Below are 57,671 nucleotides of genomic sequence, written 5' to 3'. Positions count from 1 at the left end.
TGGTTTTGCTGTCACCCAGGTTGGCCGTGATCGAGATCAGGCGCGTGGCATCGATAAAGCGCCAGGCGCCCTCTTTGCCGCCAGAGACTTCAAAACTGACCACTGCACCAAAGCCACGCTGCTGACGCTGGGCCAGCTCATACTGCGGATGGCTTTTCAGGCCGGCATAGTGGACCTTTTCAACGCCTTCCTGCTGCTCCAGCCACTCGGCCAGCGCCAATGCGCTGGCGCAATGGGCACGCATGCGCAGGTTCAGGGTCTCCAGACCCTTGAGGAATATCCAGGCATTGAACGGGCTGAGCGTCGGCCCGGCAGTGCGCAGAAAACCAACGACTTCTTTCATCTGCTCGCCGCGACCGGCCACCACACCGCCCATGCAACGACCCTGGCCGTCGATGAACTTGGTCGCCGAATGCACCACGATGTCCGCACCCAGCTTCAATGGCTGCTGCAGCGCCGGGGTGCAGAAGCAGTTATCGACCACCAGCATGGCGCCCTTGGCGTGGGCGATTTCAGCCAGAGCGGCGATATCGACCAGTTCGGCCAGGGGATTGGACGGGGATTCGACAAACAGCAACCGGGTATTGGGCTTGATCGCCGCATCCCATCCGGCCAGCTCGGCCAGCGGGACGTAATCGACCTGAACGCCAAATCGCTTGAAGTACTTCTCGAACAAGCTGATGGTCGAGCCGAATACGCTGCGCGAAACCAGAATATGATCACCGGCACTGCACAGGCTCATCACCACCGACAGGATGGCCGCCATGCCCGTGGCGGTCGCCACCGCTTGCTCGGCACCTTCCAGCGCAGCAATCCGCTCTTCAAAGGCACGTACGGTGGGGTTGGTGTAACGCGAATAAACATTGCCCGCGACCTCACCCGAGAACCGCGCTGCGGCATCGGCAGCCGTGCGGAACACATAGCTGGAGGTGAGGAACATTGCATCGCCGTGCTCGCCTTCCGGCGTACGGTGCTGGCCGGCACGCACTGCCAAGGTGTCGAACGCTACGCCTTCCAGGTCGCTGTCCAGCCGACCGGCATCCCAATCCTGACTCATGCTGCCCACTCCTTGCTGTGTATTGGTCGCTTTGTATAAGAAAATGCAAACCGGCCCATCAGGGCCGGTTGGGTGAAGACTTAATTGTTGTACAGGCCTATGGTTGCGCCTACACCTTGAGCAACCACCTTGGAGGCATCGTTGCGCGCACGCTCGATACGTTCCAGGTAGTTTTCGTCAATATCACCGGTGACGTATTTGCCGTCGAACACCGCACAGTCGAACTTGTCGATCTTGACCTTGCCGCCACCGACCGCTTCGAGCAAGTCAGGCAAGTCCTGGTAGACCAGCCAGTCGGCGCCGATCAACTCGGCCACTTCCTGGGTGCTGCGATTATGAGCGATCAGCTCATGAGCGCTCGGCATGTCAATGCCATACACGTTCGGGTAGCGCACAGCCGGCGCCGCCGAGCAGAAGTAAACATTCTTCGCACCGGCTTCGCGAGCCATCTGAATGATCTGCTTGCACGTGGTACCACGCACGATCGAGTCGTCCACCAGCATCACGTTCTTGCCACGGAACTCAAGATCAATGGCGTTGAGCTTCTGGCGCACGGATTTTTTACGGGCGGCCTGGCCGGGCATGATGAAGGTACGGCCGATGTAGCGGTTCTTGACGAAACCTTCGCGGAACTTGACGCCCAAGTGGTTGGCCAGTTCCAGCGCAGCGCAGCGGCTGGTGTCCGGAATCGGGATTACCACATCGATGTCGTGATCCGGACGCTCGCGCAGGATCTTCTCGGCGAGTTTTTCGCCCATGCGCAGACGTGCCTTGTACACCGAAATACCATCGATGATCGAATCCGGACGTGCCAGATACACGTGCTCGAAGATGCACGGGGTGAGCTGAGGATTGACCGCGCACTGACGGGTATACAGCTTGCCATCATCGGTGATGTAAACCGCTTCGCCCGGCGCCAGGTCGCGAATCAGCGTGAAGCCCAGTACGTCCAGCGACACGCTTTCGGAGGCGATCATGTACTCGACGCCTTCGTCGGTGTGACGCTGACCGAAGACAATCGGGCGAATGCCGTTAGGGTCGCGGAAACCGACGATGCCGTAACCGGTGATCATCGCCACCACGGCGTAGCCGCCACGGCAACGGTTGTGCACGTCGGTGACTGCCGCGAACACGTCTTCTTCAGTTGGCTGCAACTTGCCGCGCTGAGCCAGCTCATGGGCGAAGACGTTGAGCAATACTTCCGAATCGGAATTGGTGTTGACGTGACGCAAGTCAGATTCGTAAATCTCCTTGGCCAGCTGCTCAACGTTGGTCAGGTTACCGTTATGCGCCAGGGTAATGCCGTATGGCGAGTTGACATAAAACGGCTGGGCTTCAGCTGAAGTCGAGCTGCCCGCGGTCGGATAACGCACGTGGCCAATGCCCATGTGCCCGACCAGGCGCTGCATGTGTCGCTGATGAAATACATCGCGAACCAGCCCGTTGTCCTTGCGCAGGAATAACCGGCCATTATGACTGGTCACAATACCGGCAGCATCCTGGCCGCGGTGCTGGAGGACGGTTAGCGCGTCATACAGCGCCTGATTGACGTTCGACTTACCGACGATACCGACGATGCCACACATGCGACGCAACCCCTACTTAATGGATCTGAACTGAACACCGCTCACTTGGGCTGGGTAGCCGGCAAGAGATGCTCCTTGAACGGAATATCAGCGGGTACGCTGATTCCGCTGGCCAGCCACTGACTGCTCCACCCCAGAATGAGGTTTTTGGACCAGTCGGCAACCAATAGAAATTGTGGCACGAGCCGCGACTCTTGCCACCATGAGTCTTGCTGTACCGGCCCCAGGCTGAGCAGCCCGACCGCCACGACCACCAGCAGCGCGCCACGCGCACCGCCGAAAGCCATGCCGAGAAAACGATCGGTCCCGGACAACCCGGTGACGCGAATCAGTTCGCCGATAAGAAAATTGATCATTGCGCCTACCAGCAAGGTGGCGACGAACATGATGGTGCACCCGACGATGACCCGGGCGGAAGGTGTTTCGATATATTGGATGAGGTATTGAGACAGTGAACCGCCGAACATCCAGGCAACGACCCCGGCAATGATCCAGGTGCACAGCGACAGGGCCTCTTTAACAAAGCCGCGCTTCAAGCTGATCAAAGCGGAGATGGCGATAATGACAACGATCGCCCAGTCAACCCAGGTAAATGGCACAGTTCAGCCTACAGACAGATAAGGCGGCGCATTTTAGCAGAGCGCCGCCGCTCAGGTAAGGCGATTTATCAGCGCTTTAGCAATCAGATTGAACCTTTTTACAGTCTCAACCCCGCTCAGGCTGGAAGCGCACCACAAAACCCTTGAGATTTTGCTGCTTGCCGAGCAAATCACGCAAGCGATCAGCCTCGGCACGCTCAAGCAATGGACCGACAAAAACCCGGTTCATCCCGCCCGACGTCCGCACATAAGCGTTATACCCTTGATTACGAAGGGTTTTTTGCAGATTGTCAGCACTGGCTCGATTGGACAGGCTCACCAGCTGAACCGACCAGCTAACAGACAGACCGTTGGGGTCTACCCGCTTTTGCGTGGTATCCAGCTTGCCAGGTGCCTGCGTGACCGCCTGTGCCGGCGCCACCGCTGGCGGCTTGGCGACAGGTGCCGCCGGCTTCACCACAGGAGGCGCGACCGGGGCCGGCGCTTGCTGCACCACGACCTCCTGCTCGACGGGAGCCGGCTCTTCAGGAATGACTTGCGGCTCAGGCACCGCCACAGGCTCGACCTGAACCTGAGGCATGACCGGCACCTGCGGAGCGGTCGGTGCATCAACCTGGAACTGACGCTGCTCGTCTTCACGCGAAAACAGCATCGGCAGAAAAATCACGGCGAGGGCCACCAATACCAGGGCGCCGACCATCCGCTGCTTGAACACCTTATCCAGCAAAGCCATTTGCAGTCTCCTCCGTGGCACGCCGCTCCAGCCACTCGAGCGCTTCAGCGACACAATAAAATGATCCGAACAACAGGATTTCGTCCTCGGGCGTGGCCCGCTCGCATTGCGCTTCGAGCGCGGCCGCCACACTGTCATGACTGGCAACGGATGCCCCAAGACCTTGCAGTACCGCCTGAATCTCCGCCGCCGGACGTGTACGCCCGGTGTTCAGCGGGGCAACGGCCCAGCACGCAACCGCCGACGCAAGTTGTGACACTACGCCATCCAGGTCCTTGTCGGCCAGCAGGCCGAACACGGCCAGACGCTTGCCCGCCACCGGACGCTGCGCCAGACGCCGCGCCAGGTACTCAGCCGCATGCGGGTTATGGCCCACATCCAGCAGTATATTCAAGGGTTTGCCCCGCCAGTTGAATTGGCGTCGGTCAAGACGACCGATGACACGGGTTGCCGACAACACGCTGACAATCTGCTCTGGCAGCCAGGGCAGGTCCATAAGCGCGTAGGCCTGCAAGGCCAGGGCGGCGTTTTCCATGGGCAAGTCCAGCAAGGGCAAGTCACGCAGCTCTACGACTTGCCCTCGCCCATCCCTGCCCCGCCAGTGCCAGGCCTGATCGGTACTGGCCAGATCGAAGTCGCGACCACGGACAAACAGCGGGCAGTCCAGCTCCCGAGCCTTGTCGAGCAATGTTTGAGGAGGGTTCAAGTCACCACAGAGGGCGGGCTTGCCGGCACGGAAAATACCGGCCTTCTCAAAGCCGACAGATTCGCGGGTATTGCCCAGGTATTCAACGTGGTCGACCCCGATGCTGGTGACCAGCGCCAGGTCGGGATCCACCAGGTTGACCGCATCCAGACGCCCGCCAAGCCCGACTTCGAGCACCACGGCATCCAGTTGCGCGCGCTCGAACAGCCAGAACGCGGCCAGCGTGCCCATCTCGAAGTAGGTCAGGGATGTCTCACCGCGCCCGGCATCAACCGCGGCAAAGGCCTCGCACAACTGCGCATCCGAGACCTCGGCACCGTCGATCTGCACGCGTTCGTTGTAACGCACCAGGTGCGGAGAGTTGTAGACCCCGACCTTGAGCCCCTGCGCCCGTAGCAAAGCAGCGACAAACGCACAGGTCGAACCTTTGCCATTGGTGCCGGTGACCGTGATCACCCGAGGCGCAGGCTTTTGCAGCCCCATGCGGTTCGTCACCTCTCGCGAGCGATCCAGGCCCATGTCGATAGCTGCTGGATGCAACTGTTCAAGATAGGCGAGCCACTCGCCAAGGGTGCGCTGAGTCATATGTTTGCGGGTACCGGTGGAACAACAATCGGCTCTACGGGTGCGGCGATGAATACTGGCGTCGGCAGACCCATCATTTGGGCCAGCAGGTTGCCCAGGCGTGGACGCAGCTCCTGGCGGGCAATGATCAGATCGATTGCGCCGTGCTCCAGCAGGAACTCGCTGCGCTGGAAACCTTCCGGCAGTTTTTCACGCACGGTTTGCTCGATCACCCGCGGACCGGCAAAGCCGATCAACGCCTTGGGCTCAGCCACGATCACATCACCGAGCATCGCCAGGCTGGCCGAAACACCGCCGTAGACCGGATCGGTCAGAACCGAGATGAACGGAATGCCTTCTTCACGCAGACGCGCCAGCACCGCGGAGGTTTTGGCCATTTGCATCAGGGAGATCAGGGCTTCCTGCATCCGAGCGCCACCGGAGGCTGCGAAGCAGATCATCGGGCAGCGGTTTTCCAGTGCATAGTCGGCCGCACGAACGAATCGCTCGCCGACAATGGCGCCCATCGAACCACCCATGAACGAAAACTCAAATGCGGACACCACTACCGGCATGCCCAGCAGCTTGCCGCTCATGGAAATCAGTGCGTCCTTCTCGCCGGTTTGCTTTTGCGCACCAACCAGACGGTCCTTGTACTTCTTGCTGTCGCGGAATTTCAGACGGTCAACCGGTTCCAGATCGGCACCCAGCTCGGCACGGCCTTCGGCGTCCAGGAAGATGTCGATACGGGCACGCGCACCAATGCGCATGTGATGGTTGCACTTGGGGCAAACGTCCAGGGTCTTTTCCAGCTCTGGACGATAAAGCACAGCCTCGCAAGACGGGCATTTGTGCCACAGGCCTTCAGGTACCGAGCTCTTTTTGACCTCGGAACGCATGATCGAAGGAATCAGCTTGTCTACCAACCAGTTGCTCATGCTTTCTTTCTCCAGTACCGGTGACTCGAACCCTCAGGTCCAAGCCCCGCGTATGCCCTTGAGCTAAATTTATTAGGTGTATGGCGATGGTTATCGGGCGCAGCGGTCAGCACACGGCAAACCAGCGTAAACCCCCGAAACCCTCAGCCTTCCCGACAACACGCCCCAGAGCGGCCGCCGCTTTAATTTCTGCCCGTCAAACCACCGGGCCCGCCTGCTTCTTACAGCGGTAATGATGGACGGTGGCAGGCTGCCAACCGTCACATCGCGCATCAGTTTGTTGCACGTACCGCCTGCATAAAGGCACGAATCTTATCGTGATCCTTGATGCCTTTGCTCTTTTCGACGCCCCCGCTTACATCCACTGCGTAAGGTTGAACCCGGTCAATGGCCTGCCTGACGTTCCCGGCAGAGAGTCCGCCCGCCAGGATGATCGGCTTGCTCAGGTCTTGAGGTATCAAAGACCAGTCAAATGCCTGACCGGTTCCCCCGGGCACACCGTCTACATAGGCATCCAGCAAAATACCGCTGGCACCGGCATAGGCCTTGCAGGCTGCAGCAATGTCATCCCCGGCCTTGACCCGCAGGGCCTTGATGTAGGGCCGGTGATACCCTTCGCACTGCTCCGGGGTCTCGTCGCCATGAAACTGCAGCATGTCCAGCGGTACGGCATCGAGCGTTTCATTCAATTCACAGGCACTGGCATTGACGAACAACCCCACCGTTGTCACAAACGGTGGCAAGCCCGCAATGATTGCCCGCGCCTGCTGCGCCGTTACCGCCCGCGGACTTTTTTCGTAGAACACAAAGCCAAGCGCGTCAGCCCCGGCGGCAACCGCTGCCAATGCATCGTCCATGCGGGTAATACCGCAGATCTTGCTGCGAACGGCTGACATGTCAGTTGCACCCCAAGGCTTAAATGCGAAAGCCCCGGATGGTAACAAATGCTTATCCGGGCGTCAGCCGTCCAGTTCGGTAAAACCGGTCAAGAAGTGCGGGCCGATGTAACGTTGTGGCAGCTCGAACTCATCGCGGTATTCGACCTGCACCAGATACAGGCCATAAGGATGGGCCGTCACCCCCCCCGAACGGCGGGCCCGACTTTCCAGTACTTCCTTGATCCACTCCACCGGTCGTTCGCCGGCACCGATGGTCATCAGTACCCCGGCGATGTTGCGCACCATGTGATGCAGGAACGCGCTGGCGCGGATATCCAGCACGATCATCTGCCCGTGACGGGTCACCCGCAGATGGTGCATTTCCTTGATCGGCGATTTGGCCTGACACTGCCCGGCGCGAAAGGCGCTGAAATCATGTACGCCCAGCAAGTACCGGGCGGCTTCGGCCATCTTATCGACGTCCAGCGGGCGATGATTCCAGGTCACTTCCTGGTTCAGGTGCGCCGGCCGGATCTGATCGTTGTAGATCACATAACGGTAACGCCGGGCAATGGCCTTGAAACGCGCGTGAAAGTGCGCGGGCATGACCTTGGCCCAGCTGACACTGATGTCATGGGGCAAATTGATATTGGCGCCCATCACCCAGGCTTTAAGGGAGCGCTCGGCCCGGGTATCAAAGTGCACCACTTGCCCGCAGGCATGCACGCCGGCATCGGTACGCCCGGCGCACAGCAAGCTGACCGGCGAGGCGGCAACCTTCGACAAGGCATCTTCCAGGGTTTCCTGAACCGTTAGTACACCGCTGGCCTGACGCTGCCAGCCGCAGTAACGCGAGCCTTTGTACTCCACACCCAATGCAATGCGGGAAAAACCTTCAGCAGCCATTTCAGCGGCTGCGTTATCTATATTTGCCAAGAACTTACAGCCTGCTCATAAACGCAAAGGCGGGCATTATAGGGCAATTCCTGCACAAGCGAGGCACCCTCGTTTCTGGAGTCACCCGCAAGCAGCAATCCCCAGAAACGACAACGGCAGCCCTGATGGCTGCCGCTGGAGGCTACTACGAGCCCCTGCTACTTCAGGCGGGCCAGCATTTCACGGGCTTCAGCCTGTTGCTCCGGATTACCCTCGGCCATGACTTCAGCCAGGATGTCCCGGGCGCCATCACCGTCGCCCATGTCGATGTAGGCCTGGGCCAGGTCAAGCTTGGTGGCTGCTTCATCGCTCCCCGCCAGGTAGTCGAACTCAGGCTCATCACCTTGCTCCACTGCATCGTCGGCATCAAACCTGGCCGTATCGGCGAAGGGCTGGGCAATCGGTGGCTGCTCGAAGCTTTTCGACAGGCGTCGCAGCTCGGCATTCACCTTCTCCAGTTCGATAGAAAAGCTGTCGGGTGCAGCCGCAGGTGGCACGTCCTTGTCGGCCAGTGACAAGTCGAAGTCTGCCGGCTGGTCGAGATCGAATGTCGATGGATCTTCGCCCGCAGCTTCGGCTTCGGCCTGCTGTTTGAGGACGGCTTCGAAGCTCTGGGCGTTTTCGGCCGTCGCCGGGTCGGACGCCGGACCGGAGGACAACTCGGCAGGCGACACCGACTCCAGCTCATCGAGACTCAGGTCGAAGTCGTGATCGAATTTATCGGTGTAAGGTTTTGCCGGCGACTCGTCGCGCAGCATGTCCTTGACGAACTGCGCCTCCAGCTGGGCGGCAACGGCTGCAGTAGCAATCCCGGTAGCGGCGGCTGCCATGGACGGATAACGACTTTTAAGCTGCTCGACTTCGGCGAAGTTCTTGCCGTTGGCGACCAACTGGCGCTCCTGACCAATAAAGGCCTCGCGCTCACCCAGTTCGCCATGGACTTGCATCAACTTCAGACGCAGGTCACTGCGCTGAGGCGCTTGCTCGATAGCAGCCTTGAGCAACTCGGCCGCCTCATTGAACTGGCCCTGCTCGATCAAGTGCTCGGCCTGAATCAGAGCATCTGCCGGGGTTTTGACCAGCGACACCGCTGCAGGGGCTGCAACGGCGACCGCTGCCGCCACCACCGGCGCAGCAACCGCTGCAGGTGCAGGTGCAGGTGCAGGTGCAGGTGCAGGTGCAGGTGCAGGTGCAGGTTCGAGTTTGACGGTCGGCTCTGGCACTTCAAGCCCCTCGAAGCTGCTTTGCGGCAGATCCAGGTCTTCCTCGAAACCGGACTCATCCTCAAGCTCCCGCGCCATTCGCGCATGCCGCTCTGCCGCTTGCAGCGCTTTGCGACGGCGCACCAGTAGCAACAACAAAAGCAGCAGCACTACAGCAGCACCACCGACCAGCCCCCAAAACAGCGGGCTACCCAGCAAATCCTGAAGTTGTTGCTCGGCGCTCCTCGCGCCCTCCTCGTCCTGCGCCGGAGATGGTGGCACTGCAGTCGCCGGCACACCCTCCGCCGCCGGGGCAATATCGGCTTCAGGTGCATCCGGCGCCTGTCCGGCCAACTGGGCCGGGATCGATACCGCCGGATCAGCAGCCGTAGCGCCATCAGCCTGCAGCTTGGCCAACTGATCGTTTTTCAACTCGATCAAGCGTTGCAGCTTGTCCAGCTGGCTTTGCAAATCATTCATCCGGCTTTGCAGCTCGGCATTTTCTCGACGACTGGAATCCAGTCCTTCCTGGGCCATCGACAGCTTGTCACTCAAATTCTTCGCGTCCCCGGCCGCCCCTTCAGCGGAGGCCTTGGCTGCCTGGCCTGACACCAGGCTCAGGCCATCCGTTGCCGGCCTGGCCACTGTGGAAGCCGCCTCCGGTGCGCGACCGGTAGCGTCCAGCTGCTGGGCCAGTGGCACCGTGCGACGACCGCTGCGCCAGTCGGCATTCTGCGACGCGACCTCTGCGATAGCTTTGGCCTGGGGCAACTGGGCGCTTTGCGTAGCATCCGGCAGGCGCAATACCTGACCGGTTTTCAAACGATTGATGTTGCCGTTGATAAAGGCATCGGGGTTAAGCGCCTGAATCGCCAGCATGGTCTGCTGGACCGAGCCACCGTTGCGCGCCTTCGCGGCAATTTCCCATAGCGTGTCACGTGCCGTGGTGGTGTGCGTAGAGGCTGCTGAGGAAGCGGCCGAAGCCGAAGCCGCCGCAGCGGTCTGGGGCGAGAACTTGGCCGGATCGAGCAGGACGCTGTAGTCACGCAGCAAACGTCCACTTGGCCACATGACCTGCACCAGGAATTTGACGAAAGGTTCGGACAACGGCTGGCTGGAAGTGACGCGCAGCACGCTCTTGCCATCGGCATTGATCACCGGGGTAAAGCGCAGATCGTCAAGGAACGCCGGGCGTGGCACCCCGGCTTTGGCGAACTCTGGCTCCGGTGCGAGGCTCGGCACCACTTCAGCAGCGGTCAGGTCCTTGACATCCAGCAACTCGATTTCAGCCAGCAGTGGCTGGTTCTGAGTCGACTTAAGGGTCAGCTCACCGAGCCCAAGCGCCTGTGCCAGGCCGGACGAAAGCGCCGATGCGGCGGCTATTGCTAACACTAATTTGCGAACCTGAACCATAGCCTCTTCCTTTTTGGTGCAAGTCCCGTCCCCCGAGACCTGTGTAGCTGCTGCCTGAAGGCAGGTACCTGGTGCATTGAAGGCCAGGTATTTTGCCCTGTTACACTTTTAAGCCCCGACAGCAGCCTAGAACCATTCTGCAAATTGACGCCAAGTATCTTTTACAGCTGGTCTTTTATCAACAACTCAGCCAGTTGAACGGCGTTCAGTGCGGCCCCTTTGCGTACGTTATCTGACGCCAGCCACAGATTAAGTTCAGAAGTGTCGTCCACTCCCTGACGAACACGTCCGACATACACCACGTCCTGACCCACAGCATCACCGACTGCTGTCGGATAATCGCCCGCTTCCACCAGTTCGATACTGTCGCCCGCTTCGAGCGCGGCATTGACTGCAGCCAGATCCACCGGTGCCGCCAGTTGCAGTGACACACTAAAGCTATCGCCAAAAAATACCGGCGCTTGAATGCAGGTCACCGATATTTTCAATGCGGGCATTCCCAGCAATTGGCGCAATTCGGTCACCAGGCGTTTTTCCAGCGGCACGTGACCCTGTGCATCGGGCTTGCCGACCTGAGCCAGCAGGTTGAATGCCATCTGCCGGTCAAAGAACGTGGACTCCAGCGGGCGCAAGTTCAACAGTTCGGCGGTTTGACGCGCCAGTTCGGACACCGCTTCACGGCCCTGGGCAGACACCGCCAGACATGCGGTCAGATTGACCCGCTGAATATCCAGCACGTCACGCAATGGCGCGAGCACAACTGCCAAAGCCGTGGCTGACGGGCTCGGACTGCTGATCTGAATCGGTTTTTTCAAGCCGGCCAACGCCTGTGCATTGGCTTCAGGCACGATCTGCGGTGCCTGATCCGCCGGCAACGCACCCGACAAGTCGATGATCGCGCAACCCGCGGCGCGGGCCTTGGCTGCAAAACTCAAGGTAACGGCAGGACCTGCAGCGAAGAACACCAGCTTGACCTTGCTGAAGTCGAATTCGTCGACTTCACGCACTCTTACGTTTTTGCCTCGAAAAGGCACCGAATGCCCGGCGGATTCGCTGCTGGCCAGCAAGTGCAAGTCAGCCACCGGAAAACTGCGCTCTTCGAGTATTTGTACAAGGGTTTCGCCGACAGTGCCGGTGGCGCCGACGACGGCGATATCAAAGGACTGGCTCATGGATCTACCTCAGGCGAAACGTGGGGAGGCGCACTTTAACCGCCCGAGAAGAGTCAGGCAATTTAAGCGGCTTGCAGGACGCAGCCTTGACGGTGATTGCGTAATGGCTGGAGTGGCGACCTGCAGCGCCGGATTCAACCTTGCGCTACCTGCCGGCCAGGCATGAGGGCGGGCCTGACTCGCCCTCATGCTGCTGAATCAGGGCGCCAACGGCAGGAACCAGCGTTGCGCCAGGTCCTTGCCGATCTGCCCACGGTGAACGTTGACCGCCGCTTGCGAGCTTTGCGCATCGGACAGCAGCGTGTAATAGCTCTGCTTGCGTTGAGCCGCAGTTTTCAGGTGCGCCACCGTGTAGTTCTGCTTGGGCGTGTCAACCGCCGTGTAATGGAAATGGGCGTACCACAGGGGCGCGCCGCCCTTGTGATTGATGGCGTACTCCTGGATGAAATCGCGACGCTCTCCGCGCAGGGCTATACGCTCGCCCAAGCGGGCAATTTGCACCAGATCATGTTCGAGCAAATGCTGCAGGTTGCCATGGGTAGGCGGCAAGTCCAGGCTCGCCTGGGTCCGCAGTTCACGGCCCTTGCCGGCCAGACGGGCAGCACCCGCACGCATGTCGTTCACCAGTGCCAGATCCGCTTCCTGACGTGAGCTATGCGCGGTGGCCTGGATCGCCTGTTCAAGTTCCGTCGCTATATGTTCAAGGCGCTCCGCCTCGTGAGCCAGCACCTCTTCCAGCTCTTGCGGGTATCTGGAAATCTTGCTGTAACTGTCAGCCCGCTTCACATGATTGTCGAGCTGACTGAAAAGCTTGCGCGCCTCGCCCTTGATCTGGTCGAGCGGGCGCGCGGCCGGGCGAACCTCGGCGGGCTTGAGGCCTTGAACTTCATCCCATACATCCCCGTGCCTTGAGTACGTCGCCAGCAATTCGTTGTTGTATTCAGAGCGGATTTCGACCACTTCGAGCGGCCAGTCTCTGGTTGGCTGTCGCGTCTGGCCGATCAATCTGCCGCGATGACGGGTCCTGATCACACGCTTGTGCGGTGCGCCGACGGGATGCGGTGTCCGCTTGGGGGCGGGCCTGCGGGTTTCGACAGCAGGCTTCATTGCCACCTCCAGTTGCCTGGCCACATTCTGGTACAGATCCTCCACCAGCTTGAGCAGCCGGTTGAAGTAGGCGTGGTCCAGTTCGTCGACATTGACGATGGCAATGCCTTGCAAGGCATCCAGCACCCGGCCGTAACGCTCCACCAGACTGCTCAATACCTCCAGTCGTTCGCTGGTCGTAAAATCCAGCGCATCGAGATCGGTGTGCGTGCGTACCTGTTCTTGCATGGGTTCTAGCAACGCATTCAGGCTCTCCGGCAGCGTCCGCTCCCACACCTTGATGCAAGGCAGGACAATGGCATGCAGCTGCATGCCCTTGACGCACAGCGCACTCATTTCTTCGACCGGACGGTCGCGGGTCAGGCGCGTATAGCGCTCGACCCCCGCTTCACCCAGCTCATACAACTCTGCCAGCCAGCGATCCTTCACCTCCAGCCAATGGATGGAGCGCTCGTTGATTTCTACCAGTTCCTTGACGTACTCCGGGTATTGCTCGTGATGGGCCGCGATGGCTTTTTCAAGCTCTGGACCGCGTCCGTTGAAAGAGGCACCTTTTTCATAGTGAGCCTTGCGATTCAGCTCCGAGATGACCACCGACTTGCGCGCATTGTTGATCAGGTTTTCCATCAAAATCGCCCGCGTGGCAACGGGAATCGGGATCTGCAGCTCGGTACGCTCTTGATGACTCTCCAGCAACTGCTGGTAAACGGCCGTCTGTTTCTGCAGGAGGTTGTTGAACCGCTGCCGGAAAGTGGCACGTTGTTCGGCAGTGAACCTGGGGTCTTCAGCGGCACGCTCCATGACCGATTGTGCAATATCGATCTCTTGCTGCTGTGTCGCCTGCTGCGCAAGGAACTGGTCATACTCGGCTTGCAGCTGGTGTTTACGCTCCGCTTTTTGCTGGCGCAGGGCGGCCAGTCGCTTGGGCGGCATGCCCCCTCTCAGACGCAACCCCAAGTCCAGCGTCCATTGACCGTTTGCCCACTGCAGACCGGGACCGCGGAGATTGATGTCATTCGGGTCGACGATCACCAGCCCCCCGCCCGCCTCACTGTCGACCCGGTACAGATTGCCGTTCACCCGGACATGCCGCTTCTGGTCGATGACATAGATCCCGTCCAGTGACGGTGCAGGCAAAGGTCCGGAGGGCTGCACCTGGAAACGCGACAGCCTGGCGCGCTGGCCCGGCGTCAGCCGATGACGGGCACTGGCGAAGCTGAAATCCAGGGTGGTGGTTGCCGGCCGGGGCAACTCACCGGCCAGGGCAACGGTTCCGTCAATGACCCCGGGCAACGGTGGAACCGGCCATTGCTCGGCCACACGCTCAGGCGCCCGCGCGCGCACCACCTGCTGCCTGATACCGCGGTCCAGCTGCACGGTCCCGCCATGCCCGCCCGGCGCCATTTGAAACAACAGCATGCCCAGGTTGAGCAGCAGGTCGACCATGGCCAGTTCGCGCTGGATCGGGTCAGTGCTGTGCAAGGCCGGAATCTCCCGTACGGCAGACGCTATCAGGCTGAGTAACCAACCGGTGAGCATGGCCGGCCCCCGCAGGACGGGCAGCAACAACGTATTGAAGATAAGGCCGCCACCTTCGAGCAAAACCTCCCAGCGACTTTCACTGTTGGACACGGACTCTCTGTTCGCCTGATCGACCAAAGCCCGGGCGTTGCTGCCGTAGAGGAACTCCAGCAACTTGCCGTACTGCAGCGATTGCAATAACTCATCGCTGGCGCCATCGGTCGCTAGGCTGGCCGGCAGCGGTGTTTCCAGCGTAGAGAAATCGCTGCCCTGACCAAAACGTACGTAATGCGGCTCTTGAAAGCCACCATTGGCATAAATGGGCCGAGCGAGGTCGCTCAACCAGATCAACACGCTGGTTTGCAACGCCCCTGGCGTGGCAATGGCATCCAGTAATGCTGCGCGGGAACTGAATTCGTGCAGCGCCGGGGAATACAGCGGGCGATACAACAGGTGTGGCCCGACTGCCTGGTCTACCGGCTCTATCACAAACATATTGCTGACCACATCCGGGCGCGCATCGGGCTTGCGCAGCAAGGCCAAATGACGAATGACAATCGGCACACCTTCGACCTCCCGCCCCCGGGCTTCAGGGTGCATCAGTGCAGCAACGTAACGCGCGCCAAGCGGGGACAGGCCGTTTTCACCCTTGAGGCTGGATTCCAGTGCCTGCAAGGGCAACTGCACACTGACCTGATCGGAAAATAGCTGTTCACGCTTGAGCGCATCCGGCGTATCCCCCAATAACATTGCCTGCAATTGTTGCGGGTATACCCGTCCGATATCGACCTGTTCGATCAAGCCACCGCGGCGCGTGATGTATTCCGGGGTCAGCCAGGCAGGCAGTGCGAGACCGAGTCGATGGCGCAGGGTCACATGCCCCTGAGGCCTGCCCGAGAGGTTTTTCAGCGCCAGTTCCGTCAGGCTCATGGTGACGCGTTCGACGATGCCGACCGGACTCGGATTGCCGAGTGTGCCGGGCGAACCGATCACGCTCTGGAACGTCAGTTCAATATCGTCGGGGTGGTACATGGCGCCGGGTATGTGCTCCAGCAGGTGCGTCTCCAGTCGCGCCTGATCCTGTTGCATCTGCCGTGTCAGGGCTTCGACGGTGAATTGATGGATATCTGCAATGCCGGTGAGAAAGGTCCGGCCCTGACTGCTTTTTTTCGCCAGGGCCAGCTCAAGGCTGTAGCGCCGGTAAGTGGCCTGATCGGCCAGCGGAGCCTGTTGCAGCCAGGCAGGCACCGCGGCCCTTAGCGTATCGAGCGCTTGCGCGCTGACCTGCGGGGCATCGAGCAGTGCCAACGCGGGATCGGTCAACTCCGTGTACACCGCTTGCAAGGCCTGCAGCCCGACACGGGCAGGCAGCTGAAGTGCGCCAAGGCGCTCCAGCTGCCGGTCAAGAATGATTGCCGCCTGGGTATCGAAGAGGTTGCCATCGGGTTCATAACGGTTGATCTGAATCTGTTCGAAGGCCAACGTCTGGTTGATACGCTGCGTTTCATCACGGATGGCTTCATCCAGAAAAGAGAATGTCCTGACCTGGCCGTCAGGGTGGCACAGCAGAACCTGTCGGGCCCGGGCCAGCACCAGTGTCGGACTCAAGTACGGGCTGGAATCACCCTGTGCGCCGAGCGTGATCTCCAGGCAATAGGCATAGGTTGCGTCAACACTGTAACGGCGCATGCGTTCGGCGCGTTCGGGGCACTGGATGATCTGATCGATCATTTCCCGCGCCCCGCCCCCCAGGTCCTGCTGGCGAACGGCGCAGATGCTCAGCGTGTCCTTGAGCACATCGCTGAACCAGCGCCAACGGCTGTCGCCGGCATCCGACGCTTCACGCCAGTAATCACTCAAGACACTCTGCAGGACGATGGGCAAGCGCCAGGGCAATTCTTCAATCAGTGCTTCAATGACCTGCATGTCCACACTGCCGTCGGCCGGGGCCAGCCAGTCACCGGTTTCGCTGGACAGGTAGAAAGGCCGGTTGAAACGCGGGCGCAGGTCCAGCTTCGTACCGCTGGCCAGGTAATCCAGCACCCGCGGCATCAATGGCGACAAGCTCCAGGTCCCGTCCGAGTCCGGCGTGGCCAGCCGGGCGCGGGAAAGATCGATCTCCAGTGTGGGGTATTTTTCGGCAATGGCTGATGCCAGGGCTTGCCGGGTGGCGTTTTCCAGGGTTGGACGGCTGGCAAACTGTGCCCTGACGGCGCTTACCGTAGGCACTCGTATTAAGGTTGGGGTCGGATCAGACATGAGCATTCCTTTTAAACCGCAGTGGGTCATATGACCGGTAGCGCATTTACGCCAGGAATCCTCGACATCGAGCGGTAGTTAAATATGCCGGGCAAAAAAAATCCCGCGCCTCATGCAAGGCGCGGGATTTTTAGATATATCAGCGAATCAACGTTCCAGCAGGATCCGCAGCATGCGGCGCAACGGCTCGGCCGCGCCCCACAACAGCTGGTCACCTACAGTGAACGCACCGAGGAACTGCGAACCCATGTTCAACTTGCGCAGACGTCCCACCGGCACATTCAGGGTGCCCGTCACTTTGGTCGGGCTCAGCTCTTGCATGCTGATTTCGCGCTGGTTCGGCACCAGTTTGACCCACGGGTTGTGCTGGCTGATCAGCCCTTCGATATCAGCCATTGGCACATCCTTGTTCAGCTTGATGGTCAATGCCTGGCTGTGGCAACGCATCGCACCGATACGCACGCAGATGCCATCCACCGGAATCGGGTTCTTGAAGCGACCCAATACTTTGTTGGTTTCTGCCTGGGCCTTCCATTCTTCACGGCTCTGGCCGTTTGGCAGTTCCTTGTCGATCCACGGGATCAGGCTGCCGGCCAGCGGTACGCCGAAGTTCTCGGTCGGGTAGGCATCGCTGCGCATGGCTTCGGCCACACGACGGTCGATATCGAGGATGGCGCTGGCCGGATCCGCCAGTTGATCTGCAACTGCCGCATGGGTCGCGCCCATTTGCTTGATCAGCTCGCGCATGTTCTGGGCGCCGGCACCCGATGCCGCCTGATAGGTCATGGCGCTCATCCACTCCACCAGACCCGCTTCAAACAGGCCACCGAGGCCCATCAGCATCAGGCTGACGGTGCAGTTGCCACCGATGTAGTTCTTGGTGCCCGCATCCAGCTGCTGGTCGATCACCCTGCGGTTGACCGGGTCCAGAATAATGACCGCGTCATCCTGCATGCGCAGGCTCGACGCCGCATCGATCCAGTAACCTTGCCAGCCCGCTTCACGCAGCTTGGGGAACACCTCGCTGGTGTAGTCGCCGCCCTGGCAGGTCAGGATCACATCGAGGGTTTTCAGCTCTTCAATGTTGTAAGCATCCTTGAGCGGGGCAATATCCTTGCCCACTGACGGACCCTGTCCACCGACATTGGAAGTAGTGAAAAACACCGGCTCGATAAGATCGAAATCCTGCTCTTCCAGCATCCGCTGCATGAGCACGGAACCGACCATACCGCGCCAACCGACCAGACCTACACGTTTCATCGCAACTACACCTTTAACAAAAAGTGGGGTCGTTACTTCCACCAACAGGAAGTAACGGGCCCGAGAGATTACAGATTCTGCAGCGCCGCGACTACTGCATTGCCCATTTCCTGTGTACCGACACGGGTACAGCCCTGCGACCAGATATCACCGGTACGCAATCCCTGGTCCAGAACCAGGCTTACTGCCTGCTCGATGGCGTCGGCGGCAGCGCTCTGGTTGAAGCTGTAGCGCAGCATCATCGAGACCGAGAGGATCGTCGCCAGCGGGTTGGCAATCCCCTGCCCCGCGATGTCCGGCGCCGAGCCGTGGCACGGCTCGTACATGCCCTTGTTGTGGGTATCCAGGGACGCCGACGGCAGCATGCCAATAGAGCCAGTGAGCATCGAAGCCTGATCGGAGAGGATATCGCCGAACATGTTCTCGGTCACGATCACATCGAACTGCTTTGGCGCACGCACCAGTTGCATCGCGGCGTTATCGACGTACATGTGGCTCAGTTCGACGTCCGGGTAGTCCTTGGCAACCTGCTCGACCACTTCACGCCACAGCTGGCTGGAAGCCAGCACGTTGGCCTTGTCTACCGAGCACAGCTTTTTACCACGCACACGGGCCATGTCGAAGCCTACACGGGCGATGCGACGGATTTCGCTTTCGCTGTAGGGCAGCGTGTCATACGCCTGGCGCTCACCGTTTTCCAGCTCGCGAGTCCCGCGTGGTGCGCCGAAGTAGATACCGCCTGTCAGTTCACGAACGATCAGGATATCCAGCCCCGAAACGATTTCCGGTTTGAGGCTCGAAGCGTCAGCCAGTTGCGGATACAGAATGGCCGGACGCAGATTGCCGAACAGGCCCAGTTGCGCACGAATTTTCAGCAGACCGCGCTCCGGGCGAATGTCACGCTCGATCTTGTCCCACTTCGGTCCACCTACAGCACCGAGCAATACCGCGTCGGCGGCGCGGGCGCGCTCCAGGGTTTCATCCGCCAGGGGCACGCCATGCTGGTCGATGGCTGCACCACCGATCAGGTCATGGGTCAGCTCGAAGTTCAGGTTGAACTTGTCGTTGGCCAATTCCAGCACCTTGACCGCTTCGGCCATGATTTCCGGACCAATACCGTCGCCTGGGAGAATCAGAATCTGCTTGCTCATGGGTTCCTCTGTCTTGTCTGTCGATGCCCCCGCAGGCGCATCCGAAAATGGGGTCGAGCTGTTATTTTTCACACCACAGCACCACGACATCGGTGCTGAACGAGCCATCGGCTTCAATTTCAAAGTAATCGCGGACTTCTGCCCCCATCGACTGCTGCAGCTCACGAATGGCTGCGCTCATGACAGGCGGCGTACGCATGCGCTCGATCCAGGAGCTGAACTCTAAACGCAAACGCTGGCGCTGTGTGCTGCGCGTATGCAAGCCGGCCTCGCTGACCTGGCGCAGCCACTCGTTCGTGGCGTAATCGCGCACATGGCTGGTGTCACGCAGGACTTCGACACATTGCAGATAGGTGTCGAGCAGCGGGCTGCCCGGTGACGTCACGTCGATAAACGCGGCAACACCACCAGGCTTGAGCACCCGACGCACTTCACGCAACGCGAGGCCCAGGTCGCTCCAGTGGTGAGCCGAATAACGGCTCAGCACATAATCAAACTCACCCTCGGCAAACGGCAGGCACTCGGCAGCTCCCCGAATCGTACGGATGTTGCCCAGGCCACGCTCATCAGCGGCGGCACTGACCACATCGAGCATGGCCTGCGACAAGTCATAGGCCACCACGTCATTGACCAGGGCAGCCACGTGAAAGCTGACATGCCCGGCGCCACAACCCAGATCCAGCACCCGCGCCTGCTGCTGGTCTGCCAGCTCGGCTTTCAGCAGGTCGAACTCCGCGCCCTGGGCATGCACCGTGCTGCTCAGATAAGCAGAGGCCTGCTCACCGAATTGCTTTTGTACAACCTGAGTGTGGCGCGCGGAGCTGGTCATGCTGGTTTCCTTTGTCTGACGGGCTGCTTATGCGTCGCGAAACAACCACGGCTGGCTTGCGCGATGCTTGCTTTCGAACGTGGCAATCGCTTCATGGTCCTGCAAGGTCAGGCCGATATCGTCCAGACCATTGAGCAGGCAATGCTTGCGAAACGCATCGATTTCAAAGTTCAGCACCTTGCCGTCCGGACGTGTCACGGTCTGGGCCTCAAGGTCGACCGTGAGCTGGTAACCCGGCTCGGCTTCCACCTGGGCAAACAGCTCATCCACCTCGGCGTCGCTCAAAATGATCGGCAACAGGCCATTCTTGAAGCTGTTGTTGAAGAAGATATCGGCATAGCTCGGCGCGATGATGCTGCGAAACCCGTACTCTTCGAGCGCCCAGGGCGCGTGCTCACGGCTGGAGCCGCAACCGAAGTTCTCGCGGGCCAACAACACGCTGGCACCCTGATAGCGCTCGGCATTGAGCACGAAGTCCTTGTTCAGCGGACGCTTGGAGTTGTCCTGATATGGCTGCCCCACATCCAGATAGCGCCACTCGTCAAACAGGTTCGGCCCGAAACCGGTGCGCTTGATTGACTTCAAGAACTGCTTGGGAATGATCTGGTCTGTGTCAACGTTGGCACGGTCCAAAGGCGCGACAAGCCCAGTGTGCTGAGTAAAAGCTTTCATGCTGCGCTCCTTAAATCAATTCACGGACGTCGACGAAACGACCGGTCACCGCGGCGGCGGCGGCCATGGCCGGGCTGACCAGGTGAGTACGTCCACCGGCACCCTGGCGACCTTCGAAGTTGCGGTTGGAGGTCGATGCGCAATGCTCGCCCGACTCCAGGCGGTCCGGGTTCATCGCCAGACACATCGAGCAACCGGGCTCGCGCCATTCAAAGCCGGCCTCAAGGAAAATCTTGTCCAGACCTTCCGATTCGGCCTGGGCTTTCACCAGGCCCGAGCCCGGAACCACGATTGCTTGCTTGATGGTCGAAGCCACTTTGCGGCCCTTGGCAATCACCGCGGCAGCGCGCAGGTCTTCGATCCGCGAGTTGGTGCAAGAACCAATGAACACACGATCCAGCTGAATGTCGGTGATCGCCTGATTGGCGTTCAAACCCATGTATTTCAGGGCACGTTCGATCGAACTGCGCTTGACCAGATCGGCCTCTTGCGCCGGGTCAGGCACGTTTTGATCAACGGCCAGCACCATTTCCGGCGAGGTACCCCAGCTGACCTGCGGCTTGATCTGCGTCGCGTCGAGCTCGATCACGGTGTCGAACTGCGCGTCGGCATCGGACACCAGGTCTTTCCAGGCTTCGACTGCCAGCTCCCATTCCGCGCCTTTCGGTGCAAACGGACGTCCTTTTACGTAAGCCACGGTTTTTTCGTCCGCGGCAACCAGTCCCACACGGGCCCCCGCTTCGATCGACATGTTGCAAATGGTCATGCGGCCTTCGACGGACAAGTCGCGAATCGCGCTGCCGGCAAATTCAATGGCGTGGCCATTGCCGCCCGCGGTACCGATCTTGCCGATGACCGCCAGCACGATGTCCTTGGCGGTCACGCCAAATGGCAATTGACCTTCCACCGACACCAGCATGTTCTTCATTTTTTTCGCCACCAGGCACTGCGTAGCGAGCACGTGCTCGACTTCGGAGGTGCCGATGCCGTGGGCCAGTGCGCCAAATGCGCCGTGAGTCGATGTGTGCGAGTCGCCGCAGACCACCGTCATGCCGGGCAAGGTCGCGCCCTGCTCCGGGCCAATCACATGAACGATGCCCTGACGCACGTCGTTCATCTTGAATTCAGTGATGCCGTACTCGTCACAGTTGTCGTCGAGGGTTTGCACCTGCAGGCGGGATACCTGGTCAGCAATCGCTTCGATCCCGCCCTTGCGCTCTGGCGTGGTGGGTACGTTGTGGTCCGGGGTCGCGATGTTGGCATCGATGCGCCAAGGCTTGCGCCCGGCCAGACGCAGCCCTTCGAAGGCCTGCGGCGACGTCACTTCATGAATGATGTGACGGTCGATGTAGATCAGCGCCGAGCCATCGTCGCGCTGCTTGACCAAATGCGAGTCCCAGAGTTTGTCGTAGAGCGTTTTGCCGGCCATCAGACGGTTTCCTCATCAGCTACTTTCTGTGCCAATAACCACTTGGCTTGTGAGGTCGATCCTATGGGGTTACAGTTAATAACTCAAATTCATAATTTTTATGCTTTGGATAACCAATAGGAATTCAAAAGATGGATCTCGCGAATCTCAATGCCTTTATTGCGATTGCTGAAACCGGAAGCTTCTCGGGGGCCGCCGAAAGGCTGTTCTTGACCCAGCCCGCCATCAGCAAGCGCATTGCCAGTATCGAGCAGCAACTCAAGCTGCGGCTGTTCGATCGGCTGGGCCGTGAAGTCAGCCTGACTGAAGCAGGCCGGGCCCTGTTGCCCCGGGCGTATCAGATCCTCAACGTACTGGATGACACACGCCGGGCACTGAACAATCTCAACGGCGAGGTCAGCGGCCGCCTGACTCTGGCAACCAGCCACCATATTGGTCTGCACCGCTTGCCGCCTCTGCTGCGTGAGTTCACCCGCACCTACCCCAAGGTGGCGCTGGATATTCAGTTTCTGGATTCAGAGGTGGCCTATGAAGAAATCCTTCATGGCCGTGCCGAACTGGCGGTCATCACTCTCGCCCCTGACCCGCACTCACTGATACGCGCCATGCCGGTCTGGAATGACCCGCTGGACTTTGTCGTGGCACCTGAGCATGACCTCACTCGCCAGGGCCCGATCAGCCTGGCCAACATTGCGCATCATCCGGCGGTGTTTCCCGGCGGCAATACGTTTACTCACCATATCGTGCAGCGTTTGTTTGAAGCCCAGGGCCTGACGCCCAACATCGCCATGAGTACCAACTACCTGGAAACCATCAAAATGATGGTTTCCATTGGCCTGGCGTGGAGCGTATTGCCGCGCACCATGCTTGATGAACAGGTGGCCTCGATCACCTTGCCGGGCATTCAACTGACGCGCCAGCTAGGCTACATCGCACACACCGAACGGACATTGTCGAATGCCGCACATGCCTTCATGACGCTGCTGGATGCCCAAGTTGATACGCCGCACACTGGCGCCTCCCACGCGTCCAAGTGAAGTCTCCCGGGCTCAGCTCAAGGATCGTAGTTCATGCCAACGACGACAGACACAGCGCTCAACAGCTCGGAGAAGCGCTTTTCCACGCTTTTTCATCTGTCCCCTCACCTGGTACTGCTGGTGCGGCTTGAAGACGGGCTGATCAGTGAAGCCAATCAATTTTTCGAGAGCCTGCTGGGTTGGCCGACGGCGCAAGTCATTGGCCGTACCACGCTGGAGCTGGGGCTGTGGTCTGATCCACGGCAGCGCAAGCGCCTGATCAAGGCGGTCCGCAACAACAGTGCCCCGGTGCATATGGAGGTGCAATTGCGCGGCCGTGACGGCCGGCTTCATGACGGCATCCTCAGCGCCCAGAAAGTCGAGCTGGAAGGCGAGGCCTACCTGATCAGCCACTTCCTTGACACCAGCAAGCACAAGGAAGCCGAACAAGCGCTGATCGACAGCCAGGAGCGTCTGGACCTGGCACTCGACTCCGCACAACTGGGCACCTGGGACTGGCATATTCCCAGCGGCCGTTTCTACGGTTCGGCCCGTGCCGCGCAATTGCACGGTCTGCTGGCCGTACCTTTCAATGACTCCTTCGATGCGTTTTTTGAAGGGGTGCCTGAGGAAGAGCGTCACCACATGCGCAATGCCTATCGCACGCTGCGTGAAGACCCCGACGGCAATTGCCGGCTGACCTACCGCATGCCACTTGAAAACGGCACCTCACGCTACCTCGAAAGTCGGGCCCGCCTGTACCGCGATACGGAGGGTGAGCCCCTACGCATGGCCGGGACACTGCTTGACATTACGCAGCAACAGCGAGCTGAAGCGGCGCTTAAAGCCAGTGAAGAAAAATTCGCCAAGGCGTTTCACTCCAGCCCGGACGCCATCACCATTTGCGAGTTCACCACCGGTCACTACCTTGAAGTCAATGACGGGTTTTGCCGGTTGACCGGTTACAGCAGCAGCGAAGTCATTGGCCGCAGCGCTTATGAACTGGGGATTTGGGGTGACCGTGCACAGCGCAGGGCGCTGCTGGAGGAACTGGCCGAAAAGGGACGCATCAGCCACCGCGAAATGCTGGGGCGCTCGCGTCGGGGGGACTTGCTCAACGTTGAAGTGTCGATCGAGCCCATTACCCTGAATGACACCGCCTGCCTGTTGCTTACCGCTCGCGATTTGAGCCAGCTCAAGGCGGCACAGGCCCAGATCAGGCACCTGGCCTACCATGATCCCCTGACCAACCTGCCCAACCGCGCCTTGCTGATGGACCGCCTGAGTCAGCAGTCGTCATTGCTGCAGCGCCATAACCTGCGGGGCGCATTGTTGTTTTTAGACCTCGACCATTTCAAACACATCAACGATTCCCTGGGCCATCCGGTGGGCGATTCGGTGCTGAAGATCATCACCGCGCGCCTGGAAGCCAGCGTACGCCACGAAGATACCGTGGCGCGCCTTGGAGGGGACGAGTTCGTGGTGCTGCTCACCGGGCTCAAAGGTTCGCTCGAAGCCGTCACCCGCGCCGTGCGGCATACCGCCGATACGTTGCGCGAGCTGCTGGCAGAACCCATGTTTCTCGATGGCCAGCGCCTGCAGGTGACACCCAGTATCGGTATCGCCCTGATTCCGGATCACGGATCGAACCCCGCCGACCTGCTCAAACGGGCCGATATCGCGCTGTACCGGGCCAAGGATTTCGGGCGTAACACCACTCAACTGTTTCATATCGACATGCAAACTGCCGCCAGCGAACGCATGCGCATGGAAAGCGACCTGCGCACGGCCCTGGCACGCCACGAATTCAGCCTGTGCTTCCAGGCGCAGGTCGATGCCCGGGACAATCGAATTGTCGGCGCGGAGGCCCTGGTGCGCTGGCAGCACCCGCAACGCGGGCAACAATGCCCCACCAACTTCATCAATATCCTGGAAGAGAGTGGCCTGATTGTTGAAGTGGGCATCTGGATTCTGGATGAGGCGTGCCGTGCGTTTGGCCAGTTGTTGCGCGAAGGCCTGATCGACCCCGAACATTTCAGCTTATGCGTGAACATCAGCCCACGGCAGTTTCGACAAACCCATTTTGTTGAACACGTGCAGCGCAGCCTGCTGACCCATCAGGTGCCCTTCTCGATGCTCAAGCTGGAAATCACCGAAGGCATCATGATTCAGAACCTGGAAGACACCATCGCCAAAATGCACCAGTTGACGGCCTTGGGGGTGAGCTTTGCGATGGATGACTTCGGCACCGGTTACTCCTCGCTGACGCACCTCAAGCGCCTGCCGGTGGATGCTCTGAAGATCGACCAGTCATTTGTCCGCGATGCCATTCACGACCCCAACGATGCGGAAATCATCCGCGCTGTTGTCGCAATGGCCCTCAGCCTCAAGCTCAAGGTCGTGGCCGAAGGTGTCGAACAACCGGCACAACTCGCCTTTTTGCAAAGCCTGGACTGCCATGTTTACCAGGGCTTCCTGCACAGTGAGCCACTGCCGCTGGCCGGGTTCCGGGCATTGCTGGCAAAGTAGACTCAGGCAGCGGCTGTGCGCTCACGTGTGTTTCGCGACACTGTCCGCACGGGGTATCGGCCTGAACGAAGTGTTTATTCCTTCATTCGGACTACTCCATTCCTCCAGCCGTCGTGGAATAATCCAAAAGATTTTGGCTCATCAGAATAATAAGGATCCACCATGCCAACCTCCGAGATTTTCGTCCTCAGTGCCAAACGTACCGCCATCGGCACCTTTGGCGGGGCGCTGAAAGATGTGCCCCTGTGCGACCTGGCTACCACTGCGGTCAAGGCCGCGCTGCTTGACAGCCAGGTCGAGCCAGCGCGCATCGGCCATGTGGTGATGGGCAACGTGATTCCCACCGAACCCCAGGATGCCTACCTGGCTCGGGTCGCAGCGATCAACGCCGGGATCCCCAAGGAAACACCGGCCTACAACGTCAATCGTCTGTGCGGTTCAGGCCTGCAGGCAATCATCTCTGCCGCCCACACCTTGATGCTCGGTGATGCCGAATTCGCCATCGGCGCCGGTGCCGAGGCCATGAGCCGCGGTCCCTATCTGCTCCCTGCGGCCCGTTGGGGCGCGCGCATGGGCGATGCGCAGGTGCTGGACTACATGCTCGGGATCCTTCATGACCCGTTCCACGGTATCCACATGGGCATCACCGCCGAGAACATTGCGCTGCGCAATAACATCAGCCGCGAAACCCAGGACGCCCTGGCATTTGAAGACCAGCAGCGGGCCGCCCGGGCCATTGCCGAGGGTTACTTCGATCGACAGATAGCAGCGGTCGAAGTCCGTAGCCGCAAAGGCAGCAGCCTGTTCAACATCGACGAACATCCGCGTGCGGCCAGCCTGGAGCAACTGGCGCAGATGAAACCTGCGTTCAAAAAAGACGGTAGCGTGACCGCGGGCAATGCGTCGGGGCTCAATGACGGTGCGGCGGCCCTGGTCCTGGCCAGCGGCGCGGCTGTACATGCCAACCATCTCGCGCCCGTGGCGCGTCTGGTGGCGTATGCACATGCAGGGGTTGAACCGGAATTGATGGGCCTGGGGCCGATCCCGGCCACGCGTCTGGCGCTCAAGCGGGCAGGCCTGAGCATGGCGGACATGGACGTCATCGAAGCCAATATCGCTTTCGCGGCACAAGCCTGTGCCGTGATGCAAGAACTGGACATGGACCCGGCCAAGGTCAACCCGAATGGTTCCGGGATCGCCCTGGGGCATCCGGTCGGTGCCACGGGTGCAATCATCGCCACTAAAGCCATCCACGAATTGCACCGGATACAGGGCCGTTATGCCCTGGCAACCATGTGCATTGGCGGCGGACAAGGGATTGCGGTGATTTTCGAGCGGGTGTGACGCGAGCGTGCAGTTTTACCGGGCACAAAAAACCCGGCCATGAACATTCATGGCCGGGTTTTCAAGGTTACACCCCCTCGAGACTAGGTTGGCATCCTGCCAAACCGGCCTGACTGGAAGTCCACAAACGCCTGATGGATTTCGGCTTCTGTGTTCATCACGAACGGGCCGTGTCCCACGATCGGTTCGTCAATCGGCTCACCGCTCAGGATCAACAGCACGGCATCGCCACTGGCTTCGAGTCGCACCTGGGTGCCGTCGCGCTCGAACAACGCCAGCTGCCCTTCACGCACCACTTCCTGACCATTGACTTCAACGGCCCCGTGCAGCACTACCAGCGCCGTATTCCGGCCTTCGCGAAGCTTGAACTCAGCCGATTTGCCAGCGTTCAAACGGATATCCCAGACGTCGATTTCAGTGAAGGTCCGTGCCGGACCGCGCTGGCCATCGAACTCGCCGGCGATCAGTCGCAAGCGACCGGCCTCATCCTTGAGCGCCAGATCAGGAATCTCGCGATCGACAATGCCCTGGTAACCGGGCTCGGACATTTTGTCCCGGGCCGGCAAGTTAACCCACAGCTGCACCATTTCCAGAGTGCCACCACTTCGGGCAAACGCCTCGGAGTGAAACTCTTCATGCAGGATCCCCGATGCGGCGGTCATCCATTGCACATCACCAGGCCCGATCACCCCGCCATTACCGGTGGAGTCACGGTGTTCGACCTCGCCTTTGTAGACGATGGTCACGGTTTCGAAACCCCGGTGCGGGTGTTGCCCTACCCCACGACGTGCCGACGTTGGGGTGAACTCTTCCGGGCCCGCGTAATCGAGCAACAGGAACGGGCTGATGTGTTTGCCCATGCTGTCGTAGGAAAACAATGTGCGGACCGGAAAGCCGTCGCCGACCCAATGCGGACGTGGCGCCGTGTAAATGCCAAGAATGCTTTTCATGTTGCACCTCCTGTAAGTCATGACGCCATCATAGATTCGACCCACCTATCGCACTAGATGGCATTTTCAGCATTATTCGTTCTATTTATAGAACAGTACGCGCCGGCGCTGGATGAAGTATCGGCCTAAATTCCTCTTCCTGCCCCTCGTTCCTCCCTGATAGCAAAGGCCCCGCTCCCGCCCTTGACGGCGATTTTCTATTGAGATGGCAATGACTAAACCACGTGTAAAAAAAGCCTTGGTGATCGGACTTCCTCTGGCTTTGGCGGCTGCCATCGGTGGCGGTTTTCTAATCTGGGAGACCTTTTACAAGGGCAATGCGGGCTATCCGCTCAAGGTCATCAAGCAGGCCGATGCGTTGCAGGACCGTATTCTTTCGTTCGACAGCCATATCACCGTACCCCTTGAGTTCGGCACCGCCGGCAATGAAGCCGACCAGGATGGCCCCGGTCAGTTCGATCTGGTCAAAGCGGCCAAGGGACGCTTGTCGGGCGCAGCGCTGACCGTCTTTGGCTGGCCGGAAATCTGGAACGGCCCCAATGCCCCCCATCGTCCGACCGCAGGCTTTGTCGAGGCGGCACGCAACGAGCAGCAAGCGCGCTATAGCATCATCACCGGCATGGTGCGCGATTTTCCCGAGCGGGTCGCAATCGCCTACACCCCGGATGACTTCCGGCGCCTGCATGGCGAAGGCAAGTTCGCGGTGTTTATCAGCATGCTCAATGCCTATCCGCTAGGCAACGACCTCGACCAGCTCGACCTGTGGGCTGCGCGCGGCATGCGCATGTTCGGTTTCAGCTACGTGGGCAATAACGACTGGGCCGATTCATCACGCCCGCTGCCGTTTTTCAATGACACGCCGGATGCACTCAACGGGTTGTCCGACACTGGCAAACAGGCCGTTCAGCGCCTGAACGACCTGGGAGTGATCATCGACGTGTCACAAATGTCGAGCAAAGCCCTGGAGCAAGTCAGCCAGCTCAGCCGCACGCCGATGGTGGCTTCGCATTCGGCCCCCCGCGCCCTGGTGGATATCCCGCGCAATCTGAGCGACAAGGAGATGCAACTGATCAAGGACAGCGGCGGCGTGGTGCAAATCGTGGGTTTCCCCACCTACCTGCGACCCTTGAGCCAGCCCAGCCAGGACAAGCTCAACAGCCTGCGCAGCCAGTTTGACCTGCCGCCTCTGCGCAGCCTGGAAATGGCCCTGATGCCTGGCGATGCGATCATCACCGTGTGGCCCGAGCAGCGTTTCGGCGAATACGCCAGCGGCCTGTATGGGATCGTCGAGGAAGAGCCCAAAGCCACGCTCAAGGATTACGGCGACGCCATTGATTACGCCGTCAAGAAAATCGGCATCGATCATGTCGGCATCAGTTCCGACTTTAACGACGGTGGCGGCCTGGAGGGCTGGAAGGATGTCAGCCAGACCCGCAACGTCACCGCCGAATTGCTGCAGCGCGGCTATTCAGAGGCCGATATCGCCAAACTTTGGGGCGGCAACTTCTTGCGCGTGTGGGACACCGTGCAAAAAGCCGCCAAGCCGACACCTACTCATTAAGTGAAGCCGCCAACCATGCCAACGTTACCTGCTTTGTTTCGCCTGCCTTTCGCCGTTGCTTTCGCCAGCCTGCTGCCCTCCATCGCCCACGCCAATGCCCCGGTCAGCGTCGATGCCAAACCGGGTACCGTGTTCCAGGACTGCAAGGACTGCCCGCAAATGGTGGTCCTGCCGACGGGCAGTTTCGTGATGGGCACCCCGGACGATGAAGTCGGTCGTGAGCCCGATGAAGGGCCTATGCACACCGTGACCTTCAGCAAACCCGTGGCCATCAGCCGCTTCCAGGTCACTGCCGGGGAGTTTGACGCCTACATCAAGGCAACCGGCGTCAGGATCGCCGACGGTGACGACCGGCCGGGGCGCGCATGCATTGCCGGAAAACCACGCTACCCCCAGGGCCCTCGTCAACCCGCCGTGTGCATGGATTTTGCCGATGTCGAGAACTACGTGGCCTGGATCTCGAAAAAGACCGGCAAACCCTATCGCATGGTCAGCGAAGCCACCCGCGAGTATGCCGCCCGGGCAGGTTCGAGCGGGCCGTTCCCGTTCCCGATGGATCCGGGCGAGACCTACAGCATTGCCCGGCACGCCAATACTTATGGCCCGACGGATGGCTACAGCTACAGCTCTCCGGCGGGCAGCTACCCGCCCAATGCATTCGGTGTGTACGACATGCATGGCAACGTCTACGAATGGCTGGCGGACTGCAAACACCCTGATTACGTCGGGGCCCCGGTGGATGGCAGCGCCTGGATCAGCGGCAGTACCTGCGAACTGCGCCAGATCCGCGGCAATGACTGGGGCGAAGCACCGGTATTCTCACGCTCGGGCAACCGCAACGACATTTATCCGCACACCCGTGGCGACTGGATCGGCTTCCGGGTTGAACGTGATCTTTAAGTCCCGCTGAACAATGCCTGCCGCCGCGACCCTGGTCGCTGCGGCAGGCCAACCGCATTGCCGCGTTAAATCCCCTCGCCAACCACTCGTTCACAAGAGACTGCCCTTCCCTTGATCCAAGGAACTCTTGTTTATGAGCCAGCCCGCTATGCCCCGGACCTCGCCCGGGGTTCTGAGAGAACTGTTCATCCTGCTCAAGCCGTTCCGGCTCATTGTCAGCCTGTCCGTCCTGTTGGGGATGATCGGCGGGTTGAGCGTGACGGTGCTGCTTGCAACCATCAATAGCGCCCTGCATGCCGAAAGCGGTCTGACCTCACAGGTTGTCGCGCTGTTTGCCGGGCTATGCGTCCTGGCCTTGATCAGCAGCATTTGCTCGGACATCGGCAGCAACTATGTGGGCCAACACATCATCGCCCGGTTGCGCAAAACGCTCGGCGAAAAAGTGCTCTCGGCCCCGATCTCGCAAATCGAGCGTTATCGCAGCCATCGGCTGATCCCGGTGCTGACCCATGACGTCGATACCATCAGCGACTTTGCCTTTGCGTTCGCGCCACTGGCCATCTCACTGACCGTAACCCTCGGCTGCATGGGCTACCTGGCCATGCTCTCGTGGCCGATGTTTTTAATGATGCTGGTGGCCATCGTGATCGGCACGGTCATTCAGTACATCGCTCGCGGTTATGGCCTGAACGGTTTCTCCGAAGCCCGCGAAGCCGAAGACGAACTGCAAAAGCATTACAACGCAATTGCCGAAGGTGCCAAGGAGCTGCGCATCCACCGCCCTCGCCGCCAACGCATGTTTGTCTCGGGAATTCAGCGCACCGCGCAAAAAATCTGTGACATCCAGGTACGCTCGATCAACACCTTTGTGATCGCCAAAAGCCTGGGGTCGATGCTGTTTTTCGTGGTCATCGGCCTCGCGCTGGCCATGCAGTCACTGTGGCCCAGCGCCAACCCGGGGGTCATCAGCGGCTTTGTGCTTGTGTTGCTGTACATGAAAGGCCCGCTGGAGCATTTGATCAGCACCCTGCCGATCATCAGCCGGGCACAAATCGCGTTCCGGCGCATTGCGGACTTGTCCGAACAGTTCAACTCCCCCGAACCGCACTTGCTGCTCAATGAGCAAGGTGCCCAGGGCAAAACAGTGCAGAGCCTGGCGCTGGTCGACGTCAATTACAGCTTCCCGGCGGTGGATGGCAGCGCGCCGTTCCGGCTCGGCCCGGTAAACCTTACGATCAATCAGGGCGACATCGTGTTTATCGTCGGCGAAAACGGCTGCGGCAAAACCACCCTGATCAAATTGCTGCTGGGGCTGTATGCGCCGCAACAGGGTGAAATCCGCCTTGACGGGCAGCCCGTGACCGCCGAAACACGCGATGACTATCGCCAGCTATTCACCACGGTGTTTGCCGATTACTACCTGTTCGACGACGTGGTGCAAGGCGACATGCACATCCCCCAGGACGCCGAGCAATACCTCAAGCGCCTGGAAATTTCGCACAAGGTCAGCATTACCGACGGACAGTTCAGTACCACCGACCTCTCAACCGGACAGCGCAAACGCCTGGCACTGATCAATGCCTGGCTCGAAGAGCGCCCGGTGCTGGTGTTCGATGAATGGGCCGCCGATCAGGACCCGACCTTCCGCCGGATTTTCTACACCGAGCTGCTGCCGGACCTCAAGCGGATGGGCAAAACCATCATCGTGATCTCCCACGACGACCGCTACTTCGATGTGGCCGACCAACTGGTGCGCATGGACAGCGGCAAGGTCAGCACCGCGCTCGACATCGCCTGATGTCTTCCCGCAGGCGCAATACGGTTGTACTGAACACGACCGTATTGGCGTCGCGAGCATGCTCATTGCCTCCGTTTTTTCGAGGCGTCTTGGAAAAAACTCAAGTATTCGAGGAACTGTTTCCGGTTTATCAATCGTGCTGCGTCTAATAACTATTCCCATTAACAAAAAAGAATTTTCCTTTCCTGGAGCCTAGGCACGCAATGCAACGACCATACTTGAGCCGGACCCCCCTTTCGATCGCCACGCAGCCTCAGCGCCTGCGCCGTACTCTGTTGTCCAGTGCCCTGATGGCGTCAGTATTGCTGGGATCATCCATTGCCCAGGCGGCTGCGGTGAACGTGAATATTCCGGCGCAATCGTTGGGCAGCGCCCTGAATGAACTGGGTAAACAGGCCAATCTGCAGATTCTTTACAGCCCGGATCAGGTGCAGGGGATCAACTCGCGCTCGGTGTCGGGCTCGCTGGAGCCGGTCAAGGCCCTGGAAACCCTGCTGCAAGGCAGCGGCATCTCCTACCAGCTCAATGGCGACACGGTGATTCTCGAGGCCAGACAAGGCAATGGGCTGGAGCTGGGCGCTACTACCATTTCCGGACAAGGACTTGGAACAGCGCTGACCACTGAAGACACCGGTTCATACACCACCGGCGCCAGCAACAGCTCGACCAAACTGCCGCTGTCGATCCGCGAAACACCGCAGACCGTGACCGTGATCACCCGCCAGAACATGGACGATCAAGGTGCCCAGAGCATCAGCGATGTGTTGCGCAATGCACCGGGGATTTCCACCCAGGCCTACGACAGCGACCGCATGGAATTCTCGGCGCGCGGCTATGCCATCACCAATTTCCAGTACGACGGCGTCAACTCGTTGTATGACGGCGTGTTCGACGAAGGCGCGACCAAGGTCGACATGGCGTTGTATGACCGCGTCGATATCGTCAAGGGCGCGACCGGCCTGCTGTCCGGCTCCGGCGACCCTTCTGCCACCGTCAACCTGATCCGCAAGAAACCGACCCGCGAGTTCAAGGCTTCGATCACCGGCAGCGTCGGTTCATGGGACAACTACCGTACCGAAGGCGATATTTCCGGCTCGTTGAATGACGATGGCAGCGTGCGCGGGCGACTGGTGGCGGCCTATCAGGATGCCGATTCGTACCTCGACCACTACTCGAAAAAGAACGAGGTGTTCTACGGCATTGTTGAGGCCGACATCACCCCCGACACACTGTTCACCTTCGGCATGGACTACCAGAACATCAAGCCCCGCGGTTCATCCTGGACCGGCAATCCGTATTATTTTTCCGACTACAGCAAAACGGACTTCAGCCGCTCGTTCAACCCGTCCACCGACTGGAGCCGCCGTGACGTAAAAGCCCAAACCGTTTTCGCCTCCCTTGAGCACCGCTTTGCCAACGACTGGAAAGTCAAAGGCACCCTGACCCAGCAGACCAATGACCATGACACCCAACTGGGCTCGGCCAGCGGCGGACAACCTGATCCGGTGACCGGTGAAGGCATGTTCTTCTACTGGGGCAAGTGGGAAGGCCATCGCGTGCAGAACACCGCCGATATCAATGCCAGCGGCCCGTTCAGCCTGTTTGGCCGTGAACATGAACTGGTGGTGGGTTACACCTCGCAAGCCTCCAGACAAACCGGGGCCACCTTTGACGGCTCCCAATTCGGCCTGGTACCTGGCAGCATCTTTGACTGGAACGGCCACTATCCGCAGCCGGACTTCCCGAAAAACGGCAAGTATGAAACCAACGAACGGCAGAACAGCGCCTACCTTGCGGCCCGCTTCAAGCCCACCGACGACTTGTCGCTGATCCTGGGCAGCCGTCTGAGCGACTTCAAGTACGACGACACCTACAGCTATTACGTGCAAACCCCGACCTTCAAGGACAACCGCACCAGCTCCAAGCAACACGGCCGAGTGACGCCTTACGCCGGTGTGGTGTACGACCTGAACGACACCTACTCGCTCTACAGCAGCTACACCTCGATCTATAAACCGGTCACCGAAAAAAGCGCTTCCGGCACCACCCTCGCCCCCACTGAAGGCAACAGCTACGAAATCGGCTTGAAAGCGGCGTACTTCGACGGCCGCCTGAATGCCAGCGCGGCGGTGTTCCGTACCGATCAGAAAAAACTGCCGGTGCAGATAGGCACCAACGTCAACACCAACGAAGGCATCTACGAGAGCATTGACGGCGCCACCACCAAGGGCATCGAATTTGAACTGGCCGGTGAGCTGCTGCCGGACTGGAACGTCATGGCCGGCTACACCTATGCCCAGACCAAAACCGCTGATGGCGATCGTCTGTATGGCTACCCGCTGGAAACCACCAAGCCGGAAAACGTGGCGCGGGTGTTCACCACGTATCGCCTGCCGGGCATGCTGAACAAAGTCACCGTCGGCGGTGGCGTGAACTGGCAGAGCCCGTTCTACGGCAAGATCTACAACGATGCGAAAGGCGACTACGACATCATCGAACAGCACAGCTATGCGCTGGTTAACCTGATGACCCGCTACGAGTACAACGAACATCTGGCCTTCAACCTCAATGCCAACAACGTCTTCGACAAGAAGTACCTGTCCGGCCTGGGCAACTTCAACACCACCTACTACGGCGAGCCACGCAGCTTGATGCTCACCACCAAATACACCTTCTAAGCGCTCGCCCGCTTCCAGCCAAAGCCCCGGGTCATTTGCCCGGGGCTTTTGCGTTTGGGCCCTCAGGAGCCGACAGCACTCGCGGGGCGCAACTTATTCGCGGGTCAGCACGTGCCGCGCCGTCCTCCAGCCCTTACACTGATGGCCCCTTGCACACTGGCGCGATCATGGACCTCGACCTGGCCCGTACCTTCCTCGAAATCGTTCGCTACGGCAGCCTCGCGGGCGCCGCAGAGAAACTCCATGTCACCCAGACGGCGGTCACCGCACGGGTGCAAAAACTCGAAGCCTTGCTGGGCGTCACGCTGTTTGTGCGCAACCGGGCCGGCGCCCGCCTGACTTCCGACGGCGAAGCCTTCGTGGTGTATGCCAATCAACTGTTGCACACCTGGGAAGCCGCGCGACGTGATCTTCCCCGCCCCGAAGGGATGCACCAGATGTTGCATATCGGCGGTGAAGTCAGCCTGTGCAATCCACTGATCTTGAGCTGGGCCAAAGCCTTGCGCCAACACCTCACCTCCCACGCCTTGCGGGTGCAGATCCGGGACGGCGAGCAGTTGCTGCGACAGGTTGAAATGGGCCTGCTGGACGCCGCGCTGGTGTACCAGCCGACCTATTGGCCCGGGGTACAGGTCGAGCAGTTGCTTGAAGAAAAACTGATCCAGATTCGCCGCCCGGCCCAGCCCGAACCCTATGTGTATGTCGACTGGGGTGAAGACTTTCGCCTGCGGCACGACGCGGCCCTGCCCGACAAGTCGCGGGCGGCCATCAGCTTCAATCTGGGACCGGTGGCCCTGCATTACATTCTGGAAAACGGCGGCAGCGGCTATTTTCGTACCCGAGTGGTCAAGAGCTACCTGGACAGCGGCGTGCTCGAACGAGTGCCCAAGGCTCCGGAGTTCAGCTATCCGACCTATCTGGTGTACTCCCGCGAACGCGACAGCGCCGCCTTGCAACAGGCCATTGAGTTACTGCGGGAAATGGTCAAGGAAGACGGCGACTGGTCGCAGCGTTGGGGGCCGGAGATTTAACCGCGATTAAAGCTTTCAGCTTTTCACTTTGCAGCCAATCCCTTAGGCTGCGAACGCTGGATCAACAAGGCTGTTCAACCGCACAGGTGGCCCATGACCGATCTCCCCCATGCCCGCGACAGCTGGCTAAGCTCCGTATCCCATCAACAATGGCTGCAGGATCAGGGCCAGGCGCTACTGGACTTCGCCAAGGCCTCCCGCGTGCCTGACGGCTTTGCCAGCCTGGACCGATTCGGCCAACGCCCGAATGATGCCCCAGCAGACACCGTAACCACCGCACGCATGGTTCACAGCTTCGCCCTCGCCCATATCCAGGGGCTGCCAGGCTGTGCGCCGCTGATCGATCACGGCCTGGCAGCGCTCGCCGGGCCATTGCGCGATGCCGAACACGGTGGCTGGTTCGCCGCTCCCCATGCCCAAGACGGCAACACCCGCAAAGCCGCGTACCTGCATGCGTTTGTGGCCCTGGCAGCCGGTTCGGCGGCCGTGGCCGGGCGTGGTGGCTCGGCCAACTTGCTGGGTGACGCGGTGGAAGTGCTCGAAGCGCATTTCTGGTCAGAGGAGGAAGGCGCCTTGCTGGAGTCTTTTGCCAGCGACTGGAGTGACTGCGAAGCGTATCGCGGGGCCAACAGCAACATGCACGGCACCGAAGCCTTTCTGTCGCTGGCCGACGTGCTGGACGAAGACCTGTGGCTCGATCGTGCCCTGCGGATCGCCGAGCGTGTGATCCACCAGCAGGCGGCTCAATCCGATTATCTCCCGGTCGAGCATTTCGATGCCCTGTGGCAACCCTTGCCCGACTACAACCGGGACAACCCGGCCGATGGTTTTCGCCCGTTCGGCAAAACACCGGGGCATGCCTTTGAATGGGCGCGCCTGCTCTTGCACCTTGAAGCTGCACGCAAGCAACGGGGCCTGCCCTGCCCCGACTGGCTGCTGGAGGATGCCCGACACCTGTTCCACAGCGCCTGTACCTATGGCTGGAATGTCGATGGCAACACCGGGATTGTCTACACCCTGGACTGGGACAACCGGCCGGTGGTTCGCGAGCGCCTGCACTGGACCCTCGCCGAAGCCGCGGCAGCTGCCGCCGCGCTGGTGCAACGTACCGGCGAGTTGGGTTATGAAGACTGGTATCAAACGTTCTGGGATTACATCGACCTGCACATGATCGATCGCCGCGATGGCAGTTGGCACCATGAACTGGGCCCGGACAATCTGCCGTCTGAAACCATCTGGCCCGGCAAGCCGGATCTTTACCATGCTTACCAGGCCACGCTGTTACCGCGCCTGCCGCTGGCGATCAGCCTGGCCAGCGCGCTCAAACTGCGGCGCTAGCCTTTATGTGGCGAAACACAGCGCCAGCCCCAGCAACACTGCTGCAAGGCCGATAGGCAGGGTTCTTCTGAACCACTGCACGCTGCTGGCGAGCCGCACCTCGTTCCCCCTTGCGGCCACCTGCCTCCAGGCCGTCAGGTGGTCCGGGCTTTCTGCCAGCCATGCCTTGAATACCTGACGCTCTGACGCGCAGGCATGACCTGACTCCAGCCGCAGCAACCAGCGAACCGCTGCCCGGGTAACGTCATCGACACGATTAAGCTTGGACACGATAGATAACCAGACTCAAATAGCAATAAGTCGCATTATCGACAACGCAGCAAAAATTGCAATCGCGATCTGCCACCAGCTTGAACGTAGCCTCGTTCCACTCGTCAACGGCTACGGAGTCGAGGGCACCTTGTAGCCGCTGCCGAAGGCTGCGATGGGGGCTACGGCGAAAATGCCACTCGTAGCAGCGGTCGAGCCGAGCGAGGCCGCGTCCGGCTGCGCAGCAGTCGTAGAGCGACGTAGCCTCGTTCCACTCGTCAACTGCTACCGAGTTGAGGGCATCTTGTAGCCGCTGCCGAAGGCTGCGATGAGGCTGCGGCGAAAATACCATTCGTAGCAGCGGTCGAGCCGAGCGAGGCCGCGTCCGGCTGCGCAGCAGTCGTAGAGCGACGTAGCCTCGTTCCACTCGTCAACTGCTACGGACTTGAGGGCACCTTGTAGCCGCTGCCGAAGGCTGCGATGGGGCTGCGGCGACAAAAACCCGTGTGTTTTACCGACCGCCGCCCAGGTCGATAAAGGTGCCGGTGGCGTATGAGGCCTTGTCGGAGAGGAGCCACACAATGGCTTCGGCAACTTCTTCGGGACGACCGCCACGGCCCATGGGGATGTTCGACTCAAGCTTGCTGACCCGCCCGGGATCACCGCTCAAGGCGTGGAAGTCGGTAAAAATGTAACCCGGCCGCACAGCGTTGACCCGAATCCCTTCGCCTGCCAGCTCCTTGGACAACCCCAGGGTGAAGGTATCCAGCGCCCCCTTGGAGGCCGCGTAATCAACGTATTCGCCAGGCGAACCCAGGCGGGCCGCCACCGAAGACACGTTGACGATATTGCCGCCCTGGCCACCGTATCGGGGCGACATGCGCAATACCGCATGCTTGGCGCACAGGATCGGGCCCAGCACATTGGTTTTGAGGGTATGCATGATGCGCAGCTCGGACATCTCGTCCAGGCGCGACTTGTGCCCCACCGTACCGGCATTGTTGACCAGCGCCGTCACCGGCCCCAGCTCCAGGTCAACTCGGGCAAACAGGCTGTTGACTTCATCTTCGTTGCTGACATCGGCTTGCACGGTGATCGCCTGAGCGCCCAATGCACGCACCTGCTCCAGCACTTCATGGGCCGCCGCATCATCCGCCAGGTAGTTGATACAAATACGGTACCCCTGCCGCGCCGCCAGCACGGCAGTGGCTGCACCGATCCCTCGGCTGCCACCGGTGATCACGATCACTTTATCCATAAATCCGCGTTCCCCATTCATCGGTGTAAGACTGACGCCCAGAATAACCGCGAAGGGTCAGCTTTGTCAGTCCGATGTCTAGGAGCAACCCAGGCCGGTTCGGAGCAAAAAAGGACAGAACACTTATTTACGTTTGTAGCTCTTCTTGCCACTTGGCGTGAGGCAATACACCCCGCCCCTAGGCCCCGTGCAATAACTACCGCTGCCGCACGAACAATCCTGAGCCGCATTCAACAGTGGCTGGCGTTGCATCGCAGAAGGCGAATTGCGTGTCCCCGTATCCCTGCTGCAGCTTTTCCGGGAAGCACTGATCGACCCGTCATTGCATACAAACGTCTCGCCATCGCAGCCCGCGATCCCCCCTTTTTTTCCCGAACATGGCTGATTGGCGGCCATCGCTACGGCGCCGAACAGCAGCGCGCAAATCAACACCAGGGACTTCAAGCCCGCAATCATGCCTGTGTTATTCATTACATGAGCCTCACGCACCCCAGATAGTGGCCTCATGCTATCAGGTCGATACCCCCCACGACTTTTTCCTGACGCCAAGCTGAACATGAAACATTATTAAGAAACGTTTCAGCTTTTTCGTAGCAAAATGTGCTCACTGCTGAGAAGGCTAATCAGGTGACGGTATGACCCGCATTTTGACCATCGAAGACGATGCCGTAACGGCGCAAGAGATTGTGGCTGAGCTGAGTAGCCACGGTCTGGAGGTGGACTGGGTGGCCAATGGACGCGAAGGCCTGGTGCGCGCGGTCAGTGGCGATTACGACCTGATCACCCTGGATCGCATGCTTCCCGAGCTGGACGGGCTGGCGATTGTCACCACCTTGCGCACCATCGGTGTCAGCACACCGATTCTGATGATCAGCGCGCTGTCCGATGTCGATGAGCGTGTACGGGGTCTGCGGGCCGGGGGCGATGATTACCTGACCAAGCCCTTCGCCAGTGACGAAATGGCGGCGCGGGTTGAGGTCTTGCTGCGCCGTAAAAGCCCGACCGACAAGTACGAAACCTCGCTGCGTGTGGCCGATCTCGAGCTCAACCTGATCAGCCGGGAGGCCAGCCGTGCCGAGCATCAGTTGAGCCTGCTGCCCACCGAATACAAACTGCTGGAATTCCTGATGCGCAACACCGGGCAAATCCTCTCGCGCATGATGATTTTCGAAGAAGTCTGGGGTTATCACTTCGACCCGGGCACTAACCTGATCGACGTGCACATTGGCCGCCTGCGCAAGAAAATCGACCCGCCGGGCCAGGTTCCCCTGATTCGCACCGTTCGAGGCTCGGGTTATGTCATTGCCGAACCCCTCTAAGGGCTGGCGTTCTTCCAGCAGCCGGCTGCTGGCGCTGTACAGTTTTCTATTCGTGGCCTGGAGCTGCATCCTGATGGGGGTGCTCTACCACGAGGTATCGGTTTATCTGGGTGATTTGGCCAAGCACTCGCTCATGCAACGCCAGCACTTGTTTGCGCGCTTCGAAGGCGCGCAGCTGGACGAAGCGCTCGCCACCAGCATGACCTTCGACCTGCGCACCGTTGATGCCTACGGCCTGTTCGATGCACAGCTAAAACCGCTGAGCGGACCGATTCAGGCCATTCCCGACGACCTGCCACTGGATGGCAAGATCCACGAACTGAGCACCTGCATCACTGCCGACGATCCAAACTTGCCGCAAGACAGCTGCGATGCGGTGGCCACGCGCACCGGGGATGGTCGCTGGCTGATCCTGGTACGCGATAACGGTTCGCTGTTTGCCGTGACCCGGATTATTTTGCATGCCTTGTTCTGGGGGCTGTCACTGACCATCATCCCCGGCATTGCAGGCTGGCACTTGCTGCGCCGGCGCCCGCTCCAACGCATTCGAGCGATCCAGGCCAGCGCTGAAGCCATCGTCGCAGGGGATCTGACGTACCGCTTGCCGCTGTCCGATCGCCGTGACGAGCTGGACATGCTGGCCGCCATCGTGAATGCCATGCTCGACCGTATCGAACGGCTGATGCACGAGGTCAAAGGTGTATGCGACAACATCGCCCATGACCTGCGCACCCCGCTCACCCGCTTGCGCGCGCAGCTTTACCGGATCCAGCAGCAAGCGGTCGAAGGCTCTCCCGAAGCGCTGCAAATGGATCAGGTCATCGGCGAAACCGACACCTTGATGGCACGCTTTCGCGGCCTGTTACGGATCTCTGAACTGGAAGACCAGCAACGACGCTCAGGTTTCCTTCAACTCGACCCGCTACCGTTGCTTCAAGAGCTGTACGATTTTTACCTGCCCCTGGCAGAGGAAGGCCAGGTCACGCTGACGCTGGACGTACCCAACACACTGCCCAGCCTCACTGGCGACCGGGCGTTGTTGTTTGAGGCACTGGCCAACCTGCTCAGCAATTCGATCAAGTTCACCCCGCCCGACGGTGAGGTCATTCTGCGTGCAACCAGTGAGGGCTCCAGCCCGTGCATTGAAGTGCTCGATACCGGCCCCGGTATTCCTGAAGCCGAACGCGAGGCGGTGTTCCAGCGCTTTTATCGCTGTGATGACCAACACGCAGGGTTCGGGCTGGGTCTGTCCATCGTCGCGGCCATCGTCAACCTGCATGGCTTTACGCTGGACGTGCGCAACCGGGAGCCCTCAGGGGCCTGGCTGACATTGCATTGCCGGCAACGCCTGATCAAGGTCAATTGAACCCTGCTTGCAGCACGGGTTATGCCGCCAATCCTTATATCCGAAAGAAATATATAAATCGTTTTATATTCTTTTTTAAAAGTTAATTTACCTGCAAGACTCTCGTCATACCGCTTCCAACTCATGATGAGAACGAAATGAAAAAAATCACTGCCCTCACCGCTCTGACCCTGGCCGTTTTGTCCGGCCTGGCCCACGCCGATCGTCTGGATGACATCAAAAAATCCGGTGTGCTGCGCGTAGCCTCGTTTGACAGCAACCCGCCGTTTGGCTTTGTAGATGCCAACAGCAAGCAAATCGAGGGCCTGGACGTGGATTACGCCAAGGCCATTGCCGACAAGCTGGGGGTGAAGCTGCAGTTGCAACCGACCAATCCGGCCAACCGCGTCCCGCTGCTGGTGGCCAACAAGGTGGATCTGGTACTGGCCAACTTCACCATCACCCCGGAGCGGGCCGAGCAGGTGAACTTCAGCATTCCGTACTTCGCATCCGGTCAGCAGTTCATCGTCAAGAAAGGCACCTTGAACGACCCTGAAGAGCTGAATAAATGGCGCGTTGGCGTCGACAAGGGCACGGTGAACGAAGGTGTCCTGCGCGCCAAATACCCGGGTGCCAAAGTGGTGGCCTACGATGACACGCCTTTTGCCTTCACCGCCCTGCGCAACGGCAATGTCCAGGCCATCACCCAGGACGGCCCGAAACTGATTGGTCTGCTGGCCAACGTGCCGGACAAGGACAAATACGAAGTTCCACCGTTCACCATCTCCAACGACCTGATTGGCGTGGGTATTCCAAAAGGTGAAACCGCGCTCACGGAAGTGGTTAACCAGACCCTCACCGAACTGGAGAGCAAAGGTCAGGCACAAGCCATTTATGACACCTGGTTCGGACCAGCCACCAAAACCCCGCTGACTCGCCTGTACAAGATTGGCGACAAGAGCTGATCACCCGCACCGCACCTTGAAGCCCGTTCCGGTTAACCGGACGGGTTTGTTCGTTTCTGGATGGACACTGTTTTATGTTCGGTGAACTGCTTGGCCCGCTCTACCTGCACTGGCTGCTCGATGGTTTTGTCCTGACCCTGATCCTCTCGCTCCTGACCTGCCTGGTGGCCACCGGGCTCGGTTTTTTGTTGTGCCTGGCGCGTATCTCCTCAACCCGTCTCTGGTCATGGCCCGCACGCGCCTACCTGGCCGTGTTCCGCAATACTCCGCTGCTGGTGCAGCTGTTTTTCTGGTATTTCGCAGTCACCGCGATGCTGCCCGAAGGCATGGTGATGTGGCTGAACCAGCCTCGCAGCCTGTCGCTGGGGCGGCTGGAGATAGAATGGCCATCGTTTGAATTCATTGCCGGATTCTGGGGGCTGACGCTCTACACCAGCGCATTTATCAGCGAAGAGTTCCGCGCCGGGGTCAGCTCGGTACGCATTGAGCAGCGAGCCGCCGGCCTGGCGCTGGGGTTCAGGCCGGCTCAGGTGTGGCGCTACATTGTGTTCCCGCAAGCCCTGCGCACCGCACTCGGGCCGCTCCTGGGGCAATACATGAACGCGCTGAAAAACTCCTCGCTGACCATGGCCATCGGTTTGGCCGAACTGTCTTACGCCTCGCGTCAGGTCGAGACGCAAACCTTCAAGACCTTCCAGGCATTCGGTTTTGCAACCCTGTTGTACGTGCTGAGCATTGCCCTGATCGAAGTGGTCGGCCAATTGATTGCACGCAGCAAGTGGTATCGCCAGGGAGCGGTGTAACCCATGGACTTTTCGGTCATTAGCGACAATCTGTCGTATTTCCTGATCGGCGCTTACCCCAACGGCCCGCTGGGAGGCGCCGCGCTGACGCTGGTGCTAAGCGTGTTGTCAGGGGTGATTTCGGCGTTGCTGGGGTTGCTGCTGGGGATCTCACTGGTGATGCTGCGCGGCTGGAGCCGCTGGGTGTTGCTCGGCGTGCTCGGCTTTTTGCGGGCCATCCCGGTGGTGATGTTGATTTTCTGGAGCTACTTCCTGCTGCCCATCGCGTTCAAGGTCGATGTGCCAGCCCTCGCCACCGTGGTGTGCGCCCTGTCGCTGATTGGCGGCGCCTACCTGGCGCACTCGGTACATGCCGGCATCAGCAGCTTGCCGCCCGGGCAATGGGCAGCAGGCAAGGCGTTGGGGCTGAGCCCATGGCAGGTACTGCGGCTGATTATCCTGCCGCAAGCATTGCCCATGATGCTGCCCTCTTTCCTCAACCAATGGATCTCGTTGATCAAGGACACCTCGCTGGCCTATGTGATCGGCGTCGGTGAACTGTCGTTTGTCGCGACACAGGTCAGCAATCGGGTGATGGTACACCCGACCGAGATTTTCCTGTTTGTGGCGGTGGTGTATTTCGTGTTTTGCAGCAGCCTGGACCTGATCGCCAATCGTTGGGTCAAGTCCAGGGACGTGCCCGTACAACGGTAATGTCGGCGCCCTTCAGGCTGAAAGGAAGGCCTGCATCGCAGCCCACACCGGTACAAAGCCTAACGGCAACCAGACCGCCAGCCGTGGCCGGTAAGGTAGCAGCATCAGCAGGGCGAAGCCGCTCAGCGAAATCAGGCCAAACCAGCCGATGGCACCCATGCCCCAGCCCCAGGCCTGCCCGCAGAAATACCCGCTCAACCCCAGACTGATCCAGCCGGTTACGCGAAACAGGCGGCGCAAGCGGGTTGACGGCGCTGTGTGCCAGACCTGTTTGTAGTGACGCTCCAGCCCCTGACAGAGCGCCAGCATGCCCACGTAGGCAAATGCCCAGGCGAGAAAATAATCAGCCAGCATGTCTGTTCACCTCGGTCAGGGCAGCGGTCTTTTTACGTGGCGCCCGTGCAACTGCGGGCTGCGATACCTTCCACGCCGCCCATAACAGCAAGCCTCCCAACCCCATCGCCACCAGCTCCAGCCACAAACGTCCAGACAGCGCCCAGGGTTGATCCACCGTCAACAGGCTGAGCAGCGGCAAGCCCAGGCACATCACGCCGGCCAGCCCCAACTGTTCGCGCCAGGCCTTCATGTGCGGGCGGAGTACGGCATGCAGCAGGCTCACCGCCCATGCACCAAAAAACACATTCAGCTCGGCATCCGCACGTTGCGCCATGTCCACCGGCAGCAGGCGGTTGCCCCACAGCAAACCGATGCAGGCCAGGCTCAGACCGGCCATGACCGCAATATTGATGGCTTCGACGCCGCGATACAGCGCCTGTGCAACCGGGCTTTCACTGGCGTATTTGCGTCGCCGCTTGACGGTGAACAGCACCAGCCCGCTGGCGATCATGGCGCTGCTGACCAGCCCGCAAATGAAATAGACCCAGCGCATCGAATACCCGCCGAACTGGGCGAAGTGCATGCCGGAAATGACCTGGTGCGTGAGGACGCTGTTGCGCATCTCGCGAGGCCCGGACAATTGCTCGCCCGTCACACCGTCAAAGCGCATGCCCGAGCCCTTGGTCAAGGCAATCCGGTTGCCCAGCAGCGCCCGGATCTGGATTTCGGCATTGTCCTTGCCCGGGTTGGTGATGCTCACGCCCCGCAGCGGGCCCATTACCTCGCGCGCTTTGGCCAGCAGAGGCTCCAGTGCGACCAGAGGTGCCGGCTCGGTGGTCACCGAACGCCTGGCCTCAAGCACCGGCGGCGCGCCATCCTGAGCTTTGAAGAAAGCCTCGCGGTTGCCGTCGAATATGGCGTCCATGGCCGCGGGCATGTAGATCACCAAAAAAATCGCCAGCCCGGTGTAAGTGATCATCAGGTGAAACGGCAACAGCAGCACGGCACTGGCATTGTGCGCATCAAGCCAGGAACGCTGGCCTTTGGCGGGCCGAAAAGTGAAGAACTCCTTGAAGAACTTCTTGTGAATCACAATGCCGCTGACCAGTGCCGCAAGCATGCCCATCGCCATAAGCCCCACCAGGTAAATCCCGATCATGCCGGGCATGTGCAAGGTGAAATGGAACAGGAAAAAGAATCGGCCGCCCGCCGTTTCACGCACCGGCAATACCTCCCCCGTGTCGGGGTCAAGTGTTACCGAAACACCATCGCGGCGTCCGCCGGTCGAGGCCTGCAACTCCGGCGTGCGCGCAGTGGGCAGACTGATGCCCCACTGTTTGGCGTCAGGCTCGTGAACCTGCAGGTACGCCAGCCCACGTTGCACAGCCTGCTCATCGGTGAGGTGATGCGCGGGCAGTTCGGGATGCAACCAGTTGTCGATCTCCTGATCGAACACGGCCAGGCTGCCGGTCAAAAAAATCATGAACAACAACCAGCCGACGATCAGGCCGCCCCAGGTGTGCAGCCAGGCCATCGATTGGGTCAGGGTCTGTTTCATCACAGGCGCTCCAGCAATTGCGGCCAAAAACCAATGACGGCCAAAGGCAGCGCCAGGGCCGCCCCCATCCACGCTGACCATTGATGACGTGCCGCAAACGCCCACAGGATGGCGAAGGTGTAGATCACGAAGGACAACAACCCGGCGACAATCACCGAGTCGACGTCGTCCAGCGGCAACAGGCGCGCCAGTGCTGCGGTAAACGCGTAGGTAAAGGCATAGCCGCCGATCACTGCAGCCAGTGTGCGCGACAGGATCTGCACCCAGGCCGATGTAGCGAGTTTCATGATGTCCATCCTCGACTCCCAGGCCGCCGATGATAAACGCTCTCATTTAAGAGTAAAGGCTATATGACACTCATTGTTATTCCCTGTCGTGGCTGCAAGCCTGTTTACGGGCTTGCCGCGGGAAAAATAAATCAAAGTGTTTGCATAATCCGCCACAACTTGAGAGAAACTCCGCGCGAAATCGTTGTTCTACTTCATCTATCCGGGCGTGCATCATGACTCACGAACTGCAGATCACCGACCTTGTACCAGGCGACGGTAAAGCCGCCGTCAAAGGCGCGCTGATCACCACCCACTACACCGGCTGGCTCGAAGACGGCACGGTGTTCGACTCCTCATTTGAGCGCGGCAAGCCTTTTCAGTGCGTGATTGGCACCGGGCGCGTGATCAAGGGCTGGGATCTGGGGGTCATTGGCATGCAAGTGGGCGGCAAGCGCAGGCTGCAGGTTCCGGCGCACCTGGCCTATGGTGAAAGAAGCATGGGCGCTCACATCACTCCACATTCAAACCTGACGTTTGAGATTGAACTGCTGGAAGTGCTGACACGCGATGACTGAGGTGTTGGCCGGCTATTGTATTTTCAAGGGAGTTGAACGGTGCTTAATCAAGTGACCCGGCATTTTTTATCGGTGCTACCGCTGATCGTACTGGCGGGCTGTAGCAGTCAGAATACCCAGACCCTGCCGAACCTGACGCCGGAGCAAGCCCGCACCCGCATTGTGCAGTTAATGCCGGCCAAAACCCCGGATCGCCAGGGCTGGGCCACTGATCTCTATGCAGCGCTTTCCGCGCAAGGGCTCGCGGCCAGCGACGAAAACCTGTGTTCCGTGCTGGCGGTGACCGAACAGGAATCGACCTTCCAGGCTGACCCACCCGTGCCGGGCCTGCCCAAAATCGCACGCACCGAGATCAACCGTCGCGCCAGCCAGCTGCACATCCCCGCCTTCCTCGTGCGCAGCGCACTCGACATCACCTCGCCCACGGGCAAAACCTACAACCAACGCCTGGATGCCGCCCGTACCGAGGGGCAATTGAGCGCGATCTTCGATGACTTCATTGGCATGGTGCCCTTGGGTAAAAGCCTGTTCGGCAGCCTGAACCCGGTGCACACCGGCGGCCCGATGCAGGTCAGCATCGCCTTCGCCGAGAAACAGGCGCGGGACTACCCGTACCCGGTGGCCCACTCGATCCGCCAGGAAGTGTTTACCCGACGCGGCGGCCTGTATTTCGGCAGCGCCCACTTGCTGGGTTATCCGGTCGATTACACCCAATCGCTGTACCGCTTTGCCGATTTCAACGCAGGCTGGTACGCCAGCCGCAACGCCGCTTTCCAGAATGCTGTGAGCCTGGCCTCCGGCATCCCGTTGACGCTGGATGGCGACCTGACCATTCCCGGTTCTTACAAACTGGGCTCGACCGAACGCGCGGTCCGGGCGTTGCGCACGCAACTGGATCTCAGCGACAACGCCATCCGCCGCCAGCTGGAAAAGAGCGACAGCCTGGACTTCAACGAAACTGACGTCTATCAGCGGGTCTATGCCCTGGCAGAGCGCCAGCAAGGCAAACCCCTGCCCCGCGCCATGCTGCCAGGGATCACCCTGCAAAGCCCGAAAATCACCCGCAACTTGACCACGGCGTGGTTTGCCAAGCGGGTGGATGATCGTCGCCAGCGGTGCATGAGCCGGGCCAAGACACTGCCCAAGCCCTGAAACAAACGCAGCATCCAGTTCAGATCCGAACTGGATGCTTGAAATAATCCGCATGCGGAGTATGGTAGAACTTAACCTCATCCAAGGAGCGCGCCATGGGTCTCCCTGCCCGTCATGCCGAAGCCGATATCACCAGTGGTGATGCCGGTCGCGTGGCCCTGACTTTTTTCTTCAACCTGATGGAGCACTGGGGTTGCAGCAAGGAGCAGCAGTGCACGCTGCTGGGATCGATCGGCAACACCACCTACTTCAAATACAAAAAGCTGCCCAATGTACGGCTGCCCCACGACACGCTGGAGCGTATTTCGTACCTGATGGGCGTGCACAAGGCCTTGCGTATCCTGTTCAGCAATCAGCCTGAGCGCGCCTATGAATGGGTGCACAAGGCCAATGCCGCACCGCCGTTCAACGGGCGAAGCGCCATGACGTACATGCTCGCCGGGCGGGTCGTGGACCTGGCTGACGTGCGTCGTTATCTGGATGGGGTACGCGGCTGATGCCGGCGCGGTTGCCGGACTGGAACAAGGCCTACCGCCTGATCAACAGCGCATTTCCGCCAATCTCGGTGTTTGAGGACACCGTAGATCCGGCAGATCTGGAGATCGCCTATGCCCTTGAAAGCCTGACCAACGATCGCTTGCGCGACCAGGCCGGCCTGCTGGACCGGGTCAGGCCCGAGGATCGACTGTCCGGAGAAGGCTCGACCCCGGTCATGGCCGCCTTCACTCATATCGGTCGGGCCAGCCGCTTTACGGATGGCAGTTATGGCGTTTATTACTGCGCCAGCAGCCTTGAAGCCGCGATTGCCGAAACCTGCTTTCATCAGGCGCAATTCTGGCGCGCCACGCAAGAAGCCAGCATTGAGATCACCCTGCGCACTTACATCAACAAGGTGCTCAAGCCCATGATCGACGTGCGCGACGACGCCAGCCTGCATCAGCCATCAACGGCCGGTTACGCGGTGTCCCAGGCCTTCGCCCGCCCCCATCGGGAACAAGGCGCCTGGGGCCTGCTCTACAACAGCGTGCGCCTGAGTGGTCATGAATGCGTTGCAGCGTTCCGCCCGCCGGCGCTGTCCATCCCTGTGCAGGGGCCGCACTTGCGGTATGTCTGGGATGAAAAGGTGCAGGACATCGCATGGGTGCTGCAAGTCAGTGAAGTGGCTTTCAAGCCCGCCGGGTAAACCCGCTTAGCCGGGGGTCAAGCGGTGTAGTGCTTGAACAGCTCCTCCTTGATAATCAATAACGCGTCTTCGTAATAGCGCTCGCCCCGGGCCTCGCTGAGCAACACTGAGCGCACACTGCCTTCTCCTTCGCTCGGGGTGTGCTCACAGGTCAGGTAAAACTCGGCCGTTTCGGGCTTGAACTCCAGGTAATAAAACAGCTCGCGACCTTCGCGGTGCCAGTAACCTATTTCTCTGCGCATGGAATTGCCTTGTTCGGTCCGGGTAAAAAGGGACAGATTACCTGTCGCCGAAGACGCTGTCCGGTAAGGACCGAACCGCAGTACGACGTTGCGCAGCCGGACGCGGCCTCGCTGCTACGATAAAGGCCGACGGCAGGCTTAATGCCAAGAGTGGGGGGCAACCCATCGCAGCCTTCGGCAGCGGCTACAGAATCACTCAAGAACTGTAGCTGTTGATGATCCGAAGGGCCTTCAAGAGCGGCAACAGAATCGAGGGAGTGTCCATGCAGTGTCAGATCCGTCCGGCCATCCCGGCCGATGCGCCCGCCATCAGCGCGGTCATCATCACCACATTGCGTGAGTCCAATGCGCAGGACTATTCGCCGCAGATCATCGCCGACGTCGAGCAACACTTTTGCCCGGCCTCGATCCTGTCATTGATGGGCAAGCGCCAGATGTACGTCGCGGTCATCGGGCAAGACGTCGTCGGCACGGCCAGCCTTGACCAGGCCGTGGTACGCAGTGTGTTCATCCGTCCGGATTGCCAACGCCTTGGTATCGGCCAGCGTTTGATGGCACGCCTCAAGGACGCCGCCCTGGCGGCGCATCTCGATGAACTGCATGTCCCCTCTTCGCTGACCGCAGAGTCTTTCTATGCCCGACTGGGCTTTCGCAAGGTCCGCGATGAATTCCACGGTGAGGAACGCACCGTGATCATGCACCTGCGTCTGGACGCTTAAACCGTCTCACGACTATGCTGAGGCCGATGACTCCCTCAGTAGCGTTGCGCTCACCTTGCCCACCCGGCGCCTGCATTTGCGAGCGGGAGCAGCTGTTGACGACGCCCGAGGGCGATCTGCGGATCTTCAGCCTGACCCGTCAGGCCGAAAAAATCCTGCTGGAGCGGCTGGAAAATGTTCAAAGCCTGAGCGACCTCGAACACATGCAACGCCGGATGTACGAGCAGTTGGGTATCCAGGTGCAGATCGAACCCGGGTTCAATGAGGTGCGAACCATGCGAGGCATCAGCATCCGCATTGCCGAACAACCCGGGCTGTGCCGGAAAACCCGCCAGTCGATCCCGGCGGCTATTCGCCGGGCCCTGGAGAAACGTCCGGAAATTGCCTACAAACTGCTGGACGGTCACGACTTGCTGCGTGATACCTGAATCAGCGCTGAAACGCGCACACAGCCGTAGCAGCAGGCTTTTTTATAGCGTTACAATGTTTTCACTTGCTATCACCTTGATAGCTACCCTATAAGCGCGTCTTTTAATTCAATAGAGTCTTAGCATGAGCACCGGATTCACCGAGGACGAAATGCGCAGAGCGCTCGGCCTTGATACACCAACGCCCGCTGTCGCCCCCCACGCCGAACCCAAAATTGAACCCCAAGCCCTCATAACGCAGGCCCCACTGCCCAAAGCGGTGCCCCGTACGCCGGTAAAACGCCGCGGCCCGATGCTGCGCGTGACGTTGCAGGTCAGCAAGGAGTACGACGGCGAAGAAACCCTGTTTGTCCATGATGCCAAGACCCTGAGCCGATTTGATGCCGAACAGGACGCTAAAAAAGCCTTGGCCAAGGCCGGTTTCAAATACTTTGTGGTCGAATCCATTGTCACCGTGGACTAAGGTTTCAGCTGCCGCCGGATAATTGGATCTGGCTAAACGTCGCGGTACAGGGCATCCTCCGCGACTTTTTAATGCGCAGCCTCGCTTCCGGCCGAGCGTATCCCGCAAAGGAATCTGTCCATGCAAGACCAACCCCTGAACGCCGCCGACTTCGACGCCATCGAAAGCACCCTGCTTAAATATGGCGACGACCACTCGGTCCTCAACCCTTCAGAACTCGACGGCTATTTCACCGCCCTGGTGTCCAGCCCTGAGCCAGTGGATATTGCCGAATGGTTTCCGGGGATCTGGGGCGGGCAAAATCCGGCCTGGGAAACCACTGATGAAGCCAAGCAGTTCATCGAACTGAGCGTGCGCCACATCAACACCCTGGCCCGCCAGCTGGCAGAAGACAGCGCCGCCTTCGCGCCGCGCTTCGAACAGACGGAACACCTGGGACACGACGTGACCCTGGCTGAAGAGTGGTGCTTCGGCTACCTGCGCGGCGTGGCCGTCGCCAACTGGACGCCACTGCCGGCCATCCAGGCTACGTTGCTGCAGGCTATCGCAGACTGCGCCGAGCAGGACAACTTCGAATTGCCGCAAGACCTGGATGTGGTTGCGCACCAGCAACGTGTGGCAGCCATTACGCCTGCTGCACGTGCGCTGCACGACTACTGGCTGAGCCAGCGCTGAGTTCGCGCGCGCACTCACACTCTGCAGGCACTGCCACGGCGGCAGTGCCTACTTAAGTCATTCGCCAGGACACAGGCCCCATGATCACCCTCACCCACTTTGACACCCCGTGCAGCGAGCCGATCAACAGCCAGATCCTTCAACTCGTCGTTGATCATCTCAGCGACATCAGCGCGATGGAAATCGCCCCGAGCAATCTGCTGTACAGCGTCTATCAGTATGCAATCGGCTATGAAGTGCACCTGTATCTTGAGGCACTCGGTGGTGCAAAAGGGATCGCCGTTGAGTTGGTTGTTGCAACGGACGAACAAGACCCGGACACCGTCATCGGCTTTGTCCTGTATTTACCGGTCAAAGATGATCCACAGGCCTGCGGCATTGCTTATATGGCTGAACGGGCCAGTCACCGGCATCTGGGCGTGACACGGGCCATGCTGCAGGAGGTGGTGCGCCGTTACCCCCACACCGAACTGACCTGCAGCGTCAGCAAGGTCCCGGCGCTCGAGGGCATGGGCTTTCAAGTCATCGGCACCCGTGGCCCGCAAGTGCTGATGAATACCCGTGATCACAGCACGGATGGCTTGATGGGCATCCTCGACGTCGCCGCCATCTACAGCTCGACGGAAGTACGCCAGATTCATACCTATCTGCTGCAGCGCAACGGCAAGAAAGCCATGCTCGAGGCAGAGAAAAAACGCGACCGCCAGATCGATCAACTGACCGCCAAAGCCCGGGCCTTTGTGGCTCAACGCCTGGCGTAAAACCGCTGCACCCGGTCAGCGCGAAGGCGACCCGTTGCATGGCCAACCGCCGTGTACGTTTGTGAGTGGCCCGCAGGCCGGGAAATAACGCATCATGGGCCCCTGCGTCCAGAGGAAACCTTCATGCGCGTTCAATTCACCCTGTTAACCCTGGGGCTGGCGTTTGCCACTTCAGCCCTGGCCACTGAGGAAACGCAGTTGGTCGAGTCGATCAACGCCTGGCGCAGCCAGATCCAGCGCTGCGCCGGGCAAGTGTCTCAAGAATTGCCCCCCTTGGCGTCTGACCCGCGTCTGGTGCTGCCGTCCAATAACGCGGGTGATCTGCAAGGCGCAATCGGCCGTGCCGGCTACCCGATGGTCACGGTGCAGGCCATCAGCCTGTCCGGGCCACGGGATGCGCAGGCGGCCATGAAGGCGGTGCAGGAAAGTTTCTGCAAAGTGGTGCTCGATCCACAATTTGTCGATATCGGCGTCAGTCGTCACCAGCGCGACTGGAAAATTGTACTGGCCCGCCCGCTGCTGACCGGAAAACTGGGCGACGGGCAGGTCGAAGGCCAGAAAGTACTCGAGGTGATCAACGCCGCACGCACCCAGCCACGCCAATGCGGTAACCAGGCCTTTGCCGCCACCACTGCGCTGCTCTGGAATACCACCCTGGCTAGCGCAGCCGAATCCCATACCCGGGACATGGCCAATAACAACTACTTTGATCACAAGAGTCGCGAGGGAACCACACCAGGGGATCGCGCAGAGCTGTCCGGTTATATCGGTCAACAAGTCGGTGAAAACATCGCCGCCGGACAAGACACGCCGAACGCGGTGGTTGCGGGCTGGCTGGCCAGTCCCGGACATTGTGCGAACGTGATGAACCCGGGGTTCAAGGAGCTGGGCGCCGCCTATGCGGTGGACCCTAAGAGTGACGCGGGGATTTACTGGACGGCGTTGTTCGGAACGCAGTGAATGCGTTGACCCGGGAGGAAGCAGCCCCACCCGATCCTGTCGGGCGGGGCTGTTTTTTTACAGCGCCATGTCAGCCGCTGGATTGCTTGGCGCAGGCGTGGCCGGCGCAGCAGGTACTGCTTGTGTAGCGGTTGCAGCCGGGATAGCCGGTGGCGGAGTCAGTTGCAGGACTTCGCTGGTGTATGCCCACTCCTGAGCAACGCGCTCAGGCGAACCGTTGAGCTTGGTGCCGTAGCTCGGAACGATCTGGTGCAGCTTGGTTTGCCACTCAGGGCTGGCTACCTTGTCCTTGAACACGGTTTCAAGCACGGTCAGCATGATCGGTGCTGCAGTCGACGCGCCAGGCGATGCACCCAGCAGGCCGGCGATGCTGCCGTCTTTCGCGCTAACGATCTCGGTGCCGAGTTTCAGCACGCCGCCCTTCTCTTCGTCACGTTTGATGATCTGAACACGCTGGCCGGCTTGCCACAGGCGCCAGTCTTCCGACTTGGCATTCGGGAAGTATTCTTTCAGTGCGTTCATGCGGTCTTCGTCGGACAACATCAGTTGACCGGCCAGGTACTCAACCAGCGGGTACTGCTCGACACCCACCTTGGCCATTGGCCAGATGTTGTGGGTCGTGGTGCTGGTCAGCAGGTCGAAGTACGAGCCTTCTTTCAGGAACTTGGTCGAGAACGTCGCAAACGGGCCAAACAGGATAACGCGCTTGCCATCCAGCACGCGGGTGTCCAGGTGCGGAACCGACATCGGCGGCGCGCCTACCGAAGCCTTGCCGTAGGCCTTGGCCAGATGCTGTTGAGCAATGGTCGGGTTCTCGGTGACCAGGAACGAACCACCAACCGGGAAGCCTGCGTATTCCTTGGCTTCAGGAATGCCGGACTTCTGCAGCAGGTGCAGTGCACCGCCACCCGCGCCGATGAACACGAACTTGGCGTCGGTCTGGGTTTCGGAGCCGTCTTTCAGGTTTTTGTACACCACACGCCACGAACCGTCTTCGTTACGCTTGATGTCCTGAACTTCGCTCGACAGCTTCAGCGAGAAGTTAGGCAGGGCTTGCAGGTGAGCCGCAAACTGGCGCGTGATTTCGCCGAAGTTCACGTCGGTACCCAATGGGGACCAGGTGGCCGCGATTTTCTGGTTCGGGTCACGCCCTTCCATCATCAGCGGAACCCACTTCTTGATTTGAACCGGGTCTTCGGAGTACTGCATGCCAGCGAACAGCGGGCTCGCCTGCAGCGCTTCGTAGCGCTTCTTCAAGAACTTGATGTTGTCGTCACCCCACACAAAGCTCATGTGCGGCGTGGAGTTGATGAACGAGCGCGGGTCTTTCAGCACACCGTTCTTGACCTGCCAGGACCAGAACTGACGCGACACCTGAAAAGCTTCATTGATTTCAATGGCCTTCGGGATTTCAACGTTGCCGTTCTTGTCTTCCGGCGTGTAGTTCAGTTCAGCCAAGGCCGAGTGACCGGTGCCGGCGTTGTTCCAGCCGTTGGAGCTTTCCTGTGCCACGCCGTCAAGACGCTCGATCATCTCCATCGACATGCCAGGTTCCAGCTCGTTGAGCCAAACACCCAGCGTGGTGCTCATGATGCCGCCGCCAATAAGCACAACATCTACGTGTTTGGTCTCGGCAGCCTGCACGGACGAAAGCCCCATGCTCAGTGCCAGGCCCAGTAGCCCCTTGTTCATCTTTTTTAACATTTTGTCGTACCTAAGATAAAACGCCATCCGCCCGGCATACACCCATGACTGAATCGACTCATTCCAGGCAGGTCGCCTGGGATCAAACAGCCATCAGGCCTTTTGCGGGCAGAGATATAAGGCCTATGTTCACTATAGACCTCACTGATATGTACCTTGGACGCTGATCTCTTATTGGTTTTGGCTTCAGCAACTTGGGTGACATTTATGTTGTGTGTAACAGTCGTGGCCCATGACAGATCGGATCTGCCCAGCTCCTTCACGCCGCCCACTTTGTTGCCACTCCATCGGTCTCTGACCACCTGACGCTTCCTTCCCGGAAACCTGCACAGACTTGAAAATCCAGGGCGGCCAGCCTTTAAGCCGCGACATTCTACCTCAGGTGCCGGCGTGGGCAAAAACGCATCTTTCATAGGGTTTTTAGCCCGGCTGAAACGATTGGGTGACTGCGCGGCATGACGCCTTGCGCCCTATCGCCAGTACGCGTGCACCGTGCCCCCGCAAACAGCCTGTTTGACCGCTGCCGCCGCCCGAATGCAGGCCCTGCATGAAAGGGCATGCCGGCACAGGCCTCTGTGACTTATCATTGCTGCTTTGCTCCGCTCTCCAACAGGATTCACCATGTCTTTAAGCAATCGCCATCAGGCGCAGTTCGAACGCCGCCTGATCAAATCCCTGACCGATGTCTGCGAGACGGCCAAAGGGCAAATCCCGGGCTTTGTCTGGCTGACCCATGCCGTCAACTATGAAGCTTTCCCGGTCAGCCTGAAGGTGGTCTGGGTATTCGACACCCAGGTCAGTAAAGACTTTGCCCTGGCGGACGGTGAAGCTGGCTATATGGTCGAACTGACGACCAGGGCCTTCGAGGACGCAGGCGTGAAAGTGCGCAAGGTCGCCGACCACGTGTACTTCGACTCGGAAGAAGAGTGCCAGCGCGCCAATGGCGGCAACTGGCCAAAACGTTTGGCCCACAAACGCTAAATGGCCAAGGACATAGAGAATCCGTGCATCGCCGTGTGCCAGTTAAGCGGTGAACTGTGCGTAAGCTGTGGCCGGACCAAGGACGATATCCGCAAGTGGAAGCGCATGAAGCGGCCAGAAAAAATGGCCGCCGTGCAACGTGCCAGCACGCGCTTGAAGAGCCTGCAAAAAAAGAACAGCTGAGCTAGTTCAGGTTGCCCCGCAGCCAGTCCAGCGTCCTGCTCCAGGCCAGGGTTGCCGCGGCCTCATCGTAACGAGGCGTCGAATCGTTATGGAAGCCGTGGTTGGCCCCGGGATAGATATAGGCCCCAAAGGTCTTGCCATTGGCCTTCAGCGCTTGCTCGTAGGCGGGCCACCCCTCATTGATACGCGTATCCAGCGCACCAAAGTGCAGCATCACCGGCGCCTTGATCCGACTGACATCCCGTGCATCCGGCTGACGCCCGTAAAACGACACCGCCGCCGCCAGTTCCGGGTAAGCCACAGCCGCCGCATTGGCCACGCCGCCGCCATAACAAAAACCGATGATCCCGACCTTTCCCGTCGTTGCATCGTGGGTCATCAGCCATTCAATGGCCGCGAAGAAATCGTTCAGCAGCTTTTCAGGGTCGACGGTTTGCTGAAGCTCCCGGCCTTTGTCATCGTTGCCGGGGTATCCGCCCACTGACGATAAACCATCGGGCGCCAGGGCGATGAAGCCCGCCTTGGCCAACCGCCGGGCGACATCTTCAATGTAGGGGTTCAGACCTCGATTTTCATGGACCACCACCACCGCCGGCAACTTGCCCCGGGCCTGGGCCGGACGCACCAGATAGCCGCGCACCTGACCATGCCCATTGGGTGACGGGTACTCAATGTACTCACCCTTGATATCGGGATCTGTCACCGCGACCTGTTCGGCGAGTGCGTAATTGGGGCTCAGTGCGCCCAGAACCGAGAGCGCGGTCGCGCCCAGGGTAAACACCGCGGCACGATCAAGAAACTCACGTCGATTGATCTTGCCGTGGACGTAGAAGTCATAGAGTTCCAGTAGCTCAGGGGCAAAGTCTTTCGCAGTGAGACGGGTCATCTGTGCGTTTCCTTCAGGACGGTTGGTGTTGACCTCTAACCATAGAACAACCCGCGGCACAGTGAAGAGCAATGGCGCAAGCAGCCGGGGGCCCTGCCCCAGGCTGCCAACGTACGGCTAGCGTTGAGCCAGCGTATCAACCCCGGCCTGACCGGACGTTTCACGCAGGTACTCTTCCATCGAGTCATCCAGCGCCTGTAACCAGCGCGTGTGGTGAGGCACGGCCGCAGTGCCGGTGATCACCGAACGATAGGACTTGTCGCGGTAACCCATGATGTCGCGCTTTTTATCGGTCTTCCATTTGAGGAAAATCTGATTCACCGCGTCGATATCAAAACTCGGGTAATCGGTCTGTTCGATCAGGTGTTTGATATAGCTGCCCTGGAACTCATACATAGAGGCCGTGGACTCCAGACTGTCTTCCCTGGCTCTCCAGCGCGCACTGTCGGCCTGCATTGCCGATGTTTCAGGCAAGGCAATACGTCCCAATATGTAGTCGCGGACAAACCAGGCCTGGGCATCAAACAGGTTGAAGCTGTACCAGAGGTCCTGCATGCCAAGGTAGATCAACTGCGGGTTCTGCTCCCAGACCACGCCTTGATAGAGACCCAGCGGCCAAAGACGATTAGCCGTCTTGAGGGTCAGGTCGTCCGGCAGGAAAGGAAAGTGGTGCTGGTAACCGGTACACAGAATGATCGCATCGACCCGCTTGCTTGATCCGTCGCCAAAGTAGGCCATATCGCCCTCAACCCGGCTCAACAGCGGACGCTCTTCCCATCCCTTGGGCCATTTGTAACCCATGGGTTG

At 59.8% G+C, this 57,671-nt stretch carries 53 protein-coding genes (2 of these 53 running past the window's edge); 26 read left to right on the top strand and 27 right to left on the bottom strand.

What is annotated here, in order from left to right; genetic code table 11:
• The 16 genes from AWM69_RS11570 to leuC form a co-directional block, all read right to left on the bottom strand.
• Positions 1–1,057, bottom strand: the 5' portion of a protein-coding gene (locus tag AWM69_RS11570; protein ID WP_131654698.1) for an O-succinylhomoserine sulfhydrylase. The gene continues 155 nt to the left of window position 1, outside the view; 1,057 of the gene's 1,212 nt are visible here — the first part of the coding sequence; it begins with the start codon at positions 1,055–1,057; the stop codon falls past the left edge of the window.
• An 80-nt stretch (positions 1,058–1,137) separates the two neighbouring features.
• Complete coding sequence (purF, locus tag AWM69_RS11565) at positions 1,138–2,643, bottom strand: amidophosphoribosyltransferase (RefSeq protein WP_218726868.1); 1,506 nt, start codon at positions 2,641–2,643, stop codon at positions 1,138–1,140.
• A 41-nt stretch (positions 2,644–2,684) separates the two neighbouring features.
• Positions 2,685–3,242, bottom strand: a complete 558-nt coding sequence (locus AWM69_RS11560) for a CvpA family protein (RefSeq protein WP_131654696.1) — start codon at positions 3,240–3,242, stop codon at positions 2,685–2,687.
• Positions 3,243–3,348: 106 nt separating this feature from the next.
• Entirely contained in the window at positions 3,349–3,975 is a 627-nt protein-coding gene (locus tag AWM69_RS11555; RefSeq protein WP_218726866.1) for an SPOR domain-containing protein, read from the bottom strand.
• The gene (gene folC / locus AWM69_RS11550; RefSeq protein ID WP_131654694.1) at positions 3,959–5,266 is read right to left on the bottom strand and encodes a bifunctional tetrahydrofolate synthase/dihydrofolate synthase; all 1,308 of its coding nucleotides are present in this window, start codon (positions 5,264–5,266) and stop codon (positions 3,959–3,961) included. The genes AWM69_RS11555 and folC overlap by 17 nt, the downstream gene beginning before the upstream one ends.
• Positions 5,263–6,183 (bottom strand): acetyl-CoA carboxylase, carboxyltransferase subunit beta, encoded by a 921-nt coding sequence (gene accD / locus AWM69_RS11545; protein ID WP_048382118.1) that lies wholly within the window; start codon positions 6,181–6,183, stop codon positions 5,263–5,265. Before accD ends, folC begins: the two co-directional genes overlap by 4 nt.
• A 272-nt stretch (positions 6,184–6,455) precedes the next feature.
• Positions 6,456–7,079 (bottom strand): phosphoribosylanthranilate isomerase, encoded by a 624-nt coding sequence (locus tag AWM69_RS11540; RefSeq protein ID WP_131654693.1) that lies wholly within the window; start codon positions 7,077–7,079, stop codon positions 6,456–6,458.
• 63 nt (positions 7,080–7,142) lie between these two features.
• Complete coding sequence (gene truA, locus AWM69_RS11535) at positions 7,143–7,967, bottom strand: tRNA pseudouridine(38-40) synthase TruA (RefSeq protein WP_131654745.1); 825 nt, start codon at positions 7,965–7,967, stop codon at positions 7,143–7,145.
• Between the two features lie 188 nt (positions 7,968–8,155).
• Positions 8,156–10,612, bottom strand: coding sequence for a FimV/HubP family polar landmark protein (locus AWM69_RS11530; protein ID WP_218726865.1), 2,457 nt, complete (start codon positions 10,610–10,612; stop codon positions 8,156–8,158).
• A 161-nt stretch (positions 10,613–10,773) separates the two neighbouring features.
• Positions 10,774–11,784 carry an aspartate-semialdehyde dehydrogenase gene (locus AWM69_RS11525; protein ID WP_218726863.1) on the bottom strand — a complete coding sequence of 337 codons (1,011 nt, stop codon included), beginning with the start codon at positions 11,782–11,784 and terminating at the stop codon, positions 10,774–10,776.
• 198 nt (positions 11,785–11,982) lie between these two features.
• Positions 11,983–16,671, bottom strand: a complete 4,689-nt coding sequence (locus AWM69_RS11520) for a hypothetical protein (RefSeq protein ID WP_218726861.1) — start codon at positions 16,669–16,671, stop codon at positions 11,983–11,985.
• A 147-nt stretch (positions 16,672–16,818) separates the two neighbouring features.
• Positions 16,819–17,931 carry an aspartate-semialdehyde dehydrogenase gene (asd, locus tag AWM69_RS11515; protein WP_048382112.1) on the bottom strand — a complete coding sequence of 371 codons (1,113 nt, stop codon included), beginning with the start codon at positions 17,929–17,931 and terminating at the stop codon, positions 16,819–16,821.
• 68 nt (positions 17,932–17,999) lie between these two features.
• The gene (leuB, locus tag AWM69_RS11510) at positions 18,000–19,082 is read right to left on the bottom strand and encodes a 3-isopropylmalate dehydrogenase (RefSeq protein WP_048382111.1); all 1,083 of its coding nucleotides are present in this window, start codon (positions 19,080–19,082) and stop codon (positions 18,000–18,002) included.
• A 61-nt stretch (positions 19,083–19,143) separates the two neighbouring features.
• Positions 19,144–19,911, bottom strand: a complete 768-nt coding sequence (locus AWM69_RS11505) for a class I SAM-dependent methyltransferase (protein ID WP_218726860.1) — start codon at positions 19,909–19,911, stop codon at positions 19,144–19,146.
• A 27-nt stretch (positions 19,912–19,938) separates the two neighbouring features.
• On the bottom strand, positions 19,939–20,583 hold the full coding sequence (leuD, locus tag AWM69_RS11500; protein ID WP_048382109.1) for a 3-isopropylmalate dehydratase small subunit: 645 nt from the start codon (positions 20,581–20,583) through the stop codon (positions 19,939–19,941).
• A 10-nt stretch (positions 20,584–20,593) separates the two neighbouring features.
• A complete protein-coding gene (gene leuC, locus AWM69_RS11495; RefSeq protein ID WP_218726858.1) occupies positions 20,594–22,012 on the bottom strand; it encodes a 3-isopropylmalate dehydratase large subunit in 1,419 nt (472 codons plus the stop codon).
• A gap of 131 nt (positions 22,013–22,143) precedes the next feature.
• On the opposite strand from leuC, the gene AWM69_RS11490 reads away from it, so the two are divergent.
• From AWM69_RS11490 to AWM69_RS11480, 3 genes are all read left to right on the top strand, one after another.
• Complete coding sequence (locus tag AWM69_RS11490; protein ID WP_218726856.1) at positions 22,144–23,049, top strand: LysR family transcriptional regulator; 906 nt, start codon at positions 22,144–22,146, stop codon at positions 23,047–23,049.
• A 33-nt stretch (positions 23,050–23,082) separates the two neighbouring features.
• On the top strand, positions 23,083–25,557 hold the full coding sequence (locus AWM69_RS11485; protein ID WP_218726854.1) for a bifunctional diguanylate cyclase/phosphodiesterase: 2,475 nt from the start codon (positions 23,083–23,085) through the stop codon (positions 25,555–25,557).
• Positions 25,558–25,719: 162 nt separating this feature from the next.
• Positions 25,720–26,901, top strand: a complete 1,182-nt coding sequence (locus AWM69_RS11480) for an acetyl-CoA C-acyltransferase family protein (RefSeq protein WP_218726853.1) — start codon at positions 25,720–25,722, stop codon at positions 26,899–26,901.
• Positions 26,902–26,984: 83 nt separating this feature from the next.
• On the opposite strand, the gene AWM69_RS11475 is transcribed toward AWM69_RS11480, so the two are convergent.
• On the bottom strand, positions 26,985–27,851 hold the full coding sequence (locus AWM69_RS11475; protein WP_048382105.1) for a pirin family protein: 867 nt from the start codon (positions 27,849–27,851) through the stop codon (positions 26,985–26,987).
• A gap of 211 nt (positions 27,852–28,062) precedes the next feature.
• On the opposite strand from AWM69_RS11475, the gene pvdM reads away from it, so the two are divergent.
• From pvdM to AWM69_RS11445, 6 genes are all read left to right on the top strand, one after another.
• On the top strand, positions 28,063–29,412 hold the full coding sequence (gene pvdM / locus AWM69_RS11470) for a pyoverdine-tailoring dipeptidase-like protein PvdM (protein WP_131654685.1): 1,350 nt from the start codon (positions 28,063–28,065) through the stop codon (positions 29,410–29,412).
• 15 nt (positions 29,413–29,427) lie between these two features.
• The gene (locus AWM69_RS11465; protein ID WP_218726851.1) at positions 29,428–30,312 is read left to right on the top strand and encodes a formylglycine-generating enzyme family protein; all 885 of its coding nucleotides are present in this window, start codon (positions 29,428–29,430) and stop codon (positions 30,310–30,312) included.
• A gap of 133 nt (positions 30,313–30,445) precedes the next feature.
• Positions 30,446–32,110: a cyclic peptide export ABC transporter gene (locus AWM69_RS11460; RefSeq protein ID WP_373274313.1), complete on the top strand. Its 1,665-nt coding sequence runs from the start codon at positions 30,446–30,448 to the stop codon at positions 32,108–32,110.
• Between the two features lie 203 nt (positions 32,111–32,313).
• On the top strand, positions 32,314–34,788 hold the full coding sequence (locus AWM69_RS11455) for a TonB-dependent siderophore receptor (protein ID WP_218726849.1): 2,475 nt from the start codon (positions 32,314–32,316) through the stop codon (positions 34,786–34,788).
• Positions 34,789–34,955: 167 nt separating this feature from the next.
• Positions 34,956–35,819 (top strand): LysR family transcriptional regulator, encoded by an 864-nt coding sequence (locus AWM69_RS11450; protein ID WP_131654682.1) that lies wholly within the window; start codon positions 34,956–34,958, stop codon positions 35,817–35,819.
• A gap of 93 nt (positions 35,820–35,912) precedes the next feature.
• The gene (locus AWM69_RS11445) at positions 35,913–37,157 is read left to right on the top strand and encodes an AGE family epimerase/isomerase (RefSeq protein ID WP_218726848.1); all 1,245 of its coding nucleotides are present in this window, start codon (positions 35,913–35,915) and stop codon (positions 37,155–37,157) included.
• A 3-nt stretch (positions 37,158–37,160) separates the two neighbouring features.
• Here AWM69_RS11445 and AWM69_RS11440 read toward each other — a convergent pair whose 3' ends face one another.
• From AWM69_RS11440 to AWM69_RS22875, 3 genes are all read right to left on the bottom strand, one after another.
• On the bottom strand, positions 37,161–37,427 hold the full coding sequence (locus AWM69_RS11440) for a DUF4880 domain-containing protein (RefSeq protein WP_218726846.1): 267 nt from the start codon (positions 37,425–37,427) through the stop codon (positions 37,161–37,163).
• Positions 37,428–37,917: 490 nt separating this feature from the next.
• Entirely contained in the window at positions 37,918–38,664 is a 747-nt protein-coding gene (locus AWM69_RS11435; protein WP_131654679.1) for an SDR family oxidoreductase, read from the bottom strand.
• Between the two features lie 123 nt (positions 38,665–38,787).
• Positions 38,788–39,120 (bottom strand): hypothetical protein, encoded by a 333-nt coding sequence (locus AWM69_RS22875; protein WP_256930306.1) that lies wholly within the window; start codon positions 39,118–39,120, stop codon positions 38,788–38,790.
• 179 nt (positions 39,121–39,299) lie between these two features.
• Here AWM69_RS22875 and AWM69_RS11430 point away from each other — a divergent pair, with 179 nt between their 5' ends.
• The 5 genes from AWM69_RS11430 (at position 39,300) to AWM69_RS11410 (ending at position 43,789) form a co-directional block, all read left to right on the top strand.
• The gene (locus AWM69_RS11430) at positions 39,300–39,983 is read left to right on the top strand and encodes a response regulator transcription factor (RefSeq protein WP_131654678.1); all 684 of its coding nucleotides are present in this window, start codon (positions 39,300–39,302) and stop codon (positions 39,981–39,983) included.
• Entirely contained in the window at positions 39,961–41,349 is a 1,389-nt protein-coding gene (locus AWM69_RS11425; RefSeq protein WP_218726845.1) for a HAMP domain-containing sensor histidine kinase, read from the top strand. Before AWM69_RS11430 ends, AWM69_RS11425 begins: the two co-directional genes overlap by 23 nt.
• A gap of 137 nt (positions 41,350–41,486) precedes the next feature.
• Positions 41,487–42,293 carry an ABC transporter substrate-binding protein gene (locus AWM69_RS11420; protein ID WP_218726843.1) on the top strand — a complete coding sequence of 269 codons (807 nt, stop codon included), beginning with the start codon at positions 41,487–41,489 and terminating at the stop codon, positions 42,291–42,293.
• A 74-nt stretch (positions 42,294–42,367) separates the two neighbouring features.
• Positions 42,368–43,096 carry an amino acid ABC transporter permease gene (locus AWM69_RS11415; protein WP_218726841.1) on the top strand — a complete coding sequence of 243 codons (729 nt, stop codon included), beginning with the start codon at positions 42,368–42,370 and terminating at the stop codon, positions 43,094–43,096.
• A gap of 3 nt (positions 43,097–43,099) precedes the next feature.
• A complete protein-coding gene (locus tag AWM69_RS11410; protein WP_218726840.1) occupies positions 43,100–43,789 on the top strand; it encodes an amino acid ABC transporter permease in 690 nt (229 codons plus the stop codon).
• Positions 43,790–43,801: 12 nt separating this feature from the next.
• Here AWM69_RS11410 and AWM69_RS11405 read toward each other — a convergent pair whose 3' ends face one another.
• Genes AWM69_RS11405 through AWM69_RS11395 form a run of 3 tightly spaced genes read right to left on the bottom strand, consistent with a single transcriptional unit; the run spans position 43,802 to position 45,970 of the window.
• Positions 43,802–44,143 (bottom strand): DUF3325 domain-containing protein, encoded by a 342-nt coding sequence (locus tag AWM69_RS11405; protein ID WP_131654673.1) that lies wholly within the window; start codon positions 44,141–44,143, stop codon positions 43,802–43,804.
• Positions 44,133–45,683 (bottom strand): PepSY domain-containing protein, encoded by a 1,551-nt coding sequence (locus AWM69_RS11400; protein ID WP_218726838.1) that lies wholly within the window; start codon positions 45,681–45,683, stop codon positions 44,133–44,135. Before AWM69_RS11400 ends, AWM69_RS11405 begins: the two co-directional genes overlap by 11 nt.
• Positions 45,683–45,970 (bottom strand): iron transporter, encoded by a 288-nt coding sequence (locus AWM69_RS11395; RefSeq protein ID WP_131654671.1) that lies wholly within the window; start codon positions 45,968–45,970, stop codon positions 45,683–45,685. Before AWM69_RS11395 ends, AWM69_RS11400 begins: the two co-directional genes overlap by 1 nt.
• Before the next feature lie 215 nt (positions 45,971–46,185).
• Here AWM69_RS11395 and AWM69_RS11390 point away from each other — a divergent pair, with 215 nt between their 5' ends.
• The 4 genes from AWM69_RS11390 to AWM69_RS11375 all read left to right on the top strand — a co-directional run bounded on the left by AWM69_RS11390 (position 46,186) and on the right by AWM69_RS11375 (position 48,862).
• Positions 46,186–46,527 carry an FKBP-type peptidyl-prolyl cis-trans isomerase gene (locus tag AWM69_RS11390; RefSeq protein ID WP_131654670.1) on the top strand — a complete coding sequence of 114 codons (342 nt, stop codon included), beginning with the start codon at positions 46,186–46,188 and terminating at the stop codon, positions 46,525–46,527.
• Between the two features lie 39 nt (positions 46,528–46,566).
• Positions 46,567–47,679 (top strand): DUF1615 domain-containing protein, encoded by a 1,113-nt coding sequence (locus AWM69_RS11385; protein WP_218726836.1) that lies wholly within the window; start codon positions 46,567–46,569, stop codon positions 47,677–47,679.
• 95 nt (positions 47,680–47,774) lie between these two features.
• Positions 47,775–48,176 carry an MbcA/ParS/Xre antitoxin family protein gene (locus AWM69_RS11380; protein ID WP_131654668.1) on the top strand — a complete coding sequence of 134 codons (402 nt, stop codon included), beginning with the start codon at positions 47,775–47,777 and terminating at the stop codon, positions 48,174–48,176.
• Positions 48,176–48,862 (top strand): RES family NAD+ phosphorylase, encoded by a 687-nt coding sequence (locus AWM69_RS11375; RefSeq protein ID WP_218726835.1) that lies wholly within the window; start codon positions 48,176–48,178, stop codon positions 48,860–48,862. The genes AWM69_RS11380 and AWM69_RS11375 overlap by 1 nt, the downstream gene beginning before the upstream one ends.
• Positions 48,863–48,879: 17 nt before the next feature.
• On the opposite strand, the gene AWM69_RS11370 is transcribed toward AWM69_RS11375, so the two are convergent.
• A complete protein-coding gene (locus AWM69_RS11370; protein ID WP_218726833.1) occupies positions 48,880–49,104 on the bottom strand; it encodes a hypothetical protein in 225 nt (74 codons plus the stop codon).
• A 263-nt stretch (positions 49,105–49,367) separates the two neighbouring features.
• On the opposite strand from AWM69_RS11370, the gene AWM69_RS11365 reads away from it, so the two are divergent.
• The 6 genes from AWM69_RS11365 to AWM69_RS11340 all read left to right on the top strand — a co-directional run bounded on the left by AWM69_RS11365 (position 49,368) and on the right by AWM69_RS11340 (position 53,110).
• On the top strand, positions 49,368–49,823 hold the full coding sequence (locus AWM69_RS11365) for a GNAT family N-acetyltransferase (RefSeq protein ID WP_131654666.1): 456 nt from the start codon (positions 49,368–49,370) through the stop codon (positions 49,821–49,823).
• 26 nt (positions 49,824–49,849) lie between these two features.
• Positions 49,850–50,251: a hypothetical protein gene (locus AWM69_RS11360; protein ID WP_131654665.1), complete on the top strand. Its 402-nt coding sequence runs from the start codon at positions 49,850–49,852 to the stop codon at positions 50,249–50,251.
• Between the two features lie 124 nt (positions 50,252–50,375).
• Complete coding sequence (locus AWM69_RS11355; protein WP_218726832.1) at positions 50,376–50,714, top strand: hypothetical protein; 339 nt, start codon at positions 50,376–50,378, stop codon at positions 50,712–50,714.
• A gap of 120 nt (positions 50,715–50,834) precedes the next feature.
• Positions 50,835–51,389, top strand: a complete 555-nt coding sequence (locus tag AWM69_RS11350) for a UPF0149 family protein (RefSeq protein WP_218726830.1) — start codon at positions 50,835–50,837, stop codon at positions 51,387–51,389.
• Positions 51,390–51,469: 80 nt separating this feature from the next.
• Positions 51,470–52,150: a GNAT family N-acetyltransferase gene (locus tag AWM69_RS11345; RefSeq protein ID WP_218726828.1), complete on the top strand. Its 681-nt coding sequence runs from the start codon at positions 51,470–51,472 to the stop codon at positions 52,148–52,150.
• Between the two features lie 123 nt (positions 52,151–52,273).
• Positions 52,274–53,110: a CAP domain-containing protein gene (locus tag AWM69_RS11340; RefSeq protein WP_218726826.1), complete on the top strand. Its 837-nt coding sequence runs from the start codon at positions 52,274–52,276 to the stop codon at positions 53,108–53,110.
• Positions 53,111–53,167: 57 nt separating this feature from the next.
• Here the strand turns inward: AWM69_RS11340 and mqo are convergent, their stop codons facing one another.
• Entirely contained in the window at positions 53,168–54,814 is a 1,647-nt protein-coding gene (gene mqo / locus AWM69_RS11335) for a malate dehydrogenase (quinone) (RefSeq protein ID WP_218726825.1), read from the bottom strand.
• Between the two features lie 621 nt (positions 54,815–55,435).
• Here mqo and AWM69_RS11330 point away from each other — a divergent pair.
• Positions 55,436–55,795, top strand: a complete 360-nt coding sequence (locus AWM69_RS11330) for a hypothetical protein (protein ID WP_131654660.1) — start codon at positions 55,436–55,438, stop codon at positions 55,793–55,795.
• A complete protein-coding gene (locus AWM69_RS11325) occupies positions 55,796–55,978 on the top strand; it encodes a DUF1289 domain-containing protein (protein WP_131654659.1) in 183 nt (60 codons plus the stop codon).
• 1 nt (position 55,979) lies between these two features.
• Here AWM69_RS11325 and yghX read toward each other — a convergent pair whose 3' ends face one another.
• Together yghX and AWM69_RS11315 are read right to left on the bottom strand one after the other, a co-directional pair.
• Positions 55,980–56,864, bottom strand: coding sequence for a YghX family hydrolase (gene yghX, locus AWM69_RS11320; protein ID WP_218726823.1), 885 nt, complete (start codon positions 56,862–56,864; stop codon positions 55,980–55,982).
• Positions 56,865–56,981: 117 nt separating this feature from the next.
• Positions 56,982–57,671, bottom strand: partial view of an NAD(P)-binding domain-containing protein gene (locus AWM69_RS11315; RefSeq protein ID WP_218726822.1) — the final stretch only. Its footprint extends 690 nt past the window's final position; only the last 690 of its 1,380 coding nucleotides appear in the window; its start codon lies beyond the right edge, outside the window; its stop codon occupies positions 56,982–56,984.

This window comes from Pseudomonas sp. D1HM, assembly GCF_019266105.1.
GTDB lineage: Bacteria > Pseudomonadota > Gammaproteobacteria > Pseudomonadales > Pseudomonadaceae > Aquipseudomonas > Aquipseudomonas taetrolens.
The sequence above is the reverse complement of the archived record's forward strand: the minus strand, read 5'-3'. Positions and strand labels throughout refer to the sequence as shown.

Coding starts and splice junctions, on each gene's coding strand:
- purF (WP_218726868.1), bottom strand. CDS start 2,643: ATGTGTGGCATCGTCGGTATCGTCGGTAAGTCGAACGTCAATCAGGCG.
- AWM69_RS11555 (WP_218726866.1), bottom strand. CDS start 3,975: ATGGCTTTGCTGGATAAGGTGTTCAAGCAGCGGATGGTCGGCGCCCTG.
- folC (WP_131654694.1), bottom strand. CDS start 5,266: ATGACTCAGCGCACCCTTGGCGAGTGGCTCGCCTATCTTGAACAGTTG.
- accD (WP_048382118.1), bottom strand. CDS start 6,183: ATGAGCAACTGGTTGGTAGACAAGCTGATTCCTTCGATCATGCGTTCC.
- AWM69_RS11540 (WP_131654693.1), bottom strand. CDS start 7,079: ATGTCAGCCGTTCGCAGCAAGATCTGCGGTATTACCCGCATGGACGAT.
- truA (WP_131654745.1), bottom strand. CDS start 7,967: ATGGCTGCTGAAGGTTTTTCCCGCATTGCATTGGGTGTGGAGTACAAA.
- AWM69_RS11530 (WP_218726865.1), bottom strand. CDS start 10,612: ATGGTTCAGGTTCGCAAATTAGTGTTAGCAATAGCCGCCGCATCGGCG.
- AWM69_RS11525 (WP_218726863.1), bottom strand. CDS start 11,784: ATGAGCCAGTCCTTTGATATCGCCGTCGTCGGCGCCACCGGCACTGTC.
- AWM69_RS11520 (WP_218726861.1), bottom strand. CDS start 16,671: ATGTCTGATCCGACCCCAACCTTAATACGAGTGCCTACGGTAAGCGCC.
- asd (WP_048382112.1), bottom strand. CDS start 17,931: ATGAAACGTGTAGGTCTGGTCGGTTGGCGCGGTATGGTCGGTTCCGTG.
- leuB (WP_048382111.1), bottom strand. CDS start 19,082: ATGAGCAAGCAGATTCTGATTCTCCCAGGCGACGGTATTGGTCCGGAA.
- AWM69_RS11505 (WP_218726860.1), bottom strand. CDS start 19,911: ATGACCAGCTCCGCGCGCCACACTCAGGTTGTACAAAAGCAATTCGGT.
- leuD (WP_048382109.1), bottom strand. CDS start 20,583: ATGAAAGCTTTTACTCAGCACACTGGGCTTGTCGCGCCTTTGGACCGT.
- leuC (WP_218726858.1), bottom strand. CDS start 22,012: ATGGCCGGCAAAACGCTCTACGACAAACTCTGGGACTCGCATTTGGTC.
- AWM69_RS11490 (WP_218726856.1), top strand. CDS start 22,144: ATGGATCTCGCGAATCTCAATGCCTTTATTGCGATTGCTGAAACCGGA.
- AWM69_RS11485 (WP_218726854.1), top strand. CDS start 23,083: ATGCCAACGACGACAGACACAGCGCTCAACAGCTCGGAGAAGCGCTTT.
- AWM69_RS11480 (WP_218726853.1), top strand. CDS start 25,720: ATGCCAACCTCCGAGATTTTCGTCCTCAGTGCCAAACGTACCGCCATC.
- AWM69_RS11475 (WP_048382105.1), bottom strand. CDS start 27,851: ATGAAAAGCATTCTTGGCATTTACACGGCGCCACGTCCGCATTGGGTC.
- pvdM (WP_131654685.1), top strand. CDS start 28,063: ATGACTAAACCACGTGTAAAAAAAGCCTTGGTGATCGGACTTCCTCTG.
- AWM69_RS11465 (WP_218726851.1), top strand. CDS start 29,428: ATGCCAACGTTACCTGCTTTGTTTCGCCTGCCTTTCGCCGTTGCTTTC.
- AWM69_RS11460 (WP_373274313.1), top strand. CDS start 30,446: ATGAGCCAGCCCGCTATGCCCCGGACCTCGCCCGGGGTTCTGAGAGAA.
- AWM69_RS11455 (WP_218726849.1), top strand. CDS start 32,314: ATGCAACGACCATACTTGAGCCGGACCCCCCTTTCGATCGCCACGCAG.
- AWM69_RS11450 (WP_131654682.1), top strand. CDS start 34,956: ATGGACCTCGACCTGGCCCGTACCTTCCTCGAAATCGTTCGCTACGGC.
- AWM69_RS11445 (WP_218726848.1), top strand. CDS start 35,913: ATGACCGATCTCCCCCATGCCCGCGACAGCTGGCTAAGCTCCGTATCC.
- AWM69_RS11435 (WP_131654679.1), bottom strand. CDS start 38,664: ATGGATAAAGTGATCGTGATCACCGGTGGCAGCCGAGGGATCGGTGCA.
- AWM69_RS22875 (WP_256930306.1), bottom strand. CDS start 39,120: ATGATTGCGGGCTTGAAGTCCCTGGTGTTGATTTGCGCGCTGCTGTTC.
- AWM69_RS11430 (WP_131654678.1), top strand. CDS start 39,300: ATGACCCGCATTTTGACCATCGAAGACGATGCCGTAACGGCGCAAGAG.
- AWM69_RS11425 (WP_218726845.1), top strand. CDS start 39,961: ATGTCATTGCCGAACCCCTCTAAGGGCTGGCGTTCTTCCAGCAGCCGG.
- AWM69_RS11420 (WP_218726843.1), top strand. CDS start 41,487: ATGAAAAAAATCACTGCCCTCACCGCTCTGACCCTGGCCGTTTTGTCC.
- AWM69_RS11415 (WP_218726841.1), top strand. CDS start 42,368: ATGTTCGGTGAACTGCTTGGCCCGCTCTACCTGCACTGGCTGCTCGAT.
- AWM69_RS11410 (WP_218726840.1), top strand. CDS start 43,100: ATGGACTTTTCGGTCATTAGCGACAATCTGTCGTATTTCCTGATCGGC.
- AWM69_RS11405 (WP_131654673.1), bottom strand. CDS start 44,143: ATGCTGGCTGATTATTTTCTCGCCTGGGCATTTGCCTACGTGGGCATG.
- AWM69_RS11400 (WP_218726838.1), bottom strand. CDS start 45,683: ATGAAACAGACCCTGACCCAATCGATGGCCTGGCTGCACACCTGGGGC.
- AWM69_RS11395 (WP_131654671.1), bottom strand. CDS start 45,970: ATGAAACTCGCTACATCGGCCTGGGTGCAGATCCTGTCGCGCACACTG.
- AWM69_RS11390 (WP_131654670.1), top strand. CDS start 46,186: ATGACTCACGAACTGCAGATCACCGACCTTGTACCAGGCGACGGTAAA.
- AWM69_RS11380 (WP_131654668.1), top strand. CDS start 47,775: ATGGGTCTCCCTGCCCGTCATGCCGAAGCCGATATCACCAGTGGTGAT.
- AWM69_RS11375 (WP_218726835.1), top strand. CDS start 48,176: ATGCCGGCGCGGTTGCCGGACTGGAACAAGGCCTACCGCCTGATCAAC.
- AWM69_RS11370 (WP_218726833.1), bottom strand. CDS start 49,104: ATGCGCAGAGAAATAGGTTACTGGCACCGCGAAGGTCGCGAGCTGTTT.
- AWM69_RS11365 (WP_131654666.1), top strand. CDS start 49,368: ATGCAGTGTCAGATCCGTCCGGCCATCCCGGCCGATGCGCCCGCCATC.
- AWM69_RS11360 (WP_131654665.1), top strand. CDS start 49,850: ATGACTCCCTCAGTAGCGTTGCGCTCACCTTGCCCACCCGGCGCCTGC.
- AWM69_RS11355 (WP_218726832.1), top strand. CDS start 50,376: ATGAGCACCGGATTCACCGAGGACGAAATGCGCAGAGCGCTCGGCCTT.
- AWM69_RS11350 (WP_218726830.1), top strand. CDS start 50,835: ATGCAAGACCAACCCCTGAACGCCGCCGACTTCGACGCCATCGAAAGC.
- AWM69_RS11345 (WP_218726828.1), top strand. CDS start 51,470: ATGATCACCCTCACCCACTTTGACACCCCGTGCAGCGAGCCGATCAAC.
- AWM69_RS11340 (WP_218726826.1), top strand. CDS start 52,274: ATGCGCGTTCAATTCACCCTGTTAACCCTGGGGCTGGCGTTTGCCACT.
- mqo (WP_218726825.1), bottom strand. CDS start 54,814: ATGTTAAAAAAGATGAACAAGGGGCTACTGGGCCTGGCACTGAGCATG.
- AWM69_RS11330 (WP_131654660.1), top strand. CDS start 55,436: ATGTCTTTAAGCAATCGCCATCAGGCGCAGTTCGAACGCCGCCTGATC.
- AWM69_RS11325 (WP_131654659.1), top strand. CDS start 55,796: ATGGCCAAGGACATAGAGAATCCGTGCATCGCCGTGTGCCAGTTAAGC.
- yghX (WP_218726823.1), bottom strand. CDS start 56,864: ATGACCCGTCTCACTGCGAAAGACTTTGCCCCTGAGCTACTGGAACTC.